The following is a 57,671-nucleotide window of genomic DNA, read 5'->3' as shown; positions in this document are numbered from 1 at the left end:
ATTTTGATCACAACAGGTTCTCAACAAGGACTAGACTTGATGGGAAAAGTGTTGATTAATAAAGGTGATCGTGTAGCTGTAGAAAGTCCCTGTTATCTTGCTGCTATCCAAACTTTCTCACTTTATGAACCGAACTTCTTATCAGTTAGCCTTGAAGATGATGGCTTAAATTTAGAAGAGTTAGAAGAAACATTAAAAAATGATGATGTCAAGTTATTATATATGGTTCCTAATTTCCAAAATCCTACGGGGTTAACCTATTCAAGAGAAAAACGTGAAGCTATTTATGAAATCATCAAAAAGACAAATACGATCTTGATTGAAGATGATCCATATGGCGAACTTCGTTTTGCAGGTGAATCATTGCCATATATTGCGGGCGGTAAATTAGATAATAGTGTACTATTTGGCTCATTTTCGAAAACATTATCACCAGGTATGCGTATCGGTTATTTATGTACGACCAATAAAGAATTGATGGGGCACTTGATTGCTGCGAAACAATCATCAGATTTGCACACAAATGTCATTTCTCAATATGCTATTTATGATTATCTAGTTCATAATGATTACGAAAAACATATTAGCCAAATTACAGACTTATATAAGAAACAATGTAACGCGATGATTGCTGCTATGGAAAAGTATTTACCAGCACATGTTACATTCACAAAACCAGAGGGCGGAATGTTTTTATGGGCTGATCTAGGGGAAGGTGTTTCATCCGTAGAAGTCTTTAAACGTGCGATCGAAAACAAAGTAGCATTTGTCCCAGGAGATCCATTCTATACAAATGTTAAAGGTGCCAGCACATTGCGCTTAAATTATACAAACTCAGAACCCGCAACGATTGAAGAAGGAATAAAAAGATTGGCAGCGGTACTGTAAAAAAGAGATTTTTCCCGAGTTCTTTCATAATAGGAATTACAAAGCTAAAAAGTGTGAATGTTGGTGAGCAAGCAGCACCCATTCACACTTTTTCATTTTCTAAGTCATTTGATAGAGATTAAGCCTGAATCGTTTACATACTACCTTGTAAGTTTTGTCTTCGCCTTATATGTAGTATAGATTTTTCAATATAATAAATGAGTATGATAAATACAGACATAATAGCGAAATACTTGATGATCACTCCTAATGCACTTGCGCTTTCAAATTGGCCTTTTCCTCCATGAAAGTTCCCCTTTAGTGATGCTGATCTATCTCCATTTTCAACATCATCACTCAGTGACGGTTTTCCATTGGCTCCGAAATCACCTTCGGCGGGAAGATCCGGTTTTCCAGATTCAGCAAAACCTTCGTGCGCAGAATCATGTCTTTCTCCAGTATTAAAACCTTTTCCCTCCATATTAGAAGATGGATTAAATATTTTGGTAATTCCTTCTAGGTGCATTAAAAAATTTGTAGAGTATATTTCATAGCTTCCAAATATCAATAATGCAACAGTTGCTACTCGAGCTGCCACTTGAAAACTTCGTTTAGATTTTTTGATTTTCACGATATTTTTGAAAACATTAATAATCCATTTCCAATGTAATCCAATGTGAATGGCTACTATGATCAAAACTAAAAAGGAGATGGACATATGAGCTATTTTAAACCATTGTTCGTTTTCAATATGAATGTTTGGAAATACAACTCTTGAAATAAAAATGCCACTCATCATAATAAACGCCATTCCCACTAATAACAGTAAATTTAATAGGTAACTAAATTTTGTCCTGAAAGGTATTTTTCGATTAAATAATTTTAAAGTAATATTTTTGACCCATTGCCAGTTAAGCAATATATGTGTAAAAAAAACTACTGCAATCGATAAGCCTGCTATTTCATGAAAAGTTAAACCTCCGAATACGCGTTTGTTGAAAAACAATACGAATGTACTTACCATTAATAAATCAATTCCAAATTTTAAATATTTAATATTTTTCTTATTCATATGGTGCTCCTTCCTACCGCTCTTTTGTTAGTATTATGCCTTTAATACATGTCAAGAAGATGTCAAAATCCCCTTTGCCAACTAGTATGTAACTTTACAAACGATTTAGGACGTAGATCATATCATATTGATTTAGTGATGCTCCAATTGGTCCATTATAATTATTGCCTCAATGGATTTTCTCCATGCAAAGCTTCTTCACTTTTTTTGTGATTGGTGTATATCTATTATAGTCATAATACCTTGACAGTCATAGTACATAAATGTATATTGTATTCAAGGAGGTTAGGTGATTGAGTGAAAGTAAAATTTCTGCAGATTTACTGCGTGGTCATACCGATACAATGATTTTAAAGCTACTGTTAGCTGGAGATAAATATGGTTATCAAATTAGTAAATTGATTTATGCCAATTCAGGAAATCAATATGAGCTAAAGGAAGCCACTATGTATTCGAGCTTAAAGCGATTAGAAAAAGAAGGTAGTATTACTTCTTATTGGGGAAGTGAGAATATTGGTGGTCGTAGAAAGTACTATAAAATAACAGACTTAGGCAAGAACACATATGAACAAAATAAAAAAAATTGGGAACAGGCAAAACAGATTTTAGAACGTTTACTATGAAAGGATGAGTGAACCATGCAAAAAGAAATTAATCAATATGTACACAATATTTTGCACCATATCCAAAAGTGAGAACGGCAAAAGAGCTGGAAGAAGAATTATCTGCTAACTTAACTGAAAAATATCAAGACTATAAAAGCAAAGGGTATAGCGAGACAGAAGCCTATCAAATGACGATCAATTCCATTGGAGATGTATCTGAGTTGATCGATTCCATTAACTTACAACAATCAGAACTTGAAAAAGCTATTCAGATGGATTTTTCAAGATCAAGAATGGTAAATTCTGATTTTCGTGATGTCTCCATTCGTGAAGGAAAATTCAAAGGCAGTGATTTAAAAGGATCAGACTTTTCTAATTCAGATTTGACCGATTGTGAGTTCAAATCATGCAATTTAGGAGAGGCTATTTTTGAAAATGTGAATTTGACAGGTGCACAGTTTAGCGGTTCGAATTTTAAAGGATCTACTTTCAAAAATTGCAATTATCACCGGTCGTTTTTTAAGTCCAGCAATCTTACAGGTATTGATTTTGATGGTCAAATGTTTGAAGAAACTATATTTGAAATGTGTACTTTAAAAAAAGCTTCTTTCAGAAATACAAATTTAAAAAAAGTCCAATTCCGTTTGTCAGATGTTAAAAAAGTTGACTTCAGTGGAGCTAAAATGGATAAATTAACATATAACTTCTTGAAAGCCGGCAAGGCGGATTTAAGTAATGTCACGATTATTCAATGAAATAGAACTCATGAATATCTTATCCATAAAGATGTATAGATAACATTTTCCTGATCAATTATATAACCAATAAATAATAAAAGAACCTAGCCATTATGAATGGAACTAGGTTCTTTTTTCGGCATTCATCATAATCCTCTGTTGCAAGATTACAATAAAAATGACCTGATCAGGTTCGACTCACATAAAGCAGGAATCCCCCTGCTTTGCGAAGTTTCACTTTATTCTGGGAATAAGTCAGAGGATAAATAGCGTTCTCCAGTATCTGGTGCTAAGCATAGAACGTTTGCAGATGATGGAAGATTCTTTGCTACTTGGATGGCCATATAAGCAGAAGCAGCACCTGAAGCTCCAACAAAGATCCCCTCTTCAGCGGCAAGACGTCGTGCCATGACTTGTGCATCTTCATCTTCAATGTGGAGAATATCATCATAAATTTGTCGGTTTAAAATTTTAGGGATAAATCCCGGACCTGTCCCTGGGATTTTGTGTGGTCCAGGTTTACCACCAGATAGCACTGGAGATCCAGCAGGTTCAACAACATAAATTTTCAAATTAGGAATTCGTTTTTTCAATTCTTCCCCTGTACCTGTTACAGTACCACCAGTTCCAGCTGTTAATATGAATGCATCTAATTGATCATCAAATGTATCTATTATCTCTACAGCTGTTGTTTCACGGTGTGCGTCGGCATTTGCTGGATTCTCGAATTGCATGGGAATAAAGTGATTTGGAATGTCTTCTGCAATTCGTTTTGCTTCATCAATGGATCCTTGCATACGTAGGGCAGAAGGTGTTAGATGAACCTCAGCTCCATAAGCTTTCATAATTTTAATGCGTTCTTTTGTGGCATTGTCCGGCATTGTAATAATGCAGCGATAGCCTCTTGTAGCACAAACCATAGCAAGACCAATACCTGTATTTCCTGATGTTGGTTCAATGATCGTACTTTTACCCGGAATCAGTTTTCCTTCTTTTTCCGCTTGTACGATCATGTTTAAAGCTGCACGGTCTTTAACACTTCCACCAGGGTTAAAAGACTCTAATTTAATAAAAACATTTGCACCGTTCGCATCTGGTATTTTATTTAATTTTACGATAGGTGTTTTACCGATCAATTCAATGATTGAATTATAATATTTCAACTGTGTCACCCTTTCGTTTAGAAAAGAAATGTCTATATGAATAAACTATATTATCAGATATGTTTCTTATCCAATCTTATCTATAAAAATATAGAGTATTTGCTGATTTCCGCTGCGACTTGCTCGCTTTCCTGCGGGCGAGCGCTGAGCCGCTTCCTTCGCTGCGCTCGTGCAGGGTCTCAGCTGTCTCGCTTTTCCCGCGGGACATTGAATGGACTTCCTGAATCCACACCGCACGAAGGAAATGCGCATGCATTTTCGAGGACTCGAGCAAGCCGCAGCGAAGATCTATATAGATTGGAGTTTACAATGAGGAATTTTTCTCATTTATACTCATATAGTTATTCTGATTTTTTCCTAATCAACACACCTGTTATACTATATAAGAATAGTTGGTTTACATTATTTTATTATAAACGACTGTTAAAATAAATCAAATAACATTAAACTGTTTCCTCCATTTAAAAGGAAAATAAGTGAGAAACAACGGATAGTATAAGATCAATTGGTTTAACTAACGCACAATGTGAGATAAAGTAAGCCTCACTGAGAGAAGTTTTACTTTATGTTAAGATTTAATAGGAATGAGTGTTTGACAATTAGTAAGAAGAATATATAATTAGACTAATAATTCCTATATAATGGCTATGATTTATAAAAATAACAAGAAGAAGAAGATATATTTTCCTTGTGCTGTTTCGATTTAACGAAGCTTATTTGTAGTTTTGGATATTCAGAACGTCATGTATTTCGAATAATCTATTATTAATATGTAGGTAGCTATTAATATTAGTTCATGGGGTGGATAAAATGGCAATCGAATTAGTAAAAGAACATTTCAAAAAATATGGATTGGATCATAAAATATTGGAATATGATGCTTCAAGCGCAACAGTTGAACTCGCTGCAAACGCATTAGGAGTAAAACCAGAGCGCATTGCAAAAACGCTTGCTTTTAAAAGAGATCAAGGCTGTATCTTAATAGTGGCGGCAGGGGATGCAAAAATAGATAATGCAAAATTCAAGCATAAATTTGGTATAAAAGCAAGAATGCTGTCGCCAGATGAAGTATTAAACCAAGTAGGTCATGCAATTGGAGGCGTTTGTCCATTTGGAATACCAGAAAATATTCCTGTTTTTTTAGATGAATCACTTAAACGATTTGAAACAGTATTTCCTGCATGCGGCAGTAGCAATAGTGCAATTGAACTTAGCTGTGAAGAAGTGTATATTTATTCGAATGCTCAGGAATGGGTGGACGTATGTAAAGGTTGGCAATAGTATAATGATGTAGATGAAGAAGCTTGAACAAAAAGAGTTATCCTAAAATAAAGGATAACTCTTTTTGCTTTTTAAAATGCTATGAAGTGAATTCACCATACGTATCTTATATGAATATTTTATGAAGGAGATAATCGAAGGATGGTGACATAAATTGGGGTATTATGTAGCGGTTGAAAAAGACGTCAGACTATATGTGGAGGATATTAACCCAACCGGAGAAAAGACCATTTTGTTTTTACATGGATGGCCGTTAAATCACCAGCAATTTGAATATCAGTTTAACGTCCTTCCAGCAGCGGGGTATCGCTGTATAGGAATTGACTGGAGAGGATTTGGTCAATCAGATAAGCCAATGGATGGATATAACTATGATCGATTGGCAGATGATATTGCTACAGTGATTTCTACGCTTCATCTGAACAATATTATTTTAGTTGGACATTCCACAGGAGGAGCTATAGCTCTCCGTTACATGACAAGATATGAAGGATATGGAGTTTCTAAACTTATTCTTATTGCTGCTGCTGCACCGACGGGTTTTACAGCAGAAACGGCAAGAAGATTATTAACAGAGACCTATAATGATCGCCCTAATATGATAAGAGATGTGGCAGATACGTTCTTTTTCCAATATATTACGAAACCCTTTTCTGATTGGTTCTTTCAAATGGGATTGCAAGCCGCAAGTTGGTCTACTGCAGCAATCATTAAAACGCTTCGAGATGAAAAAATTGAAACGGGACTCCATACGATATCTGTTCCTACTTTGATTGTACATGGTGTACATGATAAAGTGATCCCATTTTCACAAGCAGAAATTTTAAATAATAAAATAGCAGGATCAACACTTATGCCATTTCAATATAGTGGACACGGATCTTTCTGGGAAGAACGTAAGAAGTTTAATGAGGCATTGATTGATTTTACATCCTAGGCTTCAAAAGTAGATAACCCCCTTGCAATATAACGATCAAAATAAATGTGTCTAAAATATGAACAAATTGTTGACAAATTGTGTCCACGAGTTGTATCATAATGTCATAAAGTTGTCACAATTAAAAAACAGATTCATAAGGGGGATGCCAGATGAATTATACTGATATATTTTTAATTGCTATTGCGTGTATGAGCATTCCAATGGTTTGCGCAATTTTCTTCGATGCATTTTACGCTGAGAAAAAAAGAATTTCCTTCTCATTGAAGAGGGTTTCATGTTGGTATGCATTATTTTTTACTTTATCTTTTGTACCTGCACTACTATTTATAGTACGATAACGATGACTATCAATATAAAAGAAGGATCTTGTTCTGCAAGATCTTTTTTTATTTGCAAAAAAATAAAATATATAGTATATAATTGACTTTTTTTATAATTTTCAGATGTTAACACTATATTCGAAGTGTAAAAGGTTGAAATGAAAATGTGTGTAAATACCTATTTGTGTATTATAATGATTACAAGATTCTATTTATTTTTCAGGATTCATGACTTTTTTACTGTATGCAATTTTATTTATGCAGAAAATGTATGTAAAAGTAAAACATAAAAGAGCGAGGTAAACGGATGCGAACGTTTTTAATTTATTTTGGAATTTAATAATTTTTTTAGTAATTATTAACAATATAAAGATATACCATAAATAATTCTAATTATATGAGGAGAGTAAGTAGTTATGTTTGTTAAACCAAAAAAACATTATCAATATTCTGCAGAACAATTGGAATCTGATATTAGTGTAAATGAACGCTTTCAAATGAAGTTGGATTTTCTTGCATTATCTTCTACTAATCGGGCTTCTGTCCAGCACTTACGAGATTTATATGAAGCACATAGTGAAGAAATCTTAGATACCTTCTATAGCCATTTGTTGTCATATGATAAATTTAGAGAAATTATTGAGAAACATTCAAATGTAGATCGTTTAAAAAGAACCTTTGACGGTTATTTTAAGAGCTTATTTGAGGCTAAATTAGATTTACAATATATATTTGCTCGTAGAAAAATAGCTTATGCTCATACCAAAATAGGGGTACTGCCTGATTGGATGATTTCAGCCTATACATTTGTTAATCAGGCTATTATTCCATTGATTGCAGAAAAATATAAGCATGACCGATTTAAAATGCTAGATGTACTTCTTGCTTATGAATCTCTTGTCAGTATCGATCAACAAATTATTATTGAAACATATGTTGAAATACAAGCTGGCTCCATTATTAATGGTTTAGGGGGGATTATCGCATATAATACACAACTAGATCAGATGAAAAAATTGATTCAATTTGAAGAACAGAACAAACAAGATGTTATTTCAGCCAATGGCTCGATGGAACAGTTAAATGCAAATATCGAGGAAATATCTGCTTCAATACTCAGTATATCTAATGATACTCAAACTTCATTGGAAGATTTAAGCAAAGGAATTCAATCTTTGCAACAAGTCAATGGAACCTTGAAGGAAACCAATCATGAGCATAAGAATGTGAAAACAAATGTCAATGAATTAGTAAGCAGAGTCAATAATGTCACACAATTAGTTAAGTTTATACAAGGCATTGCGGAACAAACCAATTTATTAGCGTTAAACGCATCAATAGAGGCAGCTCGTGCTGGAGAAGCTGGCAAAGGTTTTGCGGTTGTAGCAGAGGAAGTCAGAAAATTAGCCGATAATACCAAATCATCTGTACAATCGATTCATGAGGATATTCAACAACTTTTGGAGATCACCAAAAACATTAGTACACATACAACTCAGACTGCTGAAGATTTACAAAAAGGCGTAAAGGATACAGCTGAAATTACGTCAACTTTATCTGCAATAAATGAAAATTTACAGCATCAAGGAGCTAGCATCGAACAAATTGCTGCTGCTTCACAGCAACAAGAAGTCGCTGCTAATGAGGTAACAGCTAAGAATTATAATATTGCAGAGAATGCGAAAAAAAGCAAAGAAATTTCAAATAACACAGGACAAGCCATATATAATTTAAGCAAAATGATTAATGAATACCGTGTAAAGACGATTTCCAAAAACTTCATCATCAGTCAGGAAGATATTATTTCTTTAACGATCACGGATCATCTTTTATGGAGATGGCGTATTTATAATTTATTATTAGGCTTTGAGAAAATGACAGTTGACGATGTGGCATCATACAAAGAATCCCGCCTTGGAAAATGGTATTATGGAGAGGGTAAAAAGTTACTTGGTGATGAACCTGTATTTAAAGAATTAGAGGAACCACATGCACAGGTTCATGAAATAGCCAAAAAAGCAGTGCAGGCTTACAATGACGGAAATGCAGAGTTAGCAGAAGAATATTTAGTTGATGTTGAAAAGTATTCAAACATTGTCATTGAAAAGTTAACAAAATTAAAAGAAATTATTATTGCATCCAAAGAGCCATATTTACACTAGATTTCTCAGTAAATAGAACTGTTTGTTTATAAAGAGCAGCTTCATGTGAAGAAACAAACATGAAATTGCTCTTTTATATTATCGTTGATGTTCAAATTTTAAGTTTCTTTTGTTTGCGTGGGAAGTTTCTTACTGCTGGAACTCCATCTTATTTTTAAAAAGAAATCGATGAATATTCTAGGATGGATTTTGAAGAAAAGGTAAAATAGTTTTGATACGTAGTCGTATGGAATATGGTATCGTAGAAGTTAGATAAGACAGTATATAAAAGAAGATTGTAAAAGAAATTTAATGTTTTTTTGCAACTTATTGTTATATAATTTGTCCTGTTATGTAGAAAGAAGAAATGAGTGACGAAGTTGTCCTATATACTTCAATATACACTCGATATGATGATTGTAATGATTATTGCAATTCCATTTGTTGTGTATTTGCGCTTTAAATCTCGGAAAAAACGAGATGTCGGTCTAAATAATCGTTGGCATGAAGTTGGGATTATGGCGTTTTGGGTCTATTTGATTGGTCTGTTTTATGAAACGATTGTCCCCAAAAACGGTGTAAGTCTTCAGTATGCAGGCATGAGACTTCATCATTTAGATTCACTGGGTATTAATTTTCGATTGTTTCGTGTTTTTACGGATGTTTACAATGCCATACACTATCTAAACTTATGGCAACCGTTTTTCATTAACTTTCTCGGTAACATCGCAATCTTTATGCCAATTGGTTTTTTACTACCGCTATTATGGCGTAAGATGGAGAAGTTCTTCTTTGTATTATTTACTGGGCTGGGATTGTCTTTGTTTATCGAGACAATGCAACTTCCTCAATTTCGAAGTACAGATGTAGATGATTTATGGCTAAACACATTAGGAGCCGTTATCGGTTTTGTTGTCTACAAGCATCTAGTAAAACGAATACCTAAATTGAAAGAAAAGTTTAAAGTATTCCTTTAGATGATGTATTGAGGAAAATAGCATTAAGCAGTAAGGTAAGAAGGGGATGCAATGAACAACCAGAAGGTAACTGCTGAAGAAAGAAAAAAAGATCATGTTATTCAACATCTAATGAATCTAGGTATATTCAAAATAAACGGCAAACAACTTTATCAGGTTCCATTAGAAGAATTGATAAAGGAATATAAAAGGCATACAAATTAACAGATTGCTATACTGTGGCGATATGTTTTAAGATAAGTCAAGTAAAAAAGAGTATAATCAAAAGATATCGAGTGCCATGATAGGTATTCTCATACGTGTAGTGGAATAGATGAAATAGAGATAGGAGAATAAAATATATGTGTGGATTTACAGGATTTATCGGTGAAGTTTCAAACCCGGACTTGGTGTTAGAAAATATGATGAACCAAATCATTCACCGTGGACCAGATTCAGCTGGAAAGTTTACAGATGGTCTTGCAGCTCTAGGCTTCCGTCGTCTAAGTATTATTGACTTGGCAAATGGTAGCCAACCTCTTTATAACGAAGATCAATCATTAGTATTGATCTTTAACGGTGAAATTTATAATTTTAAAGAAATCAGAAAAGACCTTCTTGCAGCAGGTCATATTTTTAAAACAGATACAGATAGTGAAATATTACTTCATGGTTATGAAGAATACGGTACAAAATTAGTACAAAAATTACGTGGTATGTTCGCGTTTGTTATTTGGGATCGTAACAGAAAACGTTTATTTGCTGCGCGTGATATGTTTGGTATTAAGCCATTCTACTATGCACATATGAATGGTACATTATTCTTTGGCTCAGAAATTAAAAGTTTTTTACCACACCCACATTTCGATAAAGTATTAAATGAAAAAGCATTAAAACCATATTTAACTTTCCAATTTCCAGTGTTGAAGGAAACGTTCTTTAAAGGCGTATTTAAATTACCAGCAGCCCATTATTTAACCTATGAAGATGGAAAATTAGAAATTACTCGTTATTGGGAACCAAGATTCAATCCTGAAGAACGTTCACTCGATGAAATTGTAGAAGAAATCGATACAACTGTTCGTGAATCTATTAAAGCTCATGAATTCTCTGACCCTGACGTTCAAGTAGGTTCATTCCTATCTTCTGGGGTTGACTCAAGTTATGTAGCTTCTGTATTGAAACCTGATAAAACATTTTCAGTCGGCTTTAGTGCACAAAACTTTTCGGAAATTGATAATGCGAAAGAATTATCGAAAGAATTGGGGATCGAAAATGTAAATGAAGTGCTAGATCCTGAAGTATGCTTCAACAAATTAGATGAGATTCAGTATATGATGGATGAACCTCATTCCAATCCATCTATCGTCCCATTGTATTTCTTATCAGAGCTTGCTAGTAAACATGTAAAAGTCGTTCTTTCTGGTGAAGGTGCTGATGAATTATTCGGCGGCTATGCGGAGTATGATGAACTTCCTGCTATGCGTAAATATAAAAAAGTACCACAATTCATTCGTCGCCCAATTGCAGAAATAGCAAAAACACTTCCTGAAATGCGTGGAAAACACTTCTTGATGCGTGGTGGTCTCCCAGTTGAACAAACATTTATCGGACAAGCACATATATTTGAAGAACAAGAAGCATCTGCGATCTTAACGGATGAATATAATCATGCACCATCTGTGGCAGATATTGTGATGCCGATATACAAAAAAGCAGCTGGTGAAGATGATTTAACTAAAAAACAAATTTTAGACTTAAACCTATGGTTAGTGGATGATATTCTGTTGAAAGCAGACAAAATGAGTATGGCTCATTCCATTGAACTGCGTGTACCATTCCTTGATCGTGAAGTGATGAAAGTGGCTTCTAAAGTACCTTCTCACTATCGAGTTAATGAAATCGATACAAAATATGCATTTCGTCAAGCATCTCAACGTGCATTACCAGATGAATGGGCGCATCGTAAAAAAATCGGATTCCCAGTACCTATTCGTCTTTGGTTAAAAGAAGATAAATACTTCAATCAAATTAAAGAAACATTTGAATCAGCTGAAGCCGCACAATTCTTTGATCAACAAGCTATTGTTAAACTGTTAACTGATCACTATGAAGGCAAAGCGAAAAATCAACGTAAGGTATGGACGATTTACATGTTCTTAGTATGGTACAAAAAATATTTCGGCTAATAATTCCTTTAGCTTAAAAAGGGGATTGTCGACATGTTGAAGAGAAGTAAATGGCCTTGGCATTTACTCCTCTTTTGCTTTGTAATGCTTTTTGCCAGTATTGCAAGTGGTTGTACAAATATACTGCCAGCAAAAGATGAGGATATGGACGAGGGGATAAAAGTGCTGATTGTTGCATTTGGAAGCAGAGAACCTATTCCTGATATGAAAGTTACCGTAAGAGATATGGATACAGATCAACTGGTTACGACGGCTATCAGTGATTCTGAGGGACAAGTGACATTGGCAGGATTAGAAGTGGGAAAACGTTATTTATTTGTACCATCATCCGTGAGTGATTCGAGCCCAATGAGTAATAATTCAAGTGGTGTGGCGAAAATAGTAAAGGTACAAAAAGATACTTCATATGTAGTACTTGAAACGTACTATCAAAAGGAAAATCAGAGGATTGAAGTGCCTGTCGTTTTGCAAAATCCACAACTTCCTCATGGCTGTGAAATAACTGCAATGACAGCCTCCTTTAACTATTATGGCTTAAATCTTTCAAAGATGAAGATGGCAAAGAAGTATTTACCCACAAAAGCAATTATTGAAAAGGACGGAAAACGAACCGGTCCAGATCCGAATAAAGCGTATGCAGGCGATCCTAGCAATGAATTGACGGGGACATATGTTTTTGCACCAGTAATTACAAAAGTCGCAAGAAAAGTAGCAAAGGATTATAAAACAAACTTAAAAGTGACCAATCTTACAGGTGCTAGTCAAAAAAAAATAATAGAAACAGTGCAGCAAGGGATGCCTGTGATGGTGTGGGTAACACTAGATCTCTCAAAGCCAAAGACAAAAGAAGGCTGGTATATTGAGGGCACCAATAGCAAACCGAAAATGTATCGCAATTTACATGTAGTAGTGCTCACTGGATATGAAGATGGTAAAGTTATTGTTATGGATCCATTGCATGGCTATGTTGCACATGATGCGACAAAATTCTTCTCTAGCTATAAAGATATGGGTTCGCAAGCAATTGCGATTGAAAAGTAAATGAGCGATTGCCATTGGATTAAAATAAATCAAAAATTTATAAAAATAAGCTATATCAACTAAGAGTTTATTCGTTTATAAAGTTAAAATATGATACACTAATGGCATTAAAATAAGTACAAAATAAGCGAGATGATAAGAGATGGTAGAACAACCATTTTTACCAATACTAATAGGATCAGATATGAATGCATATGGTATGGCACGTGCTTTTTATGAAGCATATGGCATTAAAGCAATCGTAGTTGGCCGAGCGCATTTAACAGCAACACAAAACAGTCATATTCTACATTTTAAACATGTTCCCCATATAAAAGAAAACTTTGTAGAAGAATTGAAAAAAATAGCAAAGGAATACAGCCATAAAGACTTACTTTTAATGGGATGTGGCGATGATTATGTCAAACTCATTATTAAAAACAAACCAGCTCTTCAACAATATTTCACTGTTCCTTACATCGATGAATCATTAATGGACCGCATTTTATTGAAAGAAAACTTCTATAAAATGTGTGAAAAATATAATTTTAGCTATCCTAAAACAGATACTTGTACGTATGAAACATATGAAAACTTCCAAGTGAAATTTGACTATCCAATCATTATTAAAGCATCTAATTCAGTTGCCTATTGGGCATGTCAATTCCCCGGTAAGAAAAAAGTATTCGTAGCGCATGATGAGGCTGAAAAAGATGCTATTTTAAAAGCAATTTATAGTTCATCTTACAAAGATCACTTAATCATTCAAGAGTTCATCCCTGGTGATGATTCATATATGCGCGTACTGAATGCATATGTTGCAACAGATGGTCAAGTGAAACTAATGTGTTTAGGCAATCCTATTCTTGAAGAACATTCGCCAGAAGGTATAGGAAGTTATGCAGCTATCATCACTACTTACGATAAAGACTTAATGGATCAAGTTCGTTTCTTCTTAGAAGATATAGGTTTTACAGGAATCGCAAACTTTGATATGAAGTATGATTATCGCGATGGACAGTATAAATTATTTGAGATTAATCTACGTAATGGCCGTAGCAGTTATTATGTAACAGCTGCTGGTTATAATTTGATGCAATATGTTGCCGATGATCACATGCTACATATTTCTCAGGATTGTACTTATGCAAACAATGAGCATTTATGGAGCATCATTCCAAATGGCGTATTATTCAAATACGCTCAAAATAAAGAGTTAAAAGCAAAAGCCCGTAAGCTTATCAAGGAAGGGAAAGCGACAAATTCTTTATTTTACAAAGAGGATATGAATTTTAAACGTTGGTACAAGCTAACCTTGAATAGCTTAAACTACTATCGTAAATACAAAAAATATTTTAATCATAAAGGTCTGTCTTAGTTATGGAAAAGAAAGTACTTGGTATTATTGGAGGAGTAGGGCCGTTAGCAACCATGTTGCTTGGCGAAACAATTGTCTATCGAACGAAAGCGTTTAGTGATCAAGAGCATATGCATTTTATCATTGATAATGATACAAGTATTCCTGATAGAACAGCCTATATATTAGATCATTCAAAACCAAATCCTCTTCCTGTGATGGTAGCAGATGCTAAAAAACTTGCTCAAGCAGGTGCAGATATCATTTGTATTCCTTGTAATACAGCCTATCGATTTTACGATGGACTACAAGACGGTTCTCCTGTCCCTGTGCTGCATATGATTCAGGAAACAGCGAAAAAAGCTCGTCTATTAAATGCAAAACGTGTAGGGGTACTTGGTACAATTGGCACTTTGACATCTAACATGTATCAAGATGCGTTGATAGAGGAAGGTATAGAGCCTATCGTTCCAGATGCAGCGATGCAGCAAGATCTGATGACAGTGATTTATGGCTATGTAAAGGCAGGAAAGAGGGTCTCAAAAGAACAATGGCAGCCATTTGAAGCAGCTATGAAAAAGGCTGGCTGCGATTATATTATTTTGGGATGTACGGAGTTATCTGTTGTGAATCGTGAGTTATCGCTAGATCGAAATCTATATATAGATGCACTTATAGTTTTAGCAGAATGCGCTATTACTAGTTGTGGTTATGAATTATTAGACTAATCGTTGAGTAAGGCTGTCAGCAAACTGATCATAGGCATGTTTTTGGACAGGAAAGACAGTAAAATCCTACTTTAAGTAGATAGGAATGGAAGATCGATTAGTTGGAAAAAATTGATCGGTTTAACGAATACACAGTGGAAGTTGAAAGCCACACTGTGGGAAATTTACTTTATCCCGCGTGAACGGGCAGTAAGACCCTCACCTCAAGATTTAGAGGGATAGGTGAGGGATCACTGCCCGTAAAAGCCCGATTGGTTCGGGGCAACAAGATGTTGGTCACTCAGATGTTGCCAAAGGACGTGGTGTTTTTAACCTGAGTTTCTCTAGTTCAGTGGGGGATGAAGAACCCCCCACTGATGGAGCTTTACTTTATACGATAAAAATCCGCTACACTTTCCGTGGGCAAGACACGAGCTACATCACTTGCTACGCTACCTGCTGGTTTTCGTGTTCTTGCCTCTTTCGCAGAAGTCTATGCGGATTTTTACTTATATATCAAAAAATTAGAATGATAGAATTACTTCTAGCATACAGTCTTTATTATTTTTTAGGACAACCTTTTTTGTATGAAAATATAAAAAATAAACACGAGAGAAGGTGTAGAAAACAATGTCATTTTTAAATTTATTAAATGAAGACTTACAAAAAAAATGGACTTTTCCATCCGTTATGCCCATTCAAAATCAAATGATTCCTGCATTATTAGAAGGCAAAGATGTAGTGGCTGAATCTCCTACAGGTACAGGGAAAACATTAGCTTATCTATTACCGATATTTCAAAAAGTAGATGTTACAAAGAAGGCAACGCAAGCTTTAATCGTTGCTCCATCGCAAGAGTTATGTATGCAAATTGTAGATGTTATTCGCTCGTGGATTAATGGAACAGATATTACAGTTGTCCCATTAATAGGAGGAGCAAACCCTCAAAGACAAATTGAAAAGCTAAAGAAGAAACCGACTATTGCAGTAGGCACTCCTGGAAGATTAAATGAACTTGTAAAAGAGAAAAAATTGAAATTACATGAACTAACTACCATCGTCTTAGATGAAGGGGATCAACTATTAAGTCGAGATTATCGGGTGATCGTCAAGTCATTTATCGATGGTGCAGACAACAATCGACAGGTTGCTGTTGTATCTGCTACGATTACGGATGAAATCGAATTAGTGGCGAATCGTATGCTCAATGATCCTGTAAGACTTCAAGTCAAAGTAGATGAAACATTATTAGGTGGCAGTAAAGTTGTACACTCTTTTGTTAAGCTTCAACAACGTGATAAAACAGAATTTCTTCGTAAATTTTCACATATATCAGGTGTAAGGGCTCTTGCATTTGTCAATAATCTAGATCAAGTATTAATGAAAAAATCAAAACTAGAATTTCGTAATGCTCCGATTGTTGCCCTGCACTCTGAGATGAAGAAGGATGAAAGAAAAGCTTCTTTGGATGCTTTTCGTAAAGGAGAAGCACGAATCTTAATCGCAACAGATATTGCCGCTAGAGGATTAGATATTGCAGGATTAACGCATGTTATCCATGTAGATGTACCATATACGAAAGAACAATATGTGCATCGATCTGGTCGTACTGGTCGTGCAGGAGCTGATGGCGAGGTCGTGACATTACTCGCATATCATGAAGAGCAAGCTTATTATAAGCGCATGAGAGAGCTATCTTTAAAGCCGATAGAGAAGATTTTGTCTAATGGTCAATTGATAGAAGGTCATGCAGAAACAAAATCATTTAGAACAAAGAAAACCAATAATCAGCCGGTTGTATCAAAAGCTAAAAATAAAAACGAGAGTAGTTTGTTTGGAGCTTCTGTCAAAGATTCTGGAAAGAAAAAGTTTTTTGGCAAGCAAAATCGAATAAATAAGAAAAGAGGTAATTGATGATGACGTTTGAAGAAAAGTTGGAACAATTTGCAGAACTAGCCGTTAAAGTTGGAGCGAATGTTCAAAAAGGACAAACAATGCTGATTAATACAACTACAGATACTGTTGATTTTACACGTCTAGTTGTAAAAAAAGCTTATGAAGCTGGTGCAGCTCGTGTAACAGTGAATTTTTCTGACGACGTGATTAATCGTGAATTTTTCGATCATGCACCAGACGATGAATTTGCAAAATTTCCTCGTTGGATCAGTGAACAACGTGACGAATTAATCGAACGTAAAGGAACATTGCTATGGATCGATGCTGCTGATCCAGATAGTCTAACAGGCGTACCCGTTGAGAAACTATCAGCATATCAGAAGGCATCTGGCAAGGCGCTAGAAAATTATCGCGATGCTGTTATGAACGATAAAATCGCGTGGTCCATTATTGCTGTTCCTTCAAAAAAATGGGCTGCGAAGGTATTTCCAAATTTAGAAGAAGATCAGCAAGTGCCAGCTTTATGGGAAGCCATTTTCAAAACGGTACATATTGGTGGAGGAAATGTTATTGACAACTGGACACATCATTTGAAAGCTTTAGATGAACGTGCAGCAATCCTCAATGAAAAACGTTATGCAAAATTACATTACACAGCACCGGGGACAGATTTGACAATTGAACTTCCAGATAAGCATATCTGGTGTACAGGCGCTAGTTATACACCTGATGGTACATCTTTTGTTGCGAATATGCCTACTGAAGAAGTATATACAATGCCATCAAAATATGGTGTAAATGGCTATGTTTCAAATACAAAGCCACTTGCTTTTCAAGGAAATATCATTGATCAATTCAAGATCACTTTTGAAAATGGTAAAATCGTAAAAACTGAAGCGGGTGTAGGTGCTGAACTACTTCAAGAATTAACAAAAGCAGATGAAGGTTCTCAATATCTTGGTGAAGTCGCGCTAGTACCACATGAATCACCTATCTCTATGTCAAATATATTATATTACAATACATTATTTGATGAAAATGCTTCCAATCACTTAGCAATTGGTGAAGCCTATCCAACATGCTATGAAGGCGGAAGTGAACTTACAAAGGAACAGCTTGAAGAAAAAGGGATTAATGCATCCATTACACATGAAGACTTTATGGTAGGTAGTGGAGAAATGGATATTGATGGCATTCTACTAGATGGCACCGTTGAACCTATCTTTAGAAAAGGAAACTGGGCATTTTAAGAGCACATGTTACTCCAATAACGAATAGGCCAGAGATCAACTGCCCATGAAAGTCTGTTTTTTTATTAGCATAGAGGCTGTAAAAAAACATCCGCTTGAAAACTGGTGTTCAAATATTAAAAGCAAGAAGCGCAATTCAAATGGATGAATTGCGCTTCTTTACGTTATTTTTTTACTGGGGATTTTTTCTTTTTCGCATCAATTGCCTTTATAACGATTGGATAAACGATCGGGGCAATTTTAATAGCAGCTTTTACGATTTTTTTAACTTGCATGGTGAGCACTCCATTCTAATCGATATTCTGTATTACAATTATATACTCATCCTATAATATCTTAAACTTTAAGTACTTTAATACCTTGAACAATATTCCAAATAAAGACTACAAGGGACAGTACGGCTTCTAAAACAATAAAAAGTAACCAGGCAATCATGAGCAATCCATCGCCAGTGAAGCTATTTGATCCAAATTGGTTTGGCTCAAAACCATAAAATATAATCACACCTACAAAAATGATTATTCCGATAATAGTGGGTACAAGTAACAATAGATGAGAAATGAATGCACGTTTTGCATGCCTTTTAACGTCTGGCTCATTTACTACAAAGAAAACAATTAAGGGTAAAATAAATCCAGCAAAAAATATACTAAAATAACAAAGGGACGATAATACACGATTATTATTCAACAATAGCACCTCCATTTATCCTGCTTTAACGGGCAGTGAGCTCCCCTATCTCAAGGTTTAGAGAGAAAAGAGAAAGATAGGTGGGGGATCAACTGCTCATAAAAGCCCGATTGGTTTGGGCCAACAAGATGTTGATCCCTCAGGTGTTGCCACAGGACGTGGCGCTTTTAACCTGAGTTCTTCTAGCTTAGTAGGGGATGAAGAAGATCCCCACTGATGGAAGCTTCACTTTATAATAATCTACGTTTAAAAGAGGACAAAAGATTCGTTTGTTTTCTTCATTTTATGAGATAAATGACAAACTAGAAGTTCCCATACATTAAGTTTTAGAATGGTTGAAAAGCCAAAAAATGATTTCCTATTGTTTTTCCATCTTAAGTTAAGTACAATGAATGTATTTCATAAAATATAATGATGTATCGACCACAAGGGGAGCCTTAATGGACGGCTGAGAGTGAACCCGAAGTTCTAACCCTTTGAACCTGTGAGTTAATGCTTGCGAGGAATGTGGATAGAAAACCGACTTATTTCGATGTTAGGGCTATCCTGATGTCGTTTTTTTATGTCGAAATATCTAATTTGGCAGTATCAAGAAAGCGCTTTAGAGCTTATGTGATCTACATCTAAACTAAGGAGGATAACAAATTGAACAATAAAAAATTATTAATGATGGTTGAAATTGCTATTTTTGCAGCAATTGGTTTAGTTTTAGATCAATTTTCTTTTAAATTATGGGCTCAAGGAGGATCTATAAGCCTTGCGATGGTTCCGATTGTTTTAATAGCATTTCGATGGGGAACAGTACCAGGACTTGTCACAGGTTTTCTAGTAGGAGCTCTTCAAGCAATGTTTGGTGGTTACATTTTAACACCTTTACAGGGTTTTATCGATTATTTCTTTGCATATACAGCGGTTGGTTTAGCCGGGATCATCCGCAATCAATTACTTAACGCTAGTAAAGAAGGAAAGAGAAATCAAATGGTAGCCTATATGACTCTTGGTACATTGGTTGGTGGTCTAGCCAGATATATTGCACATACAGTAGCAGGTGTTGTATTCTTTGCAGAATATGCGGGCAAGCAAAACGTATATTTATACTCAATCATCTATAACGGTTCTTATATGATACCAGACATCATCTTAACAATCATTGTTGCAGCATTACTCTTCACAACTGCACCAAAATTACTAGAACATAAGTGATCAGCGAATCTTTAATTATTGAGGCTTTAGAGTTGGGTAAATTGAAACTTTATACAGTGGGGAGTGCCTTCATCCTTCATTATGTTTAAGTTGGAGCAATCGAACTATTACAGACGGGGGATCAAGAAAACCCCCACTGATGGGAGCTTCACTTTATACTTTGCTGAAGATAATGAACCATCAAAAATGTATTCGCATTTTTCCGTACAGTGTTATTCAAAAAAAGCAAATTCAAAGCTATAAGGGAAAACAAGCTGTAGCGGAATAGGCTAGTTATGTATAGTTGAATGCTTAAAATTGGATAATCGACATACCTAATCCTGAATAATCTAGGGGAAATCTATGAAGGTTTTCTGGAGGAATCATAGGCGACCAATCATAAGGGTTTTTTGAAGAAGAAAGATGCAATGTTTCTAATCAATAGCATACAATAAACAGACAAACGTAATTTTTTTTAAAATTATGGTATAGTTAATATAGATATTAATGAGAAGGGATCGTTAGAAATGATTGCAAAAACGCAAGAAGAAATAGATGCATTATTAAAAGCTGGTCGTGCAATGGCTGAAATTCGTAATGCATTGAAAGACGCAACAAAACCAGGTGTTACTACAAAAGAGTTAGATGACTTAGCAGGTCGTTTATTTGAAGAAAAAGGTGCCGTTTCAGGACCAAAGGCAGAATATGATTTTCCAGGATACACTTGTATCAGTGTAAATGAACAAGTTGCACATGGTATTCCGAATCATCATAAACTAAAAGCTGGGGACTTGATTAATATTGATGTATCAGGTCATGTGAATGGCTATTATGCAGATACAGGGATTTCATTTATCGTAGGGGACGTTGAAAAGCCAGAAGTTCAAAAAATATGTGATATTGCCCAAAGTGCATTTGATCGTGCCATGACAAAAGTTAAAGCTGGTTCTCGTTTAAATCAAATCGGTAAAGCTGTTGAACGTGAAGCACATGATCATAAATTATCAGTCATTATGAATTTAACGGGACATGGTATTGGCCATTCTTTACATGAAGAACCACAATATGTTTTAAATTATTATGATGCTTGGGAACGTACAATTTTGAAAGAGGGAATGGTGTTGGCTGTAGAACCATTTATCTCACAAAAGGCTGAGCATATAGTAGAATCAGGTGATGGATGGACTTTTGTCACTCCAGATAAATCACTTGTGGCTCAACTTGAACATACAATCATCGTTACGAATGGTGAACCAATTATTACAACAAAAATTGACTAATACAGGTAGTATTACTTTATAGAAGTATAAAAGGGTATCTTAAAATTTAAATATTTCAAGATACCCTCTAAAGCTCTCTGATTTATTCAGGGAGCTTTTGCTTTTTTATAAAAATGATTCCAACCACTAATACGCCACTTAAGAAAAGTGCAGCAGCCGTTACAAGTAATTCTTCAAAGCCATTTTTAAATGCAATTCCGATAAAAACCCAAATATAGACAATAGAAAAAAGTATATCATCATAATGAAACCGTATATGAAGTGCAATCGCTGTTCCAAATGTGAGCGTGATAACAGCCCATAAAGGATCGCTTAATCCTAAAAAGCTCCAATGATTATGAGTAAAGAGAAAAGCGATGTTCATAAAGGCTACAATACTTTCCCATGCAAGGTAAATCGAAATTGGTGACCGTCCATCCCATGAGCGATGTGATGCAGGATAAGTGAAATACAACCCTATTAATGATAAGAGCATTAAAATAATAATGGCAATCGACCATGTAAAATATTCATAATGCCACAAGTAAATCCATAATATATTAAATACCGAACTTGCTACAAAATACGCAGCTTGTATGGATGTCATATGATGTTCGGAATGGCGATTTTTCCACAATAGATAAATCCAATAAGCTAAGATAAGATAGACAAAAACTTGAATAATATAAACATACCCTGCAGGACTAAATAGGACAGTATAGCTGTTGGAGATTTCACCCGTTGTATGACCATTCAGCGGAATGATATTAGTAGCTACGCTAAAGACAACCATGGTCATATAAGCAATGGTAACGATGAACAGTCTACCCAATAAAATCTCCTCCTTCAAATAAAATTGATGAAATGTAGAATCATTATATAAATCGGTCACTTCTTAGTATACAATCGTTTTACTCTAACAACAAATACCATTTTAATGAACTTTGCAGTAAAATATAGTTACAATAGAAAAAGGAGAGGATAAAAGTGGTTAAGCGCATAGAAAATTTGAATCTAGATAAAAAACTAGATGAAAGTATTTCCTATAAAAAGGAACTGAAAAAACTACAGCTTGAAATGCTCAATATTCAGCAGTTCTTATTTAGACATGAAATTGGTCTAATAATTGGATTTGAAGGAATGGATGCAGCTGGAAAAGGCGGAGCAATCAAAAGATTGACACAGCGTTTAGATCCACGAGGATATGTAGTGCATCCTATTGCAGCCCCAACTTCTGAAGAATTGAAATATAACCATCTCTACCGATTTTGGAAACGCCTTCCCGCACGTGGGCAAATTGGTATTTTCGACCGCACATGGTATGGACGGGTACTAGTAGAAAGAATCGAAGGATTTGCTACACAAGAAGAATGGAAACGTGCTTACGAAGAAATCAATCAATTCGAAAAATTATTAACAGATGATCATTACATCATGTTAAAGTTCTGGATACAAGTTTCGAATGAAGAACAGTTAAATAGATTTAGGGAACGTGAACAAAATCCATATAAAAAATGGAAACTAACAGAAGAGGATTGGCGTAACCGCGATAAATGGCCATTATATACTGAAGCTGCTAATGATATGTTTGAAAAGACGGATAAAAAGAATGCACCATGGGTCCTAATTGAAGGAAACGATAAAAATTATGCACGTATCCAAGTTCTAAAAGAAACCATTAAACATATAAAAAAAGAGTGCGAATCTCGTGGATTACAAATTGTAGATCCAGCAGAGTTCACAACTCAAGGGATGTAATGCTGACGATTACATAGCTTGTGAAGAAACGAATGACTTCATGATACTATCGCAAAGGATGGGTAATGTTGTATGGTATTTTTAGAGGGGCAACAATGTTATTTACGTACATTAGAGATAGCGGATGTAACACCATATACACAGATGGTTGCCCGTAATATGCATTACTGGTCAATCCATGAGCCATTACATCCACCTGAATACTACACGGAAAAAATTCAATTAAAGAAAATTCAAGAATCTGTTCGACAAATGCATGCGAATCGAGAATATAGTTTTGGGATTTTTACGAGTGGAACTACTGAGATTATAGGTCATATCTCTGTCTATTCAATTAGACGCCTACCATTCTCGAGTGCCTTTGTAGGTTATTCCATGGATGAAGCACATACGGGAAAGGGAATTGTATCAGAAGCACTTTCTCTCGTTTCTAAATTTGCTTTCGAGGATTTATGCATCCATCGTTTAGAAGCATATGTTTCACCTAAAAATGCAGCTTCTGTACGTGTATTGGAAAAAGCAGGTTTTCTGAGAGAAGGATTATTACGTAAGCTTCTATATATTAACGGTAAATGGCAAGACCATTACTTATATGCCTTAATGGATGAAGATTATTGAAAAGGAAAGGCCACTTGGCGGAAATGGCGAAGTGGATTTCGTAAACTTTTTAATAATATGTAGAAACTGTTGATAAATTTCCCGGAAAATATGTTGATATTCAACGATAAACTATCAAAGGAGAGTATCTGAAGGTTTTATAAGAAAATCCTTTTTCAGGGAAAACATGCTACGTGCTTCCTGCAAGCAAGGATCATTTTGTTTGCTGATGTTCTTGTTGTTGCTGGATTTTGCACTCTTTTTTGAAAGGAGTTCACACATATTTTGCCTGTAATCAAAAATGAGTATGCTAGGAGGCGATCTTAGCATACTCATTTTACTTTTGGCGTTTCATCACATAAAGGGATGCACTTTTTATTTATGAGAACCATCTATAATGACGTCTAGCTTTCCTGTCTTAGGATCAATTACTAAACCGTGGACAGGTATAGAGTCTATTACTAATGGATGGTTTTTGATCATTTCAACACTATGACGCACATTTTCTTGAACATCGTTAAATCCATGAAGCCATTCAGTCAAATTAACACCAGAATAGTTCAATAAATCAAATGTATCTTGTTTAATACCACGCTCCATCATCTTTTGAAGCATTTTCTCTGGATTCACGGCACTCATACCGCAGTCATAATGGCCTATAACGAAAACTTCATCTGCTTGTAATTCATATATTGCGACAAGTAAACTGCGCATAATGCCACCAAATGGATGGTTGACGATTGCACCAGCACATTTAATCATTTTAACATCACCATTGCGAAGATTCATTGCTTTAGGCAATAATTCGACAAGACGTGTATCCATACAAGTTAAAATCACAAAATGTTTATCAGGATATTTACTTGTAATGTAAGGCTCGTATTGTTTTTCTTCTACAAAAGTTTTATTGAAAAGAACAATATCATTTAAAATAGACATAACAGTACCCCCTCTTCCTCTTTTCTAATTGTAAAATAACTCAATAGAAAAAGGAAATACTGAAAATTTTATTTTTTTAGTAAATGGATGGTGTCGAGTGCTTTTCCGGTTCCTACAGCAACAGATTCTAGCGGTTCAGCGGCCAAATGAACGGGAACATCTAATTCTTTCGCGAACCATTCTGTCATGCCTTTTAAGAGGGCCCCGCCACCAGTTAGTACAATACCACGATCAACGATATCACCAGATAATTCTGGAGGACAGCTTTCTAATGTTTTTCGAATTAATTCTAAAATGGCCAATAGACTTTCTTTTAGACAATCTTGGATTTGCAGCGAAGTAACTGTAATTGTTTTAGGCAGACCTGTTACAATATCACGTCCTCGTATTTCCATTGTTTCAGATGGATGTTCAATTAATGCATAACCGATTTCTTGTTTGATTTTTTCTGCAGTAGGTACGCCGATCAATACATTAAACTTTTTACGGGAAAATTGAATAATTTCATCATTCATATGATCGCCACCAAGTTTCATGGTATTTGAGGTAACAATACCACCGAAAGAAATAATCCCCACTTCTGTGGTACCTCCACCGATATCAACGATTACACTTGCGATTGGATCACTGACAGGTAATTCTGCTCCGATTGCTGCTGCAACGGGTTCATCGATTAGATATACTTCTTTTGCCCCACATTGTTTCACGGCATCTTGGATAGCGAGTCGTTCAACAGATGTAGCGCCAGATGGGGTACAAACAACGACATTTGGTTTGCGTAGTGAGGACCCCAATTTTTTGGATGCCTTCTCCAGCATTGCTTTAATCATAGCTGTTGTCATATTAAAATCAGCGATGACTCCATCTTTTAATGGATTTATTACTTCAATGGTTAAAGGTGTTTTACCAACCATTTCTTTTGCTTCTTTACCAGTAGCAATAATTTCATTTGTATTAACATCATAAGCTACAATGGATGGTTCATTGACGATAATTCCTTTATTTTTTGTATATACTAACGTATTGGCTGTGCCCAAATCGATCCCGATTGCGGTTGTCGAAAACATACGTATAATTCCTCCTCTAAAATGCCTTAGGTTATCTTAGTATAAAATATATTTTTCTTAAAAAGTATGTTATTTTATGGTATATAACAATCATTACATTCTAAAATAAGCAAAAGGTTAATAGGAATATATAAATAATGGAATATCAATAGTAGAAAGGATTTTAAATGTTATAGATTTGTCAAAGAAATGTGAGGAGAATTTATTTAAATATTAAAAAGAGCTACTTGCGTTTTCTTGGCAAGTAGCTCTTTTTATATTAGAATTTGTTTTTTGGTTTTGGATCTACGATATGAGAAGTAGAGGAATCAAGACCAACTCTTAAATAGTGAACGAAAAGACCGCCTGCAACTATGAGTAAGCCAAACATGCCACCTACTGTAGCGATAAATGATGCCATTATCGATAACCCTCCCTATATATAAATTGTTCATTAACTATCAGTATACATGATTCTAACCTTAAAGATAAGAAGAAAATAAAAATTCTACAAATCTTTTAGAGAAATATAGAACACTATTATCATAACACTTTTAATGAAAAAATAAATGGTTATTTTTGGCGAATAAAGTCTCGGAAAGAGCGAATAACCCCTCAGAAAAGAGCAAATAACCCTTCTGAGAGAGCAAATAATCCTAGGAAAAGAGCGAATAAATCCACGGGAAAAGCGAACAGTTGAGGCGCAGCAGCGTAGCCATTTAAGGAACAGAGTCTAAGAAAGCCATGGCCTGTGGCAACGATTCTGTGACCAACATCCTGTTGCCCTCAGCGTTTGCCGCATGAGTCGTGCAAGTCGTAGCGGAAATCAGCGAATAGACTATATTTTGTAGAAAAATTGGATAATCAACGTGTTTGAAACTAAGTAATTTTACTTATTTTTCTTATTTTCACCAAATATCCTCTATTGTTCGCTATTGAATATTAATATTAAGAAAAAGTAGCCGAAATAATAAGAAGAATGACGACTTTGGAGGTACAAAAATGGATTTATCATCGGTTGTGGGTCTTATAATGGGATTAATCGCAGTGTTTGTTGGGATGACCTTAAAAGGGGTTACTCCTGATAATTTGCTTAATCCGGCTGCTATTTTGATCATTCTTTTAGGAACAGTAGCGGCTGTTACGATTGCGTTCCCTAAAAGCGAGCTAAAAAAAGTTCCAAAACTATTTAAGATTTTATTCACAGAGCAAAAGTTAGTAAGCGATGTTGAAATCATTAAATTGTTTTCCGAATGGGCTGATTTAGCACGTCGTGAAGGATTATTGGCTTTAGAAGGTAAAGTTTCTGAAATTGACGATCCTTTCTTGAAAAATGGTCTTACTTTAGCGATAGATGGTCAAAACGCAGACTATATTCGCGATGTATTGACTGAAGAAGTGGAAGCAATGGAAGAAAGGCATACGGCTGGAGCACAAATTTTTACGCAAGCAGGTACATATGCTCCTACATTAGGGGTGCTCGGTGCGGTAGTTGGTTTAATCGCAGCGTTAAAAAATATGAATGATGTTGACGCGCTTGGACATGCGATTTCAGCTGCCTTTGTTGCCACATTATTAGGAATTTTCACAGGTTATGTATTATGGCATCCATTTGCGAACAAGCTTCGACGCAAATCGAATATTGAAGCACGTCAAAAAATGATGATGATTGAAGGAATTCTTTCAGTTTTAGAAGGGGAGGCTCCTCGCGTAATTGAGCAAAAACTTGCTTCATATTTAACAAAAGAAGACCGCAAACAAATTATGGATGAAAGCGGGGCGAGCGGCCTTGGCAAAGAAAGCTAAAAAACGAAAAAAAGAACCAGGTGAAATTCCGGAGTCTTGGTTGCTTCCTTATTCCGATCTTCTGACATTATTGTTAGCGCTATTTATCGTATTGTTTGCATCTAGTTCAATAGATTCCCAAAAGTTTGCCCAGTTGTCTGCGGCATTTAATGCTGTGTTTGATGGAGGAAACGGAGTAATGGATAACCCATCGCCAGTGGAACCTATGAATCCAAAAAGTGACTCATTAAACAAAAATGCAGCATATTTGGAAGATCAGAAATCACTTTCAAAAATCAAAGGAAAAGTTGATGATTTTATCGCTGTCCATGAGTTAGAAAAACAATTTGAAACAAAGATGACCGATGATGGTCTTCTTGTTACAATTCGTGATAGTGTATTATTTGATCCAGGTAAAGCAGATGTAAAGGAAGAATATAAAGCTACTGCAAAGGAATTATCAAAACTGCTAGTTTTTAATCCAAAGAGAAGTGTGATTATTACTGGCTATACTGATAATGTCCCGATGAATAATGCGGAATTCTCTTCTAACTGGGAGCTTAGTGTCATGCGTGCAGTGAACTTTTTAACCTTGATTGTGGATGCCAATCCAAAACTAGATTCGTCTTATTTCAGTGCTAAGGGTTATGGCGAAAACAATCCAATTGCATCAAATGATACAGCGAAAGGTCGTGCGAAGAACCGCCGTGTTGAAGTACTTATTCAACCATTAGTTAAAAAAGATGGGACATCAACAAGTTCTTCAACTAAAACGGATTCAACATCAACGAAGCAATCTCAATCTAACAGTAAATAAGGGAAAAGGCTATCCTAAAAACTTAGCCAAGAATCATGAACGTATTCTTATATAGAAAAATCTGCTCAATCTATTTTTAGAATGAGCAGATTTTTTTGCGAAGAAAGCAAAACGACAGGAGCACGGTGTTCTGTCTTGTATTATTTACGCAATGATCCGAGTTCTGCAACAATTGCTTGCATTTCACTTGGGCTAAAGGCATTTCGTTTCATGACCATTTTGTACAGAAATACTAAATCTTCGTAGTTATCGGTATTAAAATGTTCAGGTTTCATCGCATCGGCATTAACCATACGAAGTTTATCTTTTATACCTTTAATGATAAAAGTTACATTCTCTGTAGACGGTTGAGTTAAATTCAAAGGGATTCCTCCTACTTTTTATTTCATTCTTATTATACAGTATCACTTCATATAGAATTCTGAAAGTCAATTTGAGTTGCATCTTTCTAATAGAATCAATTTCATAATGCAAAATCCAGATGAAAAATACGAACATTTCTAATCAACATGAACATTAATATTCAGAAGTTTTTGTTCCACTCCAGACGGCGCTTTCCACGGGCTTGGCTTCAATCTCCTCGGGTCGACACGATGTTGACCCCGAAGCCGTTGCCACAGGACGTGGCGAACTTAGGCTTTGTCCCTTAAATTGTTCCTGCGGGGCTTTCAGCTCAAGCTTTTCCCGTAGGACTTTGAATAAGCCTCCCTGAACTAACACCGCACGAAGGAAATGCGCATGCATTTTCGAGGAGTCGCCGTCTTCCGCTCCACAATTATCAAAATTAGTTATTATTAAATGTTCGTATTTTTTAAGAAGAAAATGATTTATGAAATTGATTCAATAAGATATTATTTTCTTTTCACTTCCTCCATTCATTGGATTAAGTTTTGAAGTAGTTAGAAAATATGTAGCGTGGATTAGTTTATGAAAAGAAGATGCATTCGATGTTGAAACTGTTTTACTTAGAAAGTAGTGGGGTATAATAATATATATAGATGTTTGGAGGAGGATAATTATGTCTAACAAATTAGTGACAGGAATTGCACTAGGAGCAGTTGCCGGAGCAGCTTTGAGCATGCTGGATCGCCGTACTCGTGAAATGGCAGTAAAAAAAGTGAAGCATTTTGTAATCGATGTGCAGTATTATGCATATAATCGTCAAGAAATAGTGGATAAGATCAAGTCGACAACAAGCACAGCCCAATCAATGTATAAGACTTTTATGAAAGACAAGGATTTCTATTTAGAAAAAATAGATGAAATTCAAAAACTTACTCCTCAAGTAAAGGATATTGTTATGGAAACAAAAGATGTCTTTACGGCTGGAATCGAAAAAGGTAAAGAAACTGAAAAAGAAGCACAAGTAGAATCTGTTATCCATTTATAAGTTCCCATTTAAAGGGGGAGCCGTTATGAAGAAGCATAAAAGATCTAAAAAAAGATACAAACTTTCAAGAAATTCAAAAACGGCGGTTAGGAGAAATGGAAAATCCTCTGAAATGTTTGATAAGATGAAATTGATGCAGATTGAAAAAAGAAATAGGTTAGTTCAAAAATATGATGTTACAGAACCAAAGGGTTTTATATTGGCATTTATCCAACGGTTAAAGGATGCGGATATTACAGGATTTGGTGCACAACTAGCTTATTTCTTTTTATTATCATTATTTCCATTGCTCATCTTTATTATGACATTATTGCCGTATTTGAATTTTCCACCAGATCTTATTTATACACTTTTGGAAGCCTTACTGCCGAAGCAGGCATATACTCTAATTGAGGGAACAATCGTAGAAGTTCTTGAAAAACGGAACAGTGGTTTGTTGTCGATTGGGGTGATCGGTACAATTTGGTCGGCTTCGAATGGTGTAGATGCATTAATAAAATCATTGAATCGTTCTTATAACAAAGATGAAACAAGGCCTTTTGTAGTTGCAAGACTTATGTCTGTTGTTTTTACCTTAATGTTGATCCTATTAATTGTAGTGGCTTTAGTTTTATCTGTATTTGGTCAACAAATTGGGGTGTTTTTATTTTCAACATTTGGATTAGCAGTGGACTTTTTAAGTATTTGGAATAAATTTCGCATCATCCTGCCACCAATCCTGATCTTTAGTGTTTTGACATTAATGTATTGGATGATGCCAAATATTAAATTATATTTAAAAAGTGTATTAATAGGTTCGTTATTTTCGACAATCGCATGGTTAATTGTTTCATATGGGTTTTCTTTTTATATAAACAATTTTTCAAACTACTCATCTACATATGGCAGTATCGGTGGGATTATTATCCTTTTATTATGGTTGTATGTGACAGGTATTATTTTGATGGTAGGTGGGCAGCTGAATGCTATTATGCAACAAAGAAGAGAATTACTAGAGATGAAAATAAAAACAGATAAAAAAGCAGAGACATCCAAGAAGTCTTGATGAGATCTATATAAAGGGATTATCGAAAGTTCCTTTCGAACAGAATACTTCAATCAATAAGTGAAAATCTGCTCAATCATAATGATATGAGCAGATTTTTGTTTGTTCTATAATAATAGATAGTAAGCCAAGCCCTCACATTAAGCCCCTAGTAAAAAGCAGGACGATAAGTAGGGTGAAAAGCTCGATTTGTCCAACTGATACCTAATGAAAGAAGAAAACCTTACGTAAGAAAGTTTTAGCCTATATGAATCCATTATTTTTTAGCATTCTTAGACCATTTAAGATAACTAGAATTGTACTACCTTCGTGTCCAACTACACCAAGTGGTAGATCGACAGCTTGCAAGAAGTTAAAAATGATTAATAGAGCAATAATTGAAATAGAGAATACAATGTTTTGTTTAACAATTTGTTGCATCTTGCGTGATAACTTAACAGCATAAGAGATTTTAGAAAGATCATTTTTCATCAATACGACATCAGCTGTTTCAAGTGCTACGTCAGTACCTTCACCCATTGCAATTCCTGTTGTTGCAGTCGCTAAAGCTGGGGCATCATTAATACCATCACCAACCATACCAACATGATGATATGTTTTCATCAAATCTTTAATATGATTTACCTTTGTTTCAGGTAAACATTCTGCGATATAAGTATCCACGCCCGCTTCTTTTGCGATTACTTTTGCTGTTTTTTCGTTATCGCCAGTTAGCATAACTGTATGAATACCCAAGCTTTTCAATAGTGCAATGGCATTTTTAGCTTCTTCACGAACTGTGTCCTTCATCGCAGCAAGAGCAACAATGCCGTCTTCATCTGCTAAGAAGATAACTGTTTTCCCTTGTTCAGCAAGTTTAGGAGCAATACCATCAGCAAATGTAGAGGCAGCATCGCGCCCTACAAAATCTGTTTTTCCTACTTTATAAGATTTCCCATCGACGATCGCCTTTAACCCCCAGCCAGGTACATCCTCTATTTGAGCTTGATGGAACGTTGTAAGCCCACGTTCAGTGGCATAGGCAATCATAGCTTGAGCAAGAGGATGGTTTGATTTTGCTTCAATTCCTGCTACAACGGAAAGCATTTGTCGTTCATCTGCATCGTTACGAACAATAAAGTCTGTGACAACTGGTTTTCCTTGTGTAAGTGTCCCTGTTTTATCAAAAGCGATTGCTTTTAAGACACTTAAGTGTTCAATGTGTAAGCCGCCTTTAAATAAGATACCATTACGAGCACCATTTGATATAGCAGACAATGTTGCAGGCATAATGGAAGCGACAAGTGCACAAGGAGAAGCGACAACTAATAATACCATGGCACGATAGAATGTTGTGTTCCAATTCCAATCAAGTAGGAAATGGGGGACAAACAACATAAGTCCAACTGTTGCCAGCACACCTTTCACATAAGTACCTTCAAAACTTTCGATAAATTGTTGTGAAGGGGATTTCTCGCTTTGGGCAGATTGAACAAGGTTGATAATTTTTTGGAAAAGCGATTCAGAATTTGGTTTAGTCATTTCCATTGTTACAGCACCGGTCATATTGACAGTACCTGCAAAAACATCTGCACCAACTAATTTTGTAACAGGAATCGATTCGCCTGTAATCGCAGCTTCATCAATCGAAGTAGCTCCTTCAATAATGACGCCATCTGTTGGCACTCGTTCACCAGGTTTGATGAGTAGGCGGTCACCTAATTCTAGAGAGGAAACAGCTACACGTTCTGTGTCACCATTTTCTTTAATCAACCATGCTTCTTCTGGTTGTAAATTCATCAAGGCTGAAATTTCTTTGTGGCTTTTATTCATAGCATAGGTTTCTAATGCACCACTAACAGCAAAGATGAATATAAGAATTGCTCCTTCTGTCCAATACCCAATGATTGCTGACCCAACGGCTGCTAAGATCATTAAGAATTCAACATTTAACTCTTTTTTAGCGATTGTTTCTTTAACACCTTCTTTTGCTTTTGCAAAGCCGCCAATAGCAAAGGCTAGTAAATAGAAAGTAACTGAAGAAGTAGAGGTGCCATATTTTCCTAATAACCAAGCTATCAATATGAAGATACCTGAGGTTATTGCAGCAATTAATTCACCATGTTCTTTTATTTTCTCAATTAGATGATATTCATTCTCTTTTAATAATTCCATTCACAGTCCCTCCTGATAATGAAAATCAATTTCAAAACCCTTATATAACGCTTATTATGGGCGATAATGATTTGCAGAAAAATATTTTTATATTTATTTTTAATTTAGAATGATTATAACATAGAGTTTTGCAGGATGAAAGTGCAATGATGAATATTTTATTAAAGGATAAAAAATGTGACAAAAGGAGGAGGTGTTTTAAAAGTCATATTTCTGCCAAATAAATATTTAGAACATCAAAAAAACACGAATACTGTCATGTCGACATTCGTGTTTTTGTGAATTTCTTCTTTAAAAAGGAATGTATAAAGTGAAACTCCATCAGTGGGGGGTTTTCCTCATCCCACTCCACTGAAATAGAGGAACTCAGGTTAAAAGAGGCACGTCTTGTGGCAACACCTAAGGGACCAATATCTTGCCCGTCCGAACCAATTGGACTTTTACGGGCAGTTGATCCCCCATCTATCTTTCTCGTTTTTCTCTAAATCTTGAGATGGGGGTCTTACTGCCCGTTAAAGCGGGATAAAACTTCATATGAATATTTAAGAAAGATAGCAATTATTTTAGATTTCCATTTCAGGGCGATTTTTAAACTGCTCCATTTTTTCTTCTATATCGTTCATCATATCAATAAGGCGATCGATATCTTGTAAATCTGCAGTTTTGGGATCAATAGCATCTAATACTTCCACAAAAATTTGCAGACGTTCCTTTAAATATTTGACTTGTTGTTCTTTATCTGTAATTGACTTGCTCATTGTTACACCTCATTTCGTCTTCATCATCGTATATGATTTTATTAATTTTTTCAATTGTAAATGCAAAATTATAGGTCAAAAGATATGTTTTAGTTTTTGATAAGTTAAGAAAATTTACAAAATTAATATATGGTGTTAACATGATATTAACCTAAAAGAAAGGAGGAAAAGGGCGTAATTACTGAAGTAATCATTCATTCGTAGGAGAAGGCCTCTTGACCCATCAATGTAGCATGTTCCATAATTAAAAATTAGGAATGTTCTAAATTTTCAAAAAATTGGAGGCGGATTCTGACAAATAATATTTTCTAATTTAGAAGCAGTTTATTAGAATGTATAGAATGATTTTCTGCTACAAATGGGAAAGAAGTAGGCGCCTATAGACTCGCAATTTGAAGGGAGGGAGTTAAACGGATTCTCGGTTCGTGCTAGACCGATAATGAGTTTAATGTAACATCGTATGATCATAAGTATTTATTGATAGACTCAGTACACAATCAATTCATTATGTGGGCTGAGTCTTTTTATGCGTTTGAAAACAATTCACATGTCATGTGAGATTATGATAAGATGATACAAGTATCAAAATACATAATAAGTAATTTGGAGGCAGCCGTGGAACTTAGTCATCGTGTAGGGCAACAGAGATTTTTGATTTTAGTGATTATTGTATCGATCTCAGGAATTTCACAGGGAATGCTGATGCCCCTCATATCTGTTATTTTTGAACAAGATGGCGTTTCTTCATCACTGAATGGTTTAAATGCCACAGGACTTTATATTGGAACATTGATCATATCCCCCTTTATCGAGCAGCCATTACGAAAATTTGGGTACAAACCCCTCATTTTAGGTGGTGGAGCTGTAGTCTTTCTAGCATTGTTGTTCTTCCCTTTGTGGAAAAATGTATTATTTTGGTTTATCCTTCGCCTGTTAATAGGGATTGGTGATCATTTACTTCATTATTCAACACAAACGTGGATTACAAGTTCTTCACCAGAGTATCGACTTGGCAAAAATATTGCCATATATGGATTGTCATTTGGAATAGGATTTGCTATCGGTCCATTGATCGTTCCATTGACGAAGATTTCCGAAGCATTGCCATTTATCCTTTCTTCACTTCTTTGTCTATCAGCGTGGTCTCTTGTTTTCTTTTTGAAAAACGAAAGGCCAGAATCTATACATACCAAAAGTGTTGAAAATAATATGCTGAAACGTTATGCGGTAACCTTAAAATACGCTTGGGTAGCTTGTTTACCTTCACTTTGCTATGGATTTTTAGAGTCTACTTTGAATTCATTGTTTCCTGTATATGCTTTGCGAAATCATTTTGCGGTTTCAATGGTTTCTTTTACCTTAGCTGCTTTTTCAATTGGCGGGATTATTACGCAAATTCCCCTTGGTGCATTAGGAGACAAAATTGGGCGTAGGAAAATTGCTTTGTCTATTTTACTAGGTGGAGGAATTTTTTTCGGTTTAGGTAGTTTAGTGGAATCGTTCGAGATATTAGTGGCTGTATGTTTTTGTTTAGCCGGAATGTGTTGTGGCTCCATGTTTTCACTTAGCATTTCATATATGAGTGATTTAACACCAAAAGAATTGCTTCCAACTGGAAATTTAATATGTAGTATTTTCTTTAGTACAGGTAGTTTAACGGGACCTCTTCTTGGTGGATTATATTTGCAATATGTTCATCATGTAAGTTTCCTATTACTGATATCAACTGTTTTGCTTATTATATTTTTGATTAGTTGGATTTTCGGTCGTAGCCAAACTATACAAAAAGAGCATATTCAATAAGATTAAAGGGATTGTTAGTGATTAGCATAGGGAGAGTAAGTGCTATCTTCGCTATAAAAATAGAGCATAGAATGTTGTTTGATCAACATTCTGTGCTCTTTCTAATTTTTCTTATTTTAAGGTTAATAATGATACGGATTCCACATGTGCTGTTTGAGGGAACATATCAACCGGTTGTATATAATCAACATGATAATTTGAAGTCAATAATTGTAAATCTTTTGCCAATGTAGATGGATTACATGAAGTATACACAACTTTTTTGGGCTTTACTTTTAAAATGGTTTTGATAAGGCTAGGTGCCAAGCCTGTACGAGGAGGATCGACTGTTAATACGTCCGGAATAAATCCCTCTTTTTGCCAAATATCTAACCATTTTTCAGCTGTGCCAGTTACATATGTGGTATGTTTAAAGCCATATTTTTTCGCATTTTCCTTTGCATCATGGATACTTTCAGGAATAATATCCATCCCACGTACTTCTTTCGCATCTTTGGCAAGCCATAATCCAATTGTTCCAACACCACAATAGGCATCCACTATGGTTTCTTTTCCTGTCAAAGCGGCGGCCTTTTTGATTTGATTGTAAAGATGAACAGTTTGCTGTGGATTCAATTGAAAGAATGCACGAGCTGATAAATCAAAGGCCAATTCTCCAAGCTGCTCATGGATGGTCTCTTTGCCTGCAAGAATAATGGAGCGATTTCCAAAAATAAGTGAGGTCTTATCTTCATTGATATTTTGGACAATAGAAACAATTGCTGGATTTATTTGCTTTAATTTTTCAATAAGTAGTTCTTTTTTAGGAAAGTCCTTGCGTGTGGTAATAAGGACTAGTTGGACTTCCCCAGTTCGAATACCAGCACGTACAACAATTGTTCGAATAATTCCCTTCATAGAATGATCATTATATATTGGAATATTCAAATCGTCGATTATCTTTTTTGTTGCATTTGTGATTTTCGTGGTGATTGGAAATTGTACGAGACATTCATCGATGTCCAATAATTTATGGCTATTTTCCGAATAAAGACCAGCCAGTACATGCTTGCTGGGTTTTCGAACTTGAAATTGGCTCTTATTTCGGTAACGCCAAGGATTTTCCATACCAATTGTTGGACGAATCGGAATATGTTTTGCTTCTGATTTCACGTATTTATGCAAGGCTTGAACAATGACATCACGCTTAGCTGTAAGCTGGTATGAATAGGTCATATGCTGTAATTGACATCCTCCGCATTCATCGTAAATTTGGCATGGGGGTATTTGTCGAACTTTTGATTTTTTATGGATCTTGACTATTTTTGCTTCTGCAAAGTTACGGTTAACCTTTATGAGTTCAGCATAAATTTCTTCTCCGGGAAGGGCTCCCTTTACAAATACGACATTGCGTTTATAGTAACCGATCCCTTCTCCGTTGATGCCGAGTTTTTTGATTGAAAGTGGAATTTTTTGTCCCAATGTCATCGTAGGTTGTTGTGCCAAAACTTACACGTCCTTTTCACTTCATCTTATCATTATAGCGAACGGTGTCGTGTAAGGGAAGGATCAATCATCAGCTTGCCTTTTCGCCATTAGCGAAAAAAGATGTATCGTTAACAAGATTATTAATGGAATCGAATCGATAGCCCTTTTTCTCCGCATCTTTGATAAACTTTGGAAGTGCTGCAGCATTATCAGGGGATACTGTATGCATAAGAATAATTGCTCCTGGATGAATTTGCGACATTAAGTTGTCGTATGCATATTGCCAGCCTTGAGGTTTATCTTTTATCCAATCTTTAAATGCAACAGACCAGAAAATATGGCGATAGCCTGCTTCTTGACCCGCTTTGAGTAATTCTTCACTGAAAACACCTTCGGGAGGTCTTGCATAAACTGTTCTTTCAACATCAGTAAGTTCAGCTAGTTTTTTGTCAAATCTTTGCCATTCATCGAGCATTTGTTGTTTTGTAAGTCTAGCCATATTTGGATGTTTATCAGAATGATTTCCAATTTCATGACCTTCATTGATCATTCGTTTTACTAAAGGAGTGGCACTTGTTAAGTAATGCCCAGTTAAGAAAAACGTTGCTTGGATATTTTCTTTTTTCAATGTATCTAAAATGGATTCGGTATAACCATTCTCATATCCGCAATCGAAGGTAAGATACATTACTTTATCATCACTTTTGCCTTTATAGACGGCTCCGTATTTTTCAAGCAATTGGTCGAAATTGGCGCCAGCTTCAGGTGGTACTTCGTTCTGAGCCTTTTTAAATCCCCAACTAAATTCCTGCGCAGAGGCACTGAATGGGTTTGCAATAATACCAGTGATGATAATAGACATCGCAATTATAATACCTGTAGCATGCTGTTTGATCATATTAAACCCAACCTTTCTTTTTTGATAGGTTGCGTTGTTTTTTTGAATTTATGTATAGAGAGTTTTGAAAGGACTTTGAAGTATATGCAGATCAGGTTGATATGCGTTAGTTTCAAGACAGCTGGATGCTTTTTGCGGGCATACAGTAGAGTTACTAAATTTTTTAAGTTTGCAGCGTTCTATTCTAATGGAAGGATGAAGAAAATTACATTGTGTAAAGTTTTCTTTTTAATAGCTATTTCCAACAATTTTTTTATGTTTATGTAAAATCAATTATGAACATATAATAAGAACCGATTAAAAAGATTGCCAATTTTAAGCAATAGCTAAGTGAAGGTATTCGTAAGTACTTTACATGATATTATCATAGTAAAGTTGTATACTAAGCATAGCAAAGGAGGGATTAGATGCCACGAATTATCACAAAAATTAGTCGTCAAAAACGTAATCAGGAACGTTATAATATTTATCTAAATGAAGAATATGCGTTTAGTGTAGATGAAGCTATTTTAGTTCAGTATGGTCTAAACAAGGGCAAGATTTTAGATGATTTAGCGGTAGATGAGATTGCTTTTGATGATGAAATTCAAAGGGCATTCAATCGGGCACTATCCTTTTTGAGTTATCAAATGCGGAGTGAATACGAAGTATATGAAAAGTTGAAGGGTTTAGAATTTGGAGAAGCAGTGATTCAAGAAACATTGCAAAAATTAAAGAAACTCAACTTTTTAAATGATGAAAGCTACTCGCAAGCTTTGTTAGAAACGAGAAAGAAAACAGCTAAAAAAGGTCCTCGTGCCATACAGAAGGATTTAGAAAAAAAGGGCATTGATAAAAAATTACAACAAAAGGTTCTACAATCATTTTCTGAAGAAGAGCAAGTACAGATTGCTTTGCAACTGGCAGAAAAGATAGTTGCCAATGAACATCAAAAAACACCGATCCAGATCAAGCAGAAAGTTCAAGAACTGCTGATGCGAAAAGGATATTCCTTTACAATTATGGAACAAGTTTTAGACAAAATTGAACTGTCGAAAGATGATGAGGAATGGGCTGAGATTATACAGCAACAGGGTGATAAAATTTGGCGCAAGTATGCGCATAAATACAGTGATTATCATTTAAAGATGCGCGTTAAGCAAGCGCTCTATCAAAAAGGCTTTCCAATTGAAAAAATTGATACTTATATAGAACAGAAGGAATGAAACAATGGATAAAAAATTTAGTGAAATGACACCAACTGAATTACGAGAAATAATTGCAACATTAAAGGAAAAAGCGCGTAAAGCTGAACAACTCGGTATTTTAAATGAGTTTGCCGTTTATGAAAGAAAAGCATTATTGGCGCAAGCTTATTTATTAAATCCAGATGATTTCAAACCGGGTGAAATTTATCGAATTGAAAATGATCCAGGAATGTTCTTCCAAATCGACTATTTAAAAGGCGTTTATGCTTGGGGATATCGTTTAGGAGGAAATCAATATGAAGAAGCTTTACCTATTTCAATGTTGACTCCTGTCAAGGGATTTTAGTGGAGCAAAAGATCGATGAATTAGTGATCAAATTGAGTACCAAAAATCCAGCTATTTCGGAAGAGAAAGCACGAGTTTGAATTGAGCCTTTGGTCAGATTTCGAATCTACATAGGTTAAGGCAGGATATCAGTATCGTGGTGCTGAAATGACCAAGAAAATCATTTCGCAATGGATCGCAAGCTATGAGGGGCACAGTTGCATAAGTTTGTTGCACGCAATCCGAAATACGCACATCTATTAAATAAAGCAGAGTGAGAAAATGATTGCGTTTATAAAGTATTGTTTTCAAATCTTGTAGGTTTCATTTAAAAAAGCCGAAGAAATTCACTTCCTTTTCGCAGATAAACAACTTAGTTTTATGCACACAAACCAGTGTAACATGCGAAACTTAACTCTTTTGCTTTTCCACTGAAGTGTTGTGAATTTCCCTAGTATTGTTATAATTTGAAATATTATTTTTAGTTGTTTTTGGAATTTTATCTCGTAAAAGCTTGATTGGTTTAGCTAACCATCAGTGGGGGGTGAGAAAAATCCCCACTGATAGAAGCTTTACTTTATATAACTAATTTTTTTTGCAATTTATCTTCACTAAAAATCCAGCCGGTAAAGGATTTCACGATTTTATAATCTTGTGTAAGATGGGCGATTGCAACGAATGGATAGCGATTATTACTACGATACCTCAAGTCGATTAGTCTTACTTCGATTAAATCGTCTTCAATTTCTGAAACTTCCCATCTATATAATGGTGAAAAGGAAACGAATGTTTTAAAATTTGGATCCTTCATGACAGCTTTGATTTCAGGAGATTCTGGTAATGGCTCGATTAAAAATTTATCATAAATCGTGATGGAACGCCCATATGCCCGTCCAACATAATGATATAAGGATGAGTTTGCCGCTACTCTATATTGAAAAAAACGAGATGTAGGGGACAAAATAATACGTTCAGCATCTGGAATTGTGTTCAAAACAGCCTGCTTCACAGATTTTTGAAGCAAATAACGAATGATATAATAAATAAATATGACCCCATATAATGTAAACATCGTTGGAACGGGGTTAGCACCAAAAGCCCAAAACAGTAAAGCAATAATATGAAGTGCAAAAATAATCGGATCAAATGTATTGATCCATCCCAGTGCGATCCATTGTCTTGAAAATGGTCTTAATGCTTGTGTTCCATAAGCATTGAAGATATCTACAAAGACATGTAAAAATACGGCGAAAAATGTCCATAGCCAAAGATGTAAAAGATTCGCTCCAGGGAATATAATAGAAAGAACTCCTGTTATTAGAATAGGCCATAAAATGACTGCCGGAATAGAGTGAGTGATCCCTCTATGATGGCGAATATAAACAGCATTGCTACGTAATTTTAAAATGGTATCGATGTCTGGAGCTTGAGAACCGACAATCATACCAGCGATGACGGCAGTAGTCGTTGGTGCATGGTTAGCGACAACCGGGTCGACCATTGCCAAGCCGCCCAAAGCAATGCCCATAACAAGGTGTGTGCCTGAATCCAAGATGATCAACTCCTTATGTTTTGGGGAGAAATGAAAAATAACAAAAGTATCTTCAGATATAGTTTACACTATAATACCCACTTTTTATATGAAATAAAATCGAAATAATTAGGAGAAAATTGTGTATTACCAATATAAAAAACAATTTCAACAAGCATTAGTCGAATGGTTTCAAGATGAGAAAAGAGATTTACCATGGAGAAAGACCAAAGACCCTTATAAAATCTGGGTTTCAGAGGTCATGCTTCAACAAACAAGAGTCGATACAGTGATTCCATATTATAATCGTTTTATGAAAGAATTCCCTACACCTGAAGCATTGGCAAACGCTCCAGAAGAAAAGCTTTTAAAACAATGGGAAGGATTGGGATATTATTCAAGAGTACGCAATTTACAAGCCGGAGTCCGTGAAGTTGTTGAAACCTATGGAGGGAAAGTACCAGATAACCGTCCTGAAATTTCAAAACTTAAGGGAGTAGGTCCATATACCGCGGGTGCAGTATTAAGTATTGCCTACAATAAGGCGGAACATGCAGTAGATGGCAATGTTATGAGAGTACTAAGTCGAGTCTTATTAATAGAAGAGGATATTGCAGTCCCTAAAACTAAAAAGACATTCGAAAACGCAGTAATGGAGCTAATCGATACAAAACACCCATCAGAATTCAACCAAGGATTAATGGAATTGGGTGCATTAGTATGTACGCCAACATCACCCAAATGTTTACTTTGTCCTGTAAGAGAATTTTGTACAGCCTTCAACGAAGGAGATCCAGAAAAACTTCCTATTAAAACAAAAAAAATCAAAACGAAAAGCTTCTATTATGATGTATTTGTTGTACAAAATGAATATGGGGAAATTTTATTAGAAAAAAGACCTGAAAAAGGTTTGCTCGCAAACATGTGGCAATTTCCAATGCTTGAGCAAAATAGTCATGCTGAACACACGAATGAATCTGTACTTGCCACTACTTATCAAATGGAGCTTATTAGTCGTGAAAAACTGATCTCGTTTAAGCATGTTTTCTCCCATCTTGTGTGGAATATGGATAGCTATATGATAAATTCAAAGCAAGCTGGCAGGGAACTTGAAAAAGGTGAATGGTTTACAATGGAAGAAATGCAGCGATTGCCAATACCTGTACCTATGCAAAAAATTTTACAGCAGTATAGCAAAATCGATTCCCACACGGCATTGTAAAATAATTGCTCGATTTTTTGATGATTTCTAAAAAATATGATTTAGCATAAGCATGTGCAAATAGGGAAAGGCTTATGGCATAATCAAATCACAAAAATGCTTCGCTTGCAAAGACATGACCTCTACGATTAAACAAAACTTTAACAAATCATGAGTATAAAAAAAATCTCGATGCACAAGTTATATTGCGTGGAGGTGATACTCATGGCAAAGAAATTCAAAGGAGCAACAGATGCTCAAGAAGTAAGACAATTAAATCAACAAGCTGAAAGCAATAAGCAACAAGCTTCTGGGAGTTTTGGTCAACAAAACACTGAGGAGTTTGGTGCTGAAACAGATGTTCAAGCAGTAAAAAACCAAAACCAACAAGCTGAACGTAATAAACAACAAGCTTCTGGCAAATACGGAAACAAATAAAATGATTTTTAATCCATGAATTACTTAGTTGGTGAAGGAAATATACCTTCACCAATTTTTTGCTACACGTTTTCCGTTGGGATTGTTATAATGTTACAAAAGAACGCTCATAGAGGAGTGTTTATTAAAAAAGGTGGGCTTTTAATGGCAATACCGTCAGAAGGGGAAATCATACAAATACATAGCTATAAGCACAATGGCAATATTCATCGAGTTTGGCAGGAGACCATGGTTTTAAAGGCTACCAAAAACATCATTATCGGTGCAAACGAACGAACATTAGTTATTGAATCGGATGGGCGTACTTGGGTTACAAGAGAACCGTCAATTTGCTATTTCCACGCAGAACATTGGTTTAATATTATTTGTATGTTAAGAGAAGATGGAGTATATTACTACTGTAATATGAGTTCACCTTTTGTGTTCGACCATAATGCAGTCAAGTATATTGACTATGATTTAGATGTTAAAGTATTTCCAGATATGTCTTACACACTGCTCGATGAAGATGAATATGAACAACATAAAAAGGCCATGGGATATCCACCTGTTATTGATCATATCCTGAAATCGAATGTCGACAAACTTATAAGCTGGATTCAACAAAGAAGAGGTCCATTTGCTCCTGATTTTATAGAAGCATGGACAAGTCGGTATGAGTTCCGAAGACAGTTGCATGAAAATAATGATGAGTAGGAAAGGAATGTCGCATGAATTTTTATTAATGTGACAGCGCCTGTTAATCGAAGATTGTTAGGAGTTGCCCAAAAGTGGTTTAGAGGGCAGCTTTTTTGTTTGAAAGGACCGGATTATTTTGGAGAGTATGAAACGCTATTTGCAATTCGTTAAACCGTATCGCTTAGAAATATTTTTAACTTTTATTATTGGTGTCCTGAAATTTGCTATTCCTCTTTTTACACCTGTACTGATAAAAATTGTGATAGATGATATCATCAATGCTCATCACTTAACTAGTGATGAGAAAACGATGGAATTATTTTATTGGCTTGCTGGAACAACTATTTTGTTCTTTGTTATTCGACCACCTGTTGAATATTACCGCCAATATTTAGCGCAAAAAGTAAGTAACAAGATTCTTTATGATATTCGTCAGAAGTTGTATGGACACCTACAAAAACTAGGTTTAAGTTATTATGCCAATACACGTGTAGGCGATGTTATTTCTCGAACGATCAATGATGTTGAACAAACCAAAGAATTTATTATGACAGGACTTATGAATGTATGGATTGATCTATGCACAATTATGATAGCGATCGGCATTATGTTGAAGCTTGATGTGAAGCTTACGATCGTTTCACTAGTCGCATTTCCTTTTTATGCAATTAGTGTTCGCTATTTCTTTGGACGCTTAAGAAAGTTAACAAGAGAGCGTTCGAGAGCCTTAGCTGATGTTCAAAGCTATTTACACGAACGTGTACAAGGGATCAGCATCATTAAAAGCTTTACTTTAGAAAAGCATGAACAGCAAATTTTTGATGGAACGAACGGCCACTTTTTAACCAAAGCATTAAATCAAACAAAGTGGAACGCCAAAACTTTTGCAGTCGTCAATACGATTACCGGTATCGCGCCACTTGTAGTTGTGGGCTATGCTGGATATCAAGTAATTCATGGGCATTTATCCGTTGGAACAATGGCTGCGTTTGTAGCATATATAGACAGTTTGTATAACCCATTAAGAAGACTTGTCAACTCATCGACTACATTGACACAGTCGGTAGCATCTATGGATCGTATGTTTGAATTATTTGATGAAAAATATGACATTGAGGATAGTAAGGACGCGAAGGCGTTACCTACCATCAAAGGTCAAATTGATTTTGAGAATGTGACTTTTCGCTATGAAGAAAAGGGGAGAGATATTCTAAAAAGTATCGATCTTCATATTTCACCTGGGCAAACAGTGGCATTGGTTGGAATGAGTGGTGGTGGAAAATCTACTATTATAAGCTTAATCCCACGCTTTTATGACGTCATGACAGGAGCGGTTAAAATCGATAATATAGATGTCCGACAATTAACCATTTATTCTTTACGCTCGCAAATCGGAATTGTATTACAGGATAATATATTGTTCAGTGACTCGGTCAAGGCAAATATTCTAATGGGAGATCCTAATGCAACAGACGAAGAAGTCATTGCTGCTGCCAAAGCTGCTAACGCACATGACTTCATCATGTCATTACCAGAGGGTTATGAAACAAAGGTAGGGGAACGTGGTGTTAAACTTTCTGGAGGGCAAAAACAACGAGTGGCTATTGCTCGAGTATTCCTGAAGAATCCGCCAATTCTCATTTTAGATGAGGCTACATCTGCCCTCGACTTAGAGAGTGAGGCATTGATTCAAGAATCACTAGATCAGCTTGCACATAATCGTACAACAGTCATTGTGGCGCATCGACTATCGACGATTACACGTGCAGATCAAATTTTTGTGATTGATCATGGTGAATTGAAGGAGCAAGGTACTCATGATTCATTGATGAATCAAAAGGGGATTTATCACGATTTGTTCCAAATTCAAAAGTTAGGCTAATGTGAATAATTGTTTAAGGAACGCCAAAAGTTTTTCTTACATAGAGAAGTTATTGTAGCTTTTGAAGTAAGAATGTGCAAAGTGAAACCTCACTTAGAAGTTTTCATCATCTTCTACTAGGTGTTTAATAGAACAATTGAATTTTTTATAAGTAGTTGATCCCCATCTTTCCTTCTCTCCCTTGCGACTGAAGCAAGGTTTTTATTGCCCATTAATATATGGTGACAAGCCAAAAAGTACGAATGTTGATTAATACAGCATTCGTACTTTTTTTATATAGATCTTCGTTGCGGCTTGCTCGACTCCTCGAAAATGCATGCGCATTTCCTTCGTGCGGTGTTGATTCGATGAAGCCAATTCAATGTCCCGTGGGAAAAGCGAATAGATGAGACCCCACAGCGTAGCGATTGAAGGAACGGAATCTAAGAACGCCACGTACTGTGGCAACGATTCCGTGACCAACATCCTGTTGCCCTCAGCGTTCGCCCGCAGGAAAGCGGGCAAGTCGTAGCGGAAATCAATGAATACACTATATTTTATGTGGAAAATTGGATAATCAACACGCTTGATATTATAAAATATTTTTTTGGAATGAAAACGCTTTTGTAAAGCATTTCCTTACATGATTCGATATAGTTAAAAAAGAAAGCCGATACATATTTTCCAAATTTCTATTGCATTCTCATTTTTTATATTTATAATAAATCGAAAAGAAATAATTTTTCGATAAATCTAATAATATTTAATGATTAGATATTGAAAAGGAGGGTGCCGTGGATGGATGATCGTAAAGAATTGCTGAAAGTTGAAGCATTAGAAACAACCTTTTTTACTGATGGCGGTGAAATCCCTGCGGTCGATCATATAGACTTTTCCTTGAAAGAAGGAGAAATCTTAGGGATTGTAGGAGAATCAGGTTGTGGTAAGAGTGTAACTTCCTTGTCTATTATGGGACTTTTGCCCTCACCACCTGGCAAGATTACAGGTGGAAAGATTTTATTAGATAATAAAGATTTAACAAAGCTATCGGAAAAAGAGATGCGCAAAGTTAGAGGGAAGGATATCGCAATGATATTCCAAGAGCCCATGACATCGCTCAACCCATTATTTACAATTGGCAATCAGCTTACTGAAGCTATTTTGATCCATCATAAAAATTGGACAAAAAAACAGGCAAATGCACGTGCAGCGAAAATGATGAAGCTTGTTGGTCTACCAAGAGCAGAGGAATTATTAAAAGAATATCCTCATCAATTATCTGGAGGTATGCGGCAACGTGTCATGATTGCAATGGCGCTTGTTTGTGATCCCAAAGTATTAATTGCAGATGAACCAACAACAGCTCTTGATGTAACGATTCAAGCTCAAATTCTGCAACTGATGAAGGAACTTAATAAACGTTTAAAGACAGCAGTTATGCTGATTACCCATGATTTAGGTGTTGTGGCTGAAACGTGTGAACGCGTTATTGTTATGTATAGTGGACAAGTGGTGGAGGAGGGGCCAGTCGATGTTATTTTTAAAGACCCTCAACATCCTTACACACAAGGATTGATTCAATCAGTACCGGATATGCGCCATAAAAAGGATCGATTATATTCCATAACAGGCAGTGTACCGAAACCGGGTTCTATAAAAGTGGGCTGTCGCTTTGCTGCACGCTGTGAATTTGCCACAAAAAAATGTATAGAAGCAAGTCCAAAGTTATATCAAACATCTGACGCACATAAAACAAGGTGTTTTCTACATGAGGGAAAGAAGGTGTCTTCAAATGACAGAGCCATTGTTGAAAGTACAAGGACTTAAAAAGTATTTTCCCATTCGTTCAGGCATATTCGGACAAATCACGGGGCAAGTAAAGGCGGTCGATGATGTTTCGTTTTATGTCAATGAAGGAGAAACGCTTGGTATTGTAGGAGAATCAGGCTGCGGTAAATCTACTACGGGGAGAATGCTAATGAGATTGCTAGAACCAACAGAAGGAGCAATCGAGTTTCAAGGACAAAACCTTGCAAAACTATCTCCTTTTGAAATGAGAAAAGCACGTCGTGATATTCAAATGGTTTTCCAAGATCCATATGCTTCTCTGAATCCAAGACATTCTATTGGGCAAATTCTAGAAGAGCCGCTTATTGTTCATGGGATTGGCGATGCTAAAGAACGTAAAAAAAGGGTGAGGGCATTATTAGAAATTGTCGGATTGAGTGATGATCATGCCAAACGATATCCACACCAGTTCAGTGGTGGACAAAGACAACGGATCGGTATTGCTAGAGCATTAATGACAAATCCAAAACTGATTATTGCTGATGAACCAGTTTCTGCATTAGATGTATCTATACAAGCACAAGTTTTAAACTTAATGCAAGATTTGCAGAAAGAATTAAAACTTACATATATATTTATCGCCCATGATTTAGGGGTTGTACGACATATTAGTGATCGGGTTGGCGTGATGTATTTAGGAAAAATAGTTGAGCTATCAGAAAGCGAAGAATTATATGCTAATCCACTACATCCATATACAAAAGGTTTGTTATCTGCTGTGCCTATACCAGATCCGGATTTTAGGAGACAACAAATCATAATAGAGGGGGATGTTCCAAGTCCTTCAAGTCCTCCAAAAGGATGCACTTTCCATACAAGATGTCCGTTTAAAATGGATATTTGTACAAAATCAGTCCCGCAATTGACTGAGGCTCAACATGGTCATTCTGTAGCTTGTCATTTATACAATGAACAAGCGAATGATAAATAAAAAAGAAGATGGGGGAAATGATGTTTATGAGAAATAGGAAATTATTATCCTTTGGTCTGTTTTTAGTACTGATATTTTCAACAGTGCTAGCTGGATGTGGATCTGGCGATAAGAAAGAAACATCGAGTGATAGTAATGGAGGAAAAACGCTCATCTATGGTCGTAGCGGTGACTCAGTATCACTTGATCCGGCGGTAGTAACAGATGGCGAATCATTTAAAGTAACAACCAATATTTTCGAAACATTAATCAACTTTGGTGAACAAGATACTTCGTTGCAGCCAGGATTAGCGAAAAAATGGGAAGGTTCGAAGGATGGACTTACCTATACTTTCGAATTACAAGAAGGGGTTAAGTTCCAAGATGGTACAGATTTTAACGCTGATGCTGTAGTTAAAAACTTTGACCGTTGGATGAATGGGAACGCAGATAAATTTCCGTATTTTGTATCCATGTTTGGCGGTTTCAAAGGGGACAAAAACGCAATCATTAAAGAGGTAAAAGCGGATGGTGACAACAAGGTGGTCATTACATTAAATAAACCACAAGCACCATTCCTCAAAAATTTAGCCATGACAGCATTTGCGATTGCTTCTCCAACCGCATTTGAAAAAGAAGGAGACAAATTTGGTGATAACCCAGTTGGGACAGGTCCTTTTAAATTTGTTTCTTGGAAACGCAATGATTCAGTAACTATTGAGAAAAATAAAGATTATTGGCAAAAGGGTCAGCCTAAGTTAGATAAATTAATATTCAAATCCATTACAGATAATTCTGCTCGACTTAACGCTTTAAAAACGGGCGAAATCGATTTAGCTGATGGTATCAACCCAACAGACGCAAAAACGATTGAAGATGATAGTAATCTTCAATTATTGAAACGACCATCTATGAATGTTGGCTATCTAGGATTAACATCAACTCGTCCTCCGTTCGATAACGTAAAAGTCCGCCAAGCTGTAAACTATGCAATTGATAAAGAGGCAATTATCAAAGCGTTTTACAATGGTCAAGCTGAGGTTGCCAAAAATCCAATGCCTCCTGTTATTGAAGGTTATAACGATGATGTAAAAGGTTATGATTATGATCCAGAGAAAGCCAAACAACTATTGAAAGAAGCAGGTTATGATGGTAAAAAAATTGAACTTTGGGCAATGCCAGTAGCACGTCCATATATGCCTGATGGTCAAAAAATTGCCGAAGCTATTCAAAAGAATTTAGCTGATGTCGGGATTCAATCAAAAATCGTTTCATATGAATGGGCTACTTATCTTGAAAAACTAACGAACGGAGAAGCAGATGCATTCTTGATGGGATGGACAGGTGATAATGGTGATGCCGATAACTTCCTGTTCACATTATTAGATGAAACAACGATTGGTTCTAACAACTATGCTTATTATAAAAATGCAGAAGTTCACAAATTGTTAGCAACTGCTCAATCAGAGACAAATGAAGATAAGCGTAATGATCTTTACAAAAAAGCACAGGTGATTATTTCTAAAGATGCACCATGGGTACCACTTGCTCATTCAACTCCACTATTAGCTGGTAAGAGCACTATTCAAGGATTCGTTGCTCATCCAACGGGCACTGATAAATTTAATAACGTAGACATTAAATAGAAGAAATGGAGGCCCCTGCTTTAGGGCAGGGGCATATTTTTAGCTAATACAGGATGGAGAGGTGAAGAAGAATGCTTCACTATATCGGCAAACGATTATTACAGTTGATTCCCGTTTTGCTTGGAATGACTTTTATAGTATTTATGATCATCCGTGCAATTCCTGGTGATCCCGCGAAAGTAATCTTAGGGCAACAGGCCACTAAAGAGGCAGTCGCGGCGTTGCGTGCAAATCTAGGATTAGATAATCCATGGTATATTCAATACTTTCATTATTTAGGCGGTTTATTAACAGGTGATCTAGGTGAATCTATGCGTACAAAGGTTCCGGTATCTACTGAGATTTGGTCTTATTTGGCTGCTACTTTGGAACTTTCATTATTCGCAATGATTCTAGCAATTGTAATAGGTGTCAATGCAGGGATCATTTCAGCTTGGTTTCAAAATTCATGGTTTGACTATACGGCAATGGTTTTTGCATTAGTAGGGGTGTCAGTTCCTATTTTTTGGTTAGGTTTAATGGGACAATGGACCTTTGGCACTCAACTTGATTGGCTACCCACTACTGGGAGAGAAGATACAAGAGATCCTGTTACGGCAATAACGCATTTGTACATACTGGACACAATCATTCAAGGGAGATTTGATCAATTAATCGTTGTGTTAAAACATTTGATATTACCAGCTTTTGCACTGGCGACGATACCGATGGCGATTATTGCTCGAATGACCCGTTCTAGTATGCTCGAAGTTATGCGATCTGACTATGTACGTACAGCTCGTGCAAAAGGTCAAAAGATGTTTATCGTTATTTATAAACATGCATTAAAAAACGCTATCATTCCTGTATTAACGGTTATTGGTTTACAAATGGGGCTATTGCTCGGTGGCGCTATTCTTACAGAAACCATTTTCAGCTGGCCTGGAATTGGTCGCTATGTGTATGACGCAATCAGTTTCCGTGATTATCCTGTTATACAATCAGGGATTTTAATCATTGCATTTATCTTCGTCATGATAAATTTAATCGTTGATATTTTATATAGTGTTATTGATCCAAGAATTAAGTATAAATAAGGGGGAGTCCAATATGTCTGAAGTTGTTGCGAATACGACAGAGAATTTAACAACTCATAAGGAAGTTGGACCATGGAAAGAAGCTTGGCACAACTTTAAGAAAAGCAAAGCTGCTGTAGTTGGAGCAGGTATTGTGGCGTTCTTCATCATATTAGCTATCTTTGGATCATGGATTGCTCCACAAGGGGTGAACGAACAAAATTTAAGTGAACGCTTAATGGCGCCATCAGCTAAGCATTGGTTCGGTACAGATGACTTTGGACGAGATATATTCTCTCGTGTCGTATATGGTGCACGAGTTTCGCTATGGGTTGGTTTCTCATCTGTCATTGGTTCAGTGATTGTAGGAAGTATTTTAGGGATTGTAGCAGGTTATTATGGTCGCTGGGTAGATACAATTATTTCTCGATTATTTGATATTTTATTAGCTTTTCCAAGTATTTTACTAGCTATTTCAATTGTAGCAGTTTTAGGACCTTCTTTACAAAATGCACTCATCGCAATTGCCATTATCAATGTACCGAACTTTGGACGCCTTATTCGTTCCAAAGTATTGAGTATTAAACAAGAAGAATATATTATGTCAGCGAAAGCAATTGGGATGAATGACTTTCGCATTCTTTTTAGACATATACTCCCTAACTCAATGACGCCCGTTATTGTACAAGGGACTCTTGCCATTGCTTCTGCGATTATTGAAGCAGCTGGGTTAGGATTTCTTGGTCTAGGCGCACAAGCACCAACTCCAGAATGGGGAAAAATGTTGTCAGATGCTAGAGTATACTTAGTTAATGCCCCGTGGACGATGATTTTTCCTGGTTTAGCTATTATGCTTACTGTTTTAGGCTTCAATCTGATGGGAGATGGATTGCGTGATGCACTCGATCCTAAAATGAAAAATTAAGAAAAAAACCGCAATATCTTTGACCAGAAAGATATATTGCGGTTTTTCAAAAGATTTTTATCCCGCGTTAACGGGCAGTAAGACCCCTACCTCAAGGTTTAGAGAGAAACGAGAAAAATAGGTGGGGGGATCAACTGCCGCATGTGCCCGATTGGTTTGGGCCAACAAGATGTTGGTCACTCAGGTGTTGCCAAGGACGTGGCGCTTTTAACCTGAGTTCCTCTATTTTAGTGGAGGATGAAGAAAACCCCCACTGATGGAAGCTTCACTTTATTGATATTACATAGTTCGGTCTTCTATTTCTACTTTTAAGAGCTCGTGTGAATGGTGATTCTGATAAGCCATGATCAGTGTGTCGAGATGTTCAAGGTTTTCTTCATAATCTAAAATGCGAGAAAGAATATGCAACAGATGATAGCTTGAAAATTCTTCTTCATTTTCATCTGCATGTGCTAAGACAATGTGTTCGGCGAATATATCCATAACCTCATTACGCTGTAGATATTCTTCTTGCCCTACCCACGTGATATGCTCGGGTTTAAGTTTTCCTGTATATTTTAAAAACAACTGTTCATGATAAGTTAACAAATAATCTAATCGTTCTTGAATCATAATCCGAAAACGTTCTGGTAAATTGGTCATTTCATTTTCGTGCAAATGCAGACGGTTTAATACTTCAATGCTTTTTTTCGTCGTTAAAATCATTTGTCGATAGACGACTAATTTACGTGCTTTTATATATTTCTTTTTGCCAAAATATGCACGCTCTTCTTTATATAGATGATATAAAGTATTGATGCGTTCGTAACGCTGCTTCAATGCTCTCAATGATTGCTTTGTAGAAGTATGCTCTGAAGCTTGACGGACAGCCAAGCGAATCCATCGAATGATATCGTCTTGTAAAATATTGATAGATGTAAAAAGTCGTGTTTCATATCTGGGCGGCAAGAATAGGAGATTCACCACAAAGGCGGCTAATACACCTATCATTATGGTAGCAAAGCGAATAAGACCAAACATAATAAATTGCTCGCCTTGAACTTCCATAATAACAATCATAGTAACAAGGGCTAGCGAGATGCTATCTTCAAGTTTAAATTTAATCATAATCGATAATGTAACAATAGCTGCTAATCCAACAGCTACATACTCATGACCAAAAATAGAGCCGAATGTAACAGCGACGACTGCACCAATCAGATTTCCTTGTAATTGTTCGATAATTGTTCGATAAGAACGATAAAGGGAAGGCTGCAATGCGAAAATAGCAGCGATTCCTGCAAATATTGGAGATGGACAATGTAATGCTTTAGCTACAAATAAAGCCAATACAATGGCAACTCCTGTTTTTAATATTCGGGCACCTAATTTCATATGAAAATGGGTAACCTCACTTTCTATGTTTTATATTCAATTTAATGATAAAGTCTCCGGTGGATGTCACGGATTTTGAAGAGGAATTTTTCGAGCAAGTTCGAAAAAAATCCGGACGCCGGTTAACTGGAGGCGTAATTGATCCCGTAGCACTATCAGCCAATAAGTTTCCACTTTAAGATGCAAGAAACAAGCAGACAATAAGTGAAGGTTTAGCTTGTTATAAAAGCTTGATTAGTTCACCTAACACCTAGTGATGAAAATTTCCGCTGGGGAAAGTTTTACTTTATCCCGTGTTAACGGGCAGTAGACCCCCACCTCAAGGTTTAGAGAGAAACAAGAAAGAGAGGTGGGGATCAACTGACGCATGCGCCCGATTGGTTCAGCTAACCATCAGTGGGGGATGAGGAAACCCCACTGATGGAAGCTTTACTTTATTCCGCACTAGCGGGTAATAAGCTCCCATTTCAAAGATACATGGAAAAGGCAAGAAGATAAATAGGTAACTGCCTGTAATGTAAGATTGTTTCAATGATCATCCAGTGAGGATGGAGAAAATTCTCCACTGGATGAAGTTTCACTTTATTACATAGGTTTGTATCTTTTTATCCCGTGTTAACGGGCAGTAAGACCTCCACCACAAGGTTTAGAGAGAAACGAGAAAGATAGGTGGGGGATCAACTGCCGCATGCGCCCGATGGTTTGAGCGGGCAAGATGTTGGTCACTCAAGTGTCGCCACAGGACGTGACGCTTTTCACTTTCGTTCCTCTATTTCAGTGGGGAATGAAGAAAACCCCCACTGATGGAAGCTTCACTTTATTGTAGTCAATTATTCTACAAAGTGCCAAATAAATTGTTACAATATAGAAAGTATATGAAATGGAGGAGTTAACATGACAATGTTGGAAGGTACACAAGCACCAGTATTTTCATTACACAATGAAAAAGGGGAGCCGGTTTCTTTATCTGATTATAAGGGGAAAAAATCAGTCGTACTCTATTTTTATCCTAAAGATTTAACACCTGGCTGTACAACAGAGGCGTGTGGTTTTCGTGATGCGCATAAAGATTTTTCAGATTTGGACGCAGTGATTTTAGGTGTAAGTCCTGATGACGAGAGTAAACATGTAAAATTTATCGAAAAACATGGACTACCTTTTTCTTTACTTGTAGATATAGATCACAAAGTAGCAGAGTCTTATGGCGTTTGGAAGCTGAAGAAAATGTATGGTAAAGAATATATGGGGATTGAACGTTCTACATTTTTGATCAACAAAGAGGGAATTATAGAAAAAGAATGGCGTAAAGTACGCGTCAAAAACCATATTGAGGAAGTATTAAACTATCTTCGTGATAAAGAAGAATAGTTTACCCCGCTTAAACAGGCAGTAAGATCCACATCTCAAGATTTAGAGAGAAACGAAGAAGAGAGATGGGGGAACAACTTTTAACCTGAGTTTCTCTATTTCAGTGGGGGATGAAGAAAATCCCCACTGATGGAGTTTCACTTTATCGGGAATGATAAAGGAAGGATAGAGAAATCTGTATTAGTAGGTATTTTTGCCAACAAACAATTCTTACTTGATTTGTGAAAAATAAAAATAGAGTTGCCAAAATAATGATAAATGAATTTTTTATCAGTGGGGAGTGGGGGTTCTTTAACTTTCACTGCCTTCTTTTATTTTACAAAATATTCAAAATTTTAAGGTAACAAGTATTCCTTTTGGCGAATGTGAAGCAAATTGTAAATAAACAACTATCATTATCGTCATTTAATTGAGAATTCAATGAAGAAGGCAGATGTTTTTACATAGTGAATTTCATTGGATTATAAAGGAAATTCACCTTGATAGCATATAGATTGAAACCCTCATCCAATGGGGTGCTTACTGCCTATAAATGAACAGAAAACCGCAATAACGGCTAGAATTGTTGACATTTGCACTACTTATTAAGTAAACTAATTATAACGATTATAAATAAATAATATTTATGAAGTGAGGTGCATGGCGATGTCTGAACTACATTTAAAAAACGCACTCGACACGCTAAAGAAAACTGGCGTAAGGATTACTCCTCAACGTCATGCGATTCTTGAGTATTTGATCGAATCAATGTCACATCCTACGGCTGACGATATATATAAAGCATTAGAACATAGATTTCCTAATATGAGTGTTGCTACTGTATATAATAATTTACGCGTTTTTCGTGAAGCAGGTCTTGTCCGAGAATTGACATATGGTGATAACGCTAGTCGTTTCGATTTTGTGACAAGCAAACATTATCATATCATTTGTGAATCCTGTGGCAAAATTGTAGATTTCCATTATCCTGGTCTTGATGAGGTAGAACATCTTGCCGCCCATGTGACCGGTTTTAAGGTCAACTCTCATCGATTAGAAGTATACGGAATATGCCCAGAATGTGCGAAGAAAGAAAATCAAACAGAAGAATAATAGTTTAAGCAATGGACTGTCCAAGAGCATGGATTCATCAGCTTCATCATATGAAAAAATAGAGCACAGATTGCTGCTAAAACAGCATTTTGTGCTCTTTGCATTGTATCTTCTTCTATTTAAGAGTTGACATTTTGCGATAGAATCATATATTGAATAGAACTATCTATTTTGAATGGCCACGATCTTATGGTTCACATTTGAGGCTTGTTGTCGCAAGCATGTCAAATTCAAGCTAGTTCCTCCGTCGAAAACTATAAAAGGAACTTTTCAAGCAAGTTCGAAAAGATCTGGAAGCTAATACGATGGACGCATTTAATAGAGAAAATTCCGATGTAAATTGAAATTAGATAGTTAAATCACAAATCCTCGAAAAAATCATTCTATTATTCTTGACTATTTTTTTTATGTTTTTCTCTTTTATTGTTATAATCTTGATTGAACTCTTTACCTTCTAATGACTTGTCCAATGTTAAAGGCTCATTACAAAACATGCACATATCAACGCGACCTAGCATCTTTGTATGTTTATGACAATTCGGACATTCGACCATAACAGCTTGTGTTGATAATAGACCAATCCAAGCGTAAACAACCGTACTAGCAATAATACAAAGCATACCCAAAGCTATAAAAATCATCGCTGCCCACTTATGGTCTCTAAAGATAATAGCACCATACATGATGATAAAGCCAATAAATATCAATGATAAAGCAAATGTACGAATTTTATTAATTTTACTTTTATAAGGTTTCTTATTGGATTTCATTTGCAAGCCTCCTACTCTAAAGCATACTAAAAACAGGAACGTAAGGCAATACGAATTGAAACTTCAAAGAGGAATCTAACTTCAACTGTCGAAAGATAATTATTATGAAAGAGATTTTATTCTAGGAGGATATTAATGGAGCAATTACTTCGTCCAATATACCAAGAACGTGCAAGTCAACCTAATACGTTAGGGATTATTATAGTAGAGAAAAGAGAAAAAGTAAGTCCGATTACAGATACCTTTGATACGATCCTTTTAGTCATTGCAAAAGAGAACAGTGTGCCTGTTTATACAAAACATTACACTTTTGAAAATCAAAAAGCAGCTATGCATATTATCACTGAAAAGCAACTACATAAATGGTTACTGGTTGGTACCAATAAAAAATTAATTGATTGGATATTGTTTGGGAAAATAGTATTTGATCGAAATGAATATGTGAGCAATTTAAAACAAAATCTAAAGGACTTCCCTTTCTATGGAAGAAACATCAAAATGGGCATCGAATTTGCAAAATTGATTCGTCATTATTTAGAGGGGAAAGTGTGTCTAGAAGAAACCAATTACTTAGATGCATACAATCATGTTGTTGAATCGCTACATCATTTGGCACGATTGGCAATATTGGATAAAGGATTATATCCAGAGGTAACTGTATGGTCACAAGTAAAACAAATTGATCCAGAAATTTATAAATTATATGAAGAATTAATAACGAGCGAAGAGTCTATCCAGAAAAGATTAGAGCTGTTGTTTTTGGCTAGTGAGTTTTTGATTCATTCCCGCATTGCTGATGGAGCTCGCCATATCGTCAATGTTATGTCCAAAAAGGAATATTGGACAATTCAAGAAATGCATGAGCAAGAAGAATTGAAAAATTACTCTGTCGACTTAGAAGTGTTTGTTGAATTTCTAATTAGTAAAGGATATATTCTAGTTGAACAAGTAGAAACAAAAAGTGATATGATCTTCCACAGACTATATAAGGTTGAACAATCTGCCGATTAGTTGTATATTAATGAATACAGTGTTTAGATTATATGAAATAATTTCATAAAAAGTATTGACCTTTATGGAGGAATTATTGTAAAATATCATATGTCTTTGAAAACGTGTGAAGGTTGAAAGTTAAGCTTCTAAAAAAACTTTTTCAAAAAAACATTGACATTAAAGAAGTTTGATGATAAGATTTAAAAGTCGCTAAGATGACAGCAAGATATGAACCTTGAAAACTGAACAAGCAAGACGTTAATCAATAAAATTTTGTCACTAACCTTCGTTAGTGACAAAGACAAAATAGATATCATCTTCGGATGATACGCTAGCAAAGCAAATGAGCTTTCAAACTTAACTTTTATGGAGAGTTTGAT

At 35.8% G+C, this 57,671-nt stretch carries 54 protein-coding genes and 1 riboswitch (1 of these 55 running past the window's edge); of the genes, 39 read left to right on the top strand and 15 right to left on the bottom strand.

Translation table 11 applies throughout. The features are described from left to right. A protein-coding gene (locus FEU33_RS13680; protein ID WP_146550049.1) for an aminotransferase-like domain-containing protein crosses the window boundary here: on the top strand, window positions 1-888 show its 3' portion. It extends 282 nt beyond the left edge of the window; the window shows 888 of its 1,170 coding nt (coding positions 283-1,170); the start codon falls outside the window, past its left edge; the stop codon is at window positions 886-888. A gap of 133 nt (window positions 889-1,021) precedes the next feature. On the opposite strand, the gene FEU33_RS13675 is transcribed toward FEU33_RS13680, so the two are convergent. Continuing rightward, window positions 1,022-1,939: a DUF4405 domain-containing protein gene (locus FEU33_RS13675; RefSeq protein WP_146550048.1), complete on the bottom strand. Its 918-nt coding sequence runs from the start codon at window positions 1,937-1,939 to the stop codon at window positions 1,022-1,024. 293 nt (window positions 1,940-2,232) lie between these two features. Between FEU33_RS13675 and FEU33_RS13670 the strand changes: the two genes are divergently transcribed. Both FEU33_RS13670 and FEU33_RS13665 read left to right on the top strand, forming a co-directional pair. Continuing rightward, window positions 2,233-2,562: a PadR family transcriptional regulator gene (locus FEU33_RS13670; RefSeq protein WP_146550047.1), complete on the top strand. Its 330-nt coding sequence runs from the start codon at window positions 2,233-2,235 to the stop codon at window positions 2,560-2,562. Window positions 2,563-2,630: 68 nt separating this feature from the next. Further along, entirely contained in the window at window positions 2,631-3,299 is a 669-nt protein-coding gene (locus tag FEU33_RS13665; RefSeq protein WP_244951054.1) for a pentapeptide repeat-containing protein, read from the top strand. Window positions 3,300-3,520: 221 nt separating this feature from the next. Here the strand turns inward: FEU33_RS13665 and cysK are convergent, their stop codons facing one another. After that, complete coding sequence (cysK, locus tag FEU33_RS13660) at window positions 3,521-4,444, bottom strand: cysteine synthase A (protein WP_146550046.1); 924 nt, start codon at window positions 4,442-4,444, stop codon at window positions 3,521-3,523. Between the two features lie 810 nt (window positions 4,445-5,254). Here cysK and FEU33_RS13655 point away from each other — a divergent pair. From FEU33_RS13655 to FEU33_RS13605, 11 genes are all read left to right on the top strand, one after another. Continuing rightward, window positions 5,255-5,725 (top strand): YbaK/EbsC family protein, encoded by a 471-nt coding sequence (locus FEU33_RS13655; RefSeq protein ID WP_146550045.1) that lies wholly within the window; start codon window positions 5,255-5,257, stop codon window positions 5,723-5,725. 154 nt (window positions 5,726-5,879) lie between these two features. After that, on the top strand, window positions 5,880-6,662 hold the full coding sequence (locus tag FEU33_RS13650) for an alpha/beta fold hydrolase (protein ID WP_146550044.1): 783 nt from the start codon (window positions 5,880-5,882) through the stop codon (window positions 6,660-6,662). Window positions 6,663-7,401: 739 nt separating this feature from the next. Continuing rightward, on the top strand, window positions 7,402-9,147 hold the full coding sequence (locus tag FEU33_RS13645; RefSeq protein ID WP_146550043.1) for a protoglobin domain-containing protein: 1,746 nt from the start codon (window positions 7,402-7,404) through the stop codon (window positions 9,145-9,147). A 350-nt stretch (window positions 9,148-9,497) separates the two neighbouring features. Continuing rightward, window positions 9,498-10,103, top strand: coding sequence for a VanZ family protein (locus FEU33_RS13640; protein ID WP_244951053.1), 606 nt, complete (start codon window positions 9,498-9,500; stop codon window positions 10,101-10,103). A 51-nt stretch (window positions 10,104-10,154) separates the two neighbouring features. After that, window positions 10,155-10,307, top strand: a complete 153-nt coding sequence (locus FEU33_RS13635; protein ID WP_146550042.1) for a Fur-regulated basic protein FbpA — start codon at window positions 10,155-10,157, stop codon at window positions 10,305-10,307. A 137-nt stretch (window positions 10,308-10,444) separates the two neighbouring features. After that, complete coding sequence (gene asnB, locus FEU33_RS13630) at window positions 10,445-12,271, top strand: asparagine synthase (glutamine-hydrolyzing) (RefSeq protein WP_146550041.1); 1,827 nt, start codon at window positions 10,445-10,447, stop codon at window positions 12,269-12,271. Between the two features lie 33 nt (window positions 12,272-12,304). Next, window positions 12,305-13,312: a C39 family peptidase gene (locus FEU33_RS13625; protein ID WP_146550040.1), complete on the top strand. Its 1,008-nt coding sequence runs from the start codon at window positions 12,305-12,307 to the stop codon at window positions 13,310-13,312. A 142-nt stretch (window positions 13,313-13,454) separates the two neighbouring features. Further along, window positions 13,455-14,669 (top strand): carboxylate--amine ligase, encoded by a 1,215-nt coding sequence (locus tag FEU33_RS13620; RefSeq protein ID WP_146550039.1) that lies wholly within the window; start codon window positions 13,455-13,457, stop codon window positions 14,667-14,669. A 2-nt stretch (window positions 14,670-14,671) separates the two neighbouring features. Beyond that, window positions 14,672-15,376, top strand: a complete 705-nt coding sequence (cuyB, locus tag FEU33_RS13615; protein WP_146550038.1) for a cysteate racemase — start codon at window positions 14,672-14,674, stop codon at window positions 15,374-15,376. A gap of 609 nt (window positions 15,377-15,985) precedes the next feature. After that, window positions 15,986-17,269, top strand: a complete 1,284-nt coding sequence (locus FEU33_RS13610; protein ID WP_146550037.1) for a DEAD/DEAH box helicase — start codon at window positions 15,986-15,988, stop codon at window positions 17,267-17,269. 2 nt (window positions 17,270-17,271) lie between these two features. After that, on the top strand, window positions 17,272-18,501 hold the full coding sequence (locus tag FEU33_RS13605; RefSeq protein WP_146550366.1) for an aminopeptidase: 1,230 nt from the start codon (window positions 17,272-17,274) through the stop codon (window positions 18,499-18,501). 336 nt (window positions 18,502-18,837) lie between these two features. Here FEU33_RS13605 and FEU33_RS13600 read toward each other — a convergent pair whose 3' ends face one another. Further along, on the bottom strand, window positions 18,838-19,191 hold the full coding sequence (locus FEU33_RS13600) for a magnetosome magnetite crystal formation protein family (protein WP_186731428.1): 354 nt from the start codon (window positions 19,189-19,191) through the stop codon (window positions 18,838-18,840). A 418-nt stretch (window positions 19,192-19,609) separates the two neighbouring features. Continuing rightward, window positions 19,610-19,714, top strand: a riboswitch (TPP riboswitch). A gap of 122 nt (window positions 19,715-19,836) precedes the next feature. Between FEU33_RS13600 and thiT the strand changes: the two genes are divergently transcribed. Both thiT and map read left to right on the top strand, forming a co-directional pair. Then, window positions 19,837-20,394 (top strand): energy-coupled thiamine transporter ThiT, encoded by a 558-nt coding sequence (thiT, locus tag FEU33_RS13595; RefSeq protein ID WP_146550035.1) that lies wholly within the window; start codon window positions 19,837-19,839, stop codon window positions 20,392-20,394. 506 nt (window positions 20,395-20,900) lie between these two features. Continuing rightward, window positions 20,901-21,653, top strand: a complete 753-nt coding sequence (gene map / locus FEU33_RS13590; protein ID WP_146550034.1) for a type I methionyl aminopeptidase — start codon at window positions 20,901-20,903, stop codon at window positions 21,651-21,653. A gap of 82 nt (window positions 21,654-21,735) precedes the next feature. Here map and FEU33_RS13585 read toward each other — a convergent pair whose 3' ends face one another. Continuing rightward, window positions 21,736-22,464 carry a tryptophan-rich sensory protein gene (locus FEU33_RS13585; protein ID WP_146550033.1) on the bottom strand — a complete coding sequence of 243 codons (729 nt, stop codon included), beginning with the start codon at window positions 22,462-22,464 and terminating at the stop codon, window positions 21,736-21,738. Between the two features lie 155 nt (window positions 22,465-22,619). Between FEU33_RS13585 and FEU33_RS13580 the strand changes: the two genes are divergently transcribed. Together FEU33_RS13580 and FEU33_RS13575 are read left to right on the top strand one after the other, a co-directional pair. Beyond that, window positions 22,620-23,390 carry a polyphosphate kinase 2 family protein gene (locus FEU33_RS13580; RefSeq protein WP_146550032.1) on the top strand — a complete coding sequence of 257 codons (771 nt, stop codon included), beginning with the start codon at window positions 22,620-22,622 and terminating at the stop codon, window positions 23,388-23,390. A 72-nt stretch (window positions 23,391-23,462) separates the two neighbouring features. Next, window positions 23,463-24,008 (top strand): GNAT family N-acetyltransferase, encoded by a 546-nt coding sequence (locus FEU33_RS13575; RefSeq protein ID WP_146550031.1) that lies wholly within the window; start codon window positions 23,463-23,465, stop codon window positions 24,006-24,008. Window positions 24,009-24,362: 354 nt separating this feature from the next. Here FEU33_RS13575 and FEU33_RS13570 read toward each other — a convergent pair whose 3' ends face one another. The 3 genes from FEU33_RS13570 to FEU33_RS18865 all read right to left on the bottom strand — a co-directional run bounded on the left by FEU33_RS13570 (window position 24,363) and on the right by FEU33_RS18865 (window position 26,393). Further along, complete coding sequence (locus FEU33_RS13570; protein WP_146550030.1) at window positions 24,363-24,926, bottom strand: beta-class carbonic anhydrase; 564 nt, start codon at window positions 24,924-24,926, stop codon at window positions 24,363-24,365. A 68-nt stretch (window positions 24,927-24,994) separates the two neighbouring features. Next, complete coding sequence (gene mreBH, locus FEU33_RS13565; protein WP_146550029.1) at window positions 24,995-25,993, bottom strand: rod-share determining protein MreBH; 999 nt, start codon at window positions 25,991-25,993, stop codon at window positions 24,995-24,997. 259 nt (window positions 25,994-26,252) lie between these two features. Then, window positions 26,253-26,393 carry a hypothetical protein gene (locus FEU33_RS18865; protein ID WP_186725911.1) on the bottom strand — a complete coding sequence of 47 codons (141 nt, stop codon included), beginning with the start codon at window positions 26,391-26,393 and terminating at the stop codon, window positions 26,253-26,255. A 581-nt stretch (window positions 26,394-26,974) separates the two neighbouring features. On the opposite strand from FEU33_RS18865, the gene motA reads away from it, so the two are divergent. Both motA and motB read left to right on the top strand, forming a co-directional pair. After that, window positions 26,975-27,778 carry a flagellar motor stator protein MotA gene (gene motA, locus FEU33_RS13560; RefSeq protein ID WP_146550028.1) on the top strand — a complete coding sequence of 268 codons (804 nt, stop codon included), beginning with the start codon at window positions 26,975-26,977 and terminating at the stop codon, window positions 27,776-27,778. Further along, complete coding sequence (gene motB / locus FEU33_RS13555) at window positions 27,762-28,574, top strand: flagellar motor protein MotB (RefSeq protein WP_146550027.1); 813 nt, start codon at window positions 27,762-27,764, stop codon at window positions 28,572-28,574. Before motA ends, motB begins: the two co-directional genes overlap by 17 nt. 140 nt (window positions 28,575-28,714) lie before the next feature. Here the strand turns inward: motB and FEU33_RS13550 are convergent, their stop codons facing one another. Then, window positions 28,715-28,936, bottom strand: coding sequence for a DUF1128 domain-containing protein (locus tag FEU33_RS13550; protein ID WP_146550026.1), 222 nt, complete (start codon window positions 28,934-28,936; stop codon window positions 28,715-28,717). 656 nt (window positions 28,937-29,592) lie between these two features. On the opposite strand from FEU33_RS13550, the gene FEU33_RS13545 reads away from it, so the two are divergent. Continuing rightward, a complete protein-coding gene (locus tag FEU33_RS13545) occupies window positions 29,593-29,964 on the top strand; it encodes a YtxH domain-containing protein (RefSeq protein ID WP_186731427.1) in 372 nt (123 codons plus the stop codon). Window positions 29,965-29,989: 25 nt separating this feature from the next. After that, window positions 29,990-31,009 (top strand): YihY/virulence factor BrkB family protein, encoded by a 1,020-nt coding sequence (locus FEU33_RS13540; RefSeq protein WP_243881193.1) that lies wholly within the window; start codon window positions 29,990-29,992, stop codon window positions 31,007-31,009. Window positions 31,010-31,252: 243 nt separating this feature from the next. Here the strand turns inward: FEU33_RS13540 and FEU33_RS13535 are convergent, their stop codons facing one another. Both FEU33_RS13535 and FEU33_RS13530 read right to left on the bottom strand, forming a co-directional pair. After that, window positions 31,253-33,163, bottom strand: a complete 1,911-nt coding sequence (locus FEU33_RS13535) for a heavy metal translocating P-type ATPase (RefSeq protein WP_146550025.1) — start codon at window positions 33,161-33,163, stop codon at window positions 31,253-31,255. 563 nt (window positions 33,164-33,726) lie between these two features. Further along, entirely contained in the window at window positions 33,727-33,921 is a 195-nt protein-coding gene (locus FEU33_RS13530; protein ID WP_146550024.1) for an SE1561 family protein, read from the bottom strand. A 615-nt stretch (window positions 33,922-34,536) separates the two neighbouring features. Here FEU33_RS13530 and FEU33_RS13520 point away from each other — a divergent pair. Further along, window positions 34,537-35,724 carry an MFS transporter gene (locus tag FEU33_RS13520; RefSeq protein WP_244951052.1) on the top strand — a complete coding sequence of 396 codons (1,188 nt, stop codon included), beginning with the start codon at window positions 34,537-34,539 and terminating at the stop codon, window positions 35,722-35,724. 111 nt (window positions 35,725-35,835) lie between these two features. On the opposite strand, the gene rlmD is transcribed toward FEU33_RS13520, so the two are convergent. Then, window positions 35,836-37,209 (bottom strand): 23S rRNA (uracil(1939)-C(5))-methyltransferase RlmD, encoded by a 1,374-nt coding sequence (gene rlmD / locus FEU33_RS13515; protein ID WP_186731426.1) that lies wholly within the window; start codon window positions 37,207-37,209, stop codon window positions 35,836-35,838. Window positions 37,210-37,279: 70 nt separating this feature from the next. Beyond that, window positions 37,280-38,089 carry a polysaccharide deacetylase family protein gene (locus tag FEU33_RS13510; RefSeq protein ID WP_146550022.1) on the bottom strand — a complete coding sequence of 270 codons (810 nt, stop codon included), beginning with the start codon at window positions 38,087-38,089 and terminating at the stop codon, window positions 37,280-37,282. Window positions 38,090-38,496: 407 nt separating this feature from the next. Between FEU33_RS13510 and recX the strand changes: the two genes are divergently transcribed. The 3 genes from recX (at window position 38,497) to FEU33_RS19435 (ending at window position 39,865) form a co-directional block, all read left to right on the top strand. Continuing rightward, on the top strand, window positions 38,497-39,294 hold the full coding sequence (recX, locus tag FEU33_RS13505) for a recombination regulator RecX (protein WP_146550021.1): 798 nt from the start codon (window positions 38,497-38,499) through the stop codon (window positions 39,292-39,294). Window positions 39,295-39,298: 4 nt separating this feature from the next. Continuing rightward, window positions 39,299-39,622 carry a YfhH family protein gene (locus tag FEU33_RS13500; RefSeq protein ID WP_243881194.1) on the top strand — a complete coding sequence of 108 codons (324 nt, stop codon included), beginning with the start codon at window positions 39,299-39,301 and terminating at the stop codon, window positions 39,620-39,622. A 147-nt stretch (window positions 39,623-39,769) separates the two neighbouring features. Next, entirely contained in the window at window positions 39,770-39,865 is a 96-nt protein-coding gene (locus FEU33_RS19435) for a hypothetical protein (RefSeq protein ID WP_425328613.1), read from the top strand. Between the two features lie 313 nt (window positions 39,866-40,178). On the opposite strand, the gene FEU33_RS13490 is transcribed toward FEU33_RS19435, so the two are convergent. Beyond that, window positions 40,179-41,153 carry a metal-dependent hydrolase gene (locus FEU33_RS13490; RefSeq protein ID WP_146550020.1) on the bottom strand — a complete coding sequence of 325 codons (975 nt, stop codon included), beginning with the start codon at window positions 41,151-41,153 and terminating at the stop codon, window positions 40,179-40,181. Between the two features lie 121 nt (window positions 41,154-41,274). Here FEU33_RS13490 and mutY point away from each other — a divergent pair, with 121 nt between their 5' ends. The 9 genes from mutY to FEU33_RS13445 all read left to right on the top strand — a co-directional run bounded on the left by mutY (window position 41,275) and on the right by FEU33_RS13445 (window position 51,694). Further along, window positions 41,275-42,354: an A/G-specific adenine glycosylase gene (gene mutY, locus FEU33_RS13485; protein ID WP_146550019.1), complete on the top strand. Its 1,080-nt coding sequence runs from the start codon at window positions 41,275-41,277 to the stop codon at window positions 42,352-42,354. A gap of 204 nt (window positions 42,355-42,558) precedes the next feature. Next, window positions 42,559-42,771, top strand: coding sequence for a gamma-type small acid-soluble spore protein (locus FEU33_RS13480; RefSeq protein ID WP_146550018.1), 213 nt, complete (start codon window positions 42,559-42,561; stop codon window positions 42,769-42,771). Window positions 42,772-42,915: 144 nt separating this feature from the next. Further along, complete coding sequence (gene ntdP, locus FEU33_RS13475) at window positions 42,916-43,467, top strand: nucleoside tri-diphosphate phosphatase (RefSeq protein ID WP_146550017.1); 552 nt, start codon at window positions 42,916-42,918, stop codon at window positions 43,465-43,467. 127 nt (window positions 43,468-43,594) lie between these two features. Then, window positions 43,595-45,331: an ABC transporter ATP-binding protein gene (locus FEU33_RS13470; RefSeq protein ID WP_186731425.1), complete on the top strand. Its 1,737-nt coding sequence runs from the start codon at window positions 43,595-43,597 to the stop codon at window positions 45,329-45,331. 777 nt (window positions 45,332-46,108) lie between these two features. Then, on the top strand, window positions 46,109-47,137 hold the full coding sequence (locus FEU33_RS13465; RefSeq protein WP_146550015.1) for an ABC transporter ATP-binding protein: 1,029 nt from the start codon (window positions 46,109-46,111) through the stop codon (window positions 47,135-47,137). Then, complete coding sequence (locus FEU33_RS13460; protein WP_146550014.1) at window positions 47,103-48,089, top strand: ABC transporter ATP-binding protein; 987 nt, start codon at window positions 47,103-47,105, stop codon at window positions 48,087-48,089. Before FEU33_RS13465 ends, FEU33_RS13460 begins: the two co-directional genes overlap by 35 nt. Before the next feature lie 26 nt (window positions 48,090-48,115). Continuing rightward, entirely contained in the window at window positions 48,116-49,714 is a 1,599-nt protein-coding gene (locus tag FEU33_RS13455) for an ABC transporter substrate-binding protein (RefSeq protein ID WP_146550013.1), read from the top strand. Window positions 49,715-49,785: 71 nt separating this feature from the next. Further along, window positions 49,786-50,790, top strand: a complete 1,005-nt coding sequence (locus tag FEU33_RS13450; RefSeq protein WP_146550012.1) for an ABC transporter permease — start codon at window positions 49,786-49,788, stop codon at window positions 50,788-50,790. Between the two features lie 13 nt (window positions 50,791-50,803). After that, complete coding sequence (locus FEU33_RS13445) at window positions 50,804-51,694, top strand: ABC transporter permease (RefSeq protein ID WP_146550011.1); 891 nt, start codon at window positions 50,804-50,806, stop codon at window positions 51,692-51,694. Window positions 51,695-51,973: 279 nt separating this feature from the next. On the opposite strand, the gene FEU33_RS13440 is transcribed toward FEU33_RS13445, so the two are convergent. Continuing rightward, window positions 51,974-53,068: an FUSC family protein gene (locus FEU33_RS13440; RefSeq protein WP_146550010.1), complete on the bottom strand. Its 1,095-nt coding sequence runs from the start codon at window positions 53,066-53,068 to the stop codon at window positions 51,974-51,976. Window positions 53,069-53,737: 669 nt separating this feature from the next. On the opposite strand from FEU33_RS13440, the gene FEU33_RS19315 reads away from it, so the two are divergent. From FEU33_RS19315 to perR, 3 genes are all read left to right on the top strand, one after another. Then, the gene (locus tag FEU33_RS19315) at window positions 53,738-53,872 is read left to right on the top strand and encodes a hypothetical protein (protein WP_280524861.1); all 135 of its coding nucleotides are present in this window, start codon (window positions 53,738-53,740) and stop codon (window positions 53,870-53,872) included. 90 nt (window positions 53,873-53,962) lie between these two features. Further along, the gene (bcp, locus tag FEU33_RS13435; protein ID WP_146550009.1) at window positions 53,963-54,436 is read left to right on the top strand and encodes a thioredoxin-dependent thiol peroxidase; all 474 of its coding nucleotides are present in this window, start codon (window positions 53,963-53,965) and stop codon (window positions 54,434-54,436) included. A gap of 645 nt (window positions 54,437-55,081) precedes the next feature. Then, window positions 55,082-55,528 carry a peroxide-responsive transcriptional repressor PerR gene (perR, locus tag FEU33_RS13430; RefSeq protein ID WP_146550008.1) on the top strand — a complete coding sequence of 149 codons (447 nt, stop codon included), beginning with the start codon at window positions 55,082-55,084 and terminating at the stop codon, window positions 55,526-55,528. A 386-nt stretch (window positions 55,529-55,914) separates the two neighbouring features. Here the strand turns inward: perR and FEU33_RS13425 are convergent, their stop codons facing one another. Beyond that, window positions 55,915-56,298, bottom strand: coding sequence for a YgzB family protein (locus FEU33_RS13425; RefSeq protein ID WP_146550007.1), 384 nt, complete (start codon window positions 56,296-56,298; stop codon window positions 55,915-55,917). Between the two features lie 135 nt (window positions 56,299-56,433). On the opposite strand from FEU33_RS13425, the gene FEU33_RS13420 reads away from it, so the two are divergent. Continuing rightward, window positions 56,434-57,309: a nucleotidyltransferase-like protein gene (locus FEU33_RS13420; protein WP_146550006.1), complete on the top strand. Its 876-nt coding sequence runs from the start codon at window positions 56,434-56,436 to the stop codon at window positions 57,307-57,309. Window positions 57,310-57,671 lie beyond the last annotated feature (362 nt).

The organism is Rummeliibacillus suwonensis, assembly GCF_007896435.1.
Lineage (GTDB): Bacteria > Bacillota > Bacilli > Bacillales_A > Planococcaceae > Rummeliibacillus > Rummeliibacillus suwonensis.
This window is presented reverse-complemented; position numbering and strand designations above follow the sequence as displayed.

Coding starts and splice junctions, on each gene's coding strand:
- FEU33_RS13675 (WP_146550048.1), bottom strand. CDS start 1,939: ATGAATAAGAAAAATATTAAATATTTAAAATTTGGAATTGATTTATTA.
- FEU33_RS13655 (WP_146550045.1), top strand. CDS start 5,255: ATGGCAATCGAATTAGTAAAAGAACATTTCAAAAAATATGGATTGGAT.
- FEU33_RS13645 (WP_146550043.1), top strand. CDS start 7,402: ATGTTTGTTAAACCAAAAAAACATTATCAATATTCTGCAGAACAATTG.
- FEU33_RS13635 (WP_146550042.1), top strand. CDS start 10,155: ATGAACAACCAGAAGGTAACTGCTGAAGAAAGAAAAAAAGATCATGTT.
- asnB (WP_146550041.1), top strand. CDS start 10,445: ATGTGTGGATTTACAGGATTTATCGGTGAAGTTTCAAACCCGGACTTG.
- FEU33_RS13625 (WP_146550040.1), top strand. CDS start 12,305: ATGTTGAAGAGAAGTAAATGGCCTTGGCATTTACTCCTCTTTTGCTTT.
- FEU33_RS13620 (WP_146550039.1), top strand. CDS start 13,455: ATGGTAGAACAACCATTTTTACCAATACTAATAGGATCAGATATGAAT.
- cuyB (WP_146550038.1), top strand. CDS start 14,672: ATGGAAAAGAAAGTACTTGGTATTATTGGAGGAGTAGGGCCGTTAGCA.
- FEU33_RS13610 (WP_146550037.1), top strand. CDS start 15,986: ATGTCATTTTTAAATTTATTAAATGAAGACTTACAAAAAAAATGGACT.
- FEU33_RS13605 (WP_146550366.1), top strand. CDS start 17,272: ATGACGTTTGAAGAAAAGTTGGAACAATTTGCAGAACTAGCCGTTAAA.
- map (WP_146550034.1), top strand. CDS start 20,901: ATGATTGCAAAAACGCAAGAAGAAATAGATGCATTATTAAAAGCTGGT.
- FEU33_RS13575 (WP_146550031.1), top strand. CDS start 23,463: ATGGTATTTTTAGAGGGGCAACAATGTTATTTACGTACATTAGAGATA.
- FEU33_RS13570 (WP_146550030.1), bottom strand. CDS start 24,926: ATGTCTATTTTAAATGATATTGTTCTTTTCAATAAAACTTTTGTAGAA.
- mreBH (WP_146550029.1), bottom strand. CDS start 25,993: ATGTTTTCGACAACCGCAATCGGGATCGATTTGGGCACAGCCAATACG.
- FEU33_RS18865 (WP_186725911.1), bottom strand. CDS start 26,393: ATGGCATCATTTATCGCTACAGTAGGTGGCATGTTTGGCTTACTCATA.
- motA (WP_146550028.1), top strand. CDS start 26,975: ATGGATTTATCATCGGTTGTGGGTCTTATAATGGGATTAATCGCAGTG.
- FEU33_RS13545 (WP_186731427.1), top strand. CDS start 29,593: ATGTCTAACAAATTAGTGACAGGAATTGCACTAGGAGCAGTTGCCGGA.
- FEU33_RS13540 (WP_243881193.1), top strand. CDS start 29,990: ATGAAGAAGCATAAAAGATCTAAAAAAAGATACAAACTTTCAAGAAAT.
- FEU33_RS13535 (WP_146550025.1), bottom strand. CDS start 33,163: ATGGAATTATTAAAAGAGAATGAATATCATCTAATTGAGAAAATAAAA.
- FEU33_RS13530 (WP_146550024.1), bottom strand. CDS start 33,921: ATGAGCAAGTCAATTACAGATAAAGAACAACAAGTCAAATATTTAAAG.
- FEU33_RS13510 (WP_146550022.1), bottom strand. CDS start 38,089: ATGATCAAACAGCATGCTACAGGTATTATAATTGCGATGTCTATTATC.
- recX (WP_146550021.1), top strand. CDS start 38,497: ATGCCACGAATTATCACAAAAATTAGTCGTCAAAAACGTAATCAGGAA.
- FEU33_RS13500 (WP_243881194.1), top strand. CDS start 39,299: ATGGATAAAAAATTTAGTGAAATGACACCAACTGAATTACGAGAAATA.
- FEU33_RS19435 (WP_425328613.1), top strand. CDS start 39,770: ATGACCAAGAAAATCATTTCGCAATGGATCGCAAGCTATGAGGGGCAC.
- FEU33_RS13480 (WP_146550018.1), top strand. CDS start 42,559: ATGGCAAAGAAATTCAAAGGAGCAACAGATGCTCAAGAAGTAAGACAA.
- ntdP (WP_146550017.1), top strand. CDS start 42,916: ATGGCAATACCGTCAGAAGGGGAAATCATACAAATACATAGCTATAAG.
- FEU33_RS13470 (WP_186731425.1), top strand. CDS start 43,595: ATGAAACGCTATTTGCAATTCGTTAAACCGTATCGCTTAGAAATATTT.
- FEU33_RS13465 (WP_146550015.1), top strand. CDS start 46,109: ATGGATGATCGTAAAGAATTGCTGAAAGTTGAAGCATTAGAAACAACC.
- FEU33_RS13460 (WP_146550014.1), top strand. CDS start 47,103: ATGACAGAGCCATTGTTGAAAGTACAAGGACTTAAAAAGTATTTTCCC.
- FEU33_RS13455 (WP_146550013.1), top strand. CDS start 48,116: ATGAGAAATAGGAAATTATTATCCTTTGGTCTGTTTTTAGTACTGATA.
- FEU33_RS13450 (WP_146550012.1), top strand. CDS start 49,786: ATGCTTCACTATATCGGCAAACGATTATTACAGTTGATTCCCGTTTTG.
- FEU33_RS13445 (WP_146550011.1), top strand. CDS start 50,804: ATGTCTGAAGTTGTTGCGAATACGACAGAGAATTTAACAACTCATAAG.
- FEU33_RS13440 (WP_146550010.1), bottom strand. CDS start 53,068: ATGAAATTAGGTGCCCGAATATTAAAAACAGGAGTTGCCATTGTATTG.
- bcp (WP_146550009.1), top strand. CDS start 53,963: ATGACAATGTTGGAAGGTACACAAGCACCAGTATTTTCATTACACAAT.
- perR (WP_146550008.1), top strand. CDS start 55,082: ATGTCTGAACTACATTTAAAAAACGCACTCGACACGCTAAAGAAAACT.
- FEU33_RS13425 (WP_146550007.1), bottom strand. CDS start 56,298: ATGAAATCCAATAAGAAACCTTATAAAAGTAAAATTAATAAAATTCGT.
- FEU33_RS13420 (WP_146550006.1), top strand. CDS start 56,434: ATGGAGCAATTACTTCGTCCAATATACCAAGAACGTGCAAGTCAACCT.